The sequence below is a fragment of the Campylobacter concisus genome (assembly GCF_002092855.1).
Taxonomy (GTDB): domain Bacteria; phylum Campylobacterota; class Campylobacteria; order Campylobacterales; family Campylobacteraceae; genus Campylobacter_A; species Campylobacter_A concisus_AI.
In genome coordinates, this window is record NZ_LVLC01000012.1 from 114779 (window position 1) to 172449 (window position 57671).

Annotated in this window: 49 protein-coding genes, 4 tRNA genes, 1 other RNA gene and 2 pseudogenes (2 of these 56 running past the window's edge); 29 read left to right on the forward strand and 27 right to left on the reverse strand. The window is 37.6% G+C overall.

Annotated features, from left to right (window positions below):
* The 4 genes in view from ruvX to ilvC are tightly spaced (at most 3 nt apart) and all read right to left on the reverse strand, a layout consistent with a single transcriptional unit that may run on beyond the window.
* A protein-coding gene (gene ruvX, locus A3223_RS04900; protein ID WP_084109382.1) for a Holliday junction resolvase RuvX crosses the window boundary here: on the reverse strand, positions 1-174 show its 5' portion. It extends 210 nt beyond the left edge of the window; only the first 174 of its 384 coding nucleotides appear in the window; its start codon is at positions 172-174; its stop codon lies beyond the left edge, outside the window.
* Positions 171-941, reverse strand: coding sequence for a DNA-processing protein DprA (locus A3223_RS04905; RefSeq protein WP_084109383.1), 771 nt, complete (start codon positions 939-941; stop codon positions 171-173). Before A3223_RS04905 ends, ruvX begins: the two co-directional genes overlap by 4 nt.
* Positions 938-2329 (reverse strand): divergent polysaccharide deacetylase family protein, encoded by a 1392-nt coding sequence (locus A3223_RS04910; RefSeq protein ID WP_084109384.1) that lies wholly within the window; start codon positions 2327-2329, stop codon positions 938-940. The genes A3223_RS04905 and A3223_RS04910 overlap by 4 nt, the downstream gene beginning before the upstream one ends.
* Before the next feature lie 3 nt (positions 2330-2332).
* Positions 2333-3355, reverse strand: a complete 1023-nt coding sequence (ilvC, locus tag A3223_RS04915) for a ketol-acid reductoisomerase (protein WP_084109385.1) — start codon at positions 3353-3355, stop codon at positions 2333-2335.
* A 142-nt stretch (positions 3356-3497) separates the two neighbouring features.
* On the opposite strand from ilvC, the gene A3223_RS04920 reads away from it, so the two are divergent.
* From A3223_RS04920 to A3223_RS04970, 11 genes are all read left to right on the forward strand, one after another.
* Complete coding sequence (locus A3223_RS04920) at positions 3498-4316, forward strand: HDOD domain-containing protein (RefSeq protein WP_084109386.1); 819 nt, start codon at positions 3498-3500, stop codon at positions 4314-4316.
* Complete coding sequence (locus A3223_RS04925; protein WP_084109387.1) at positions 4313-6232, forward strand: RNB domain-containing ribonuclease; 1920 nt, start codon at positions 4313-4315, stop codon at positions 6230-6232. Before A3223_RS04920 ends, A3223_RS04925 begins: the two co-directional genes overlap by 4 nt.
* Entirely contained in the window at positions 6225-7223 is a 999-nt protein-coding gene (holA, locus tag A3223_RS04930; RefSeq protein WP_084109388.1) for a DNA polymerase III subunit delta, read from the forward strand. The genes A3223_RS04925 and holA overlap by 8 nt, the downstream gene beginning before the upstream one ends.
* Before the next feature lie 77 nt (positions 7224-7300).
* Complete coding sequence (rpsF, locus tag A3223_RS04935) at positions 7301-7720, forward strand: 30S ribosomal protein S6 (protein WP_084109389.1); 420 nt, start codon at positions 7301-7303, stop codon at positions 7718-7720.
* A 13-nt stretch (positions 7721-7733) separates the two neighbouring features.
* Positions 7734-8291 (forward strand): single-stranded DNA-binding protein, encoded by a 558-nt coding sequence (locus tag A3223_RS04940; protein WP_021091531.1) that lies wholly within the window; start codon positions 7734-7736, stop codon positions 8289-8291.
* A 15-nt stretch (positions 8292-8306) separates the two neighbouring features.
* Positions 8307-8567, forward strand: coding sequence for a 30S ribosomal protein S18 (gene rpsR / locus A3223_RS04945; RefSeq protein WP_021091467.1), 261 nt, complete (start codon positions 8307-8309; stop codon positions 8565-8567).
* Between the two features lie 571 nt (positions 8568-9138).
* Positions 9139-9214: transfer RNA gene (locus A3223_RS04950), tRNA-Lys, on the forward strand.
* Between the two features lie 13 nt (positions 9215-9227).
* Positions 9228-9303: transfer RNA gene (locus A3223_RS04955), tRNA-Glu, on the forward strand.
* A 17-nt stretch (positions 9304-9320) separates the two neighbouring features.
* Positions 9321-9396 (forward strand) — tRNA-Val (locus A3223_RS04960).
* Positions 9397-9405: 9 nt separating this feature from the next.
* Positions 9406-9482 (forward strand) — tRNA-Asp (locus A3223_RS04965).
* A 263-nt stretch (positions 9483-9745) separates the two neighbouring features.
* Positions 9746-10765, forward strand: coding sequence for a bifunctional 3,4-dihydroxy-2-butanone 4-phosphate synthase/GTP cyclohydrolase II (locus A3223_RS04970; RefSeq protein ID WP_084109390.1), 1020 nt, complete (start codon positions 9746-9748; stop codon positions 10763-10765).
* Positions 10766-10812: 47 nt separating this feature from the next.
* Here the strand turns inward: A3223_RS04970 and panB are convergent, their stop codons facing one another.
* Positions 10813-11622 carry a 3-methyl-2-oxobutanoate hydroxymethyltransferase gene (gene panB / locus A3223_RS04975; protein ID WP_084109391.1) on the reverse strand — a complete coding sequence of 270 codons (810 nt, stop codon included), beginning with the start codon at positions 11620-11622 and terminating at the stop codon, positions 10813-10815.
* A gap of 86 nt (positions 11623-11708) precedes the next feature.
* Here panB and A3223_RS04980 point away from each other — a divergent pair, with 86 nt between their 5' ends.
* Together A3223_RS04980 and ssrA are read left to right on the forward strand one after the other, a co-directional pair.
* Positions 11709-12113 carry a histidine phosphotransferase gene (locus A3223_RS04980; protein ID WP_035167557.1) on the forward strand — a complete coding sequence of 135 codons (405 nt, stop codon included), beginning with the start codon at positions 11709-11711 and terminating at the stop codon, positions 12111-12113.
* A 26-nt stretch (positions 12114-12139) separates the two neighbouring features.
* Positions 12140-12498, forward strand: a transfer-messenger RNA (tmRNA) gene (ssrA, locus tag A3223_RS04985).
* 48 nt (positions 12499-12546) lie between these two features.
* On the opposite strand, the gene A3223_RS04990 is transcribed toward ssrA, so the two are convergent.
* From A3223_RS04990 to galU, 16 genes are all read right to left on the reverse strand, one after another.
* The gene (locus A3223_RS04990; protein ID WP_084109392.1) at positions 12547-13434 is read right to left on the reverse strand and encodes a cache domain-containing protein; all 888 of its coding nucleotides are present in this window, start codon (positions 13432-13434) and stop codon (positions 12547-12549) included.
* The gene (locus tag A3223_RS04995; RefSeq protein WP_084109393.1) at positions 13427-13798 is read right to left on the reverse strand and encodes an HIT family protein; all 372 of its coding nucleotides are present in this window, start codon (positions 13796-13798) and stop codon (positions 13427-13429) included. The genes A3223_RS04990 and A3223_RS04995 overlap by 8 nt, the downstream gene beginning before the upstream one ends.
* A gap of 14 nt (positions 13799-13812) precedes the next feature.
* Positions 13813-14853, reverse strand: a complete 1041-nt coding sequence (locus tag A3223_RS05000) for an AI-2E family transporter (RefSeq protein WP_084109394.1) — start codon at positions 14851-14853, stop codon at positions 13813-13815.
* A 216-nt stretch (positions 14854-15069) separates the two neighbouring features.
* Positions 15070-16149: a cytochrome C gene (locus A3223_RS05005; protein WP_084109395.1), complete on the reverse strand. Its 1080-nt coding sequence runs from the start codon at positions 16147-16149 to the stop codon at positions 15070-15072.
* A gap of 23 nt (positions 16150-16172) precedes the next feature.
* Positions 16173-17183, reverse strand: coding sequence for a Holliday junction branch migration DNA helicase RuvB (gene ruvB / locus A3223_RS05010; RefSeq protein WP_009294236.1), 1011 nt, complete (start codon positions 17181-17183; stop codon positions 16173-16175).
* A gap of 49 nt (positions 17184-17232) precedes the next feature.
* The gene (locus tag A3223_RS05015; protein WP_084109396.1) at positions 17233-18339 is read right to left on the reverse strand and encodes a sensor histidine kinase; all 1107 of its coding nucleotides are present in this window, start codon (positions 18337-18339) and stop codon (positions 17233-17235) included.
* Positions 18323-18991 carry a response regulator transcription factor gene (locus A3223_RS05020; RefSeq protein ID WP_084109397.1) on the reverse strand — a complete coding sequence of 223 codons (669 nt, stop codon included), beginning with the start codon at positions 18989-18991 and terminating at the stop codon, positions 18323-18325. The genes A3223_RS05015 and A3223_RS05020 overlap by 17 nt, the downstream gene beginning before the upstream one ends.
* Positions 18992-19081: 90 nt before the next feature.
* On the reverse strand, positions 19082-20017 hold the full coding sequence (nrfD, locus tag A3223_RS05025) for an NrfD/PsrC family molybdoenzyme membrane anchor subunit (RefSeq protein ID WP_084109398.1): 936 nt from the start codon (positions 20015-20017) through the stop codon (positions 19082-19084).
* Positions 20010-20573: a 4Fe-4S dicluster domain-containing protein gene (locus A3223_RS05030; protein WP_072595164.1), complete on the reverse strand. Its 564-nt coding sequence runs from the start codon at positions 20571-20573 to the stop codon at positions 20010-20012. The genes nrfD and A3223_RS05030 overlap by 8 nt, the downstream gene beginning before the upstream one ends.
* A gap of 9 nt (positions 20574-20582) precedes the next feature.
* On the reverse strand, positions 20583-22856 hold the full coding sequence (gene phsA / locus A3223_RS05035) for a thiosulfate reductase PhsA (protein WP_084109399.1): 2274 nt from the start codon (positions 22854-22856) through the stop codon (positions 20583-20585).
* Between the two features lie 294 nt (positions 22857-23150).
* On the reverse strand, positions 23151-24638 hold the full coding sequence (locus A3223_RS05040) for an anaerobic C4-dicarboxylate transporter (protein WP_054196953.1): 1488 nt from the start codon (positions 24636-24638) through the stop codon (positions 23151-23153).
* 91 nt (positions 24639-24729) lie between these two features.
* Positions 24730-26130 carry an aspartate ammonia-lyase gene (locus tag A3223_RS05045; protein WP_084109400.1) on the reverse strand — a complete coding sequence of 467 codons (1401 nt, stop codon included), beginning with the start codon at positions 26128-26130 and terminating at the stop codon, positions 24730-24732.
* 661 nt (positions 26131-26791) lie between these two features.
* Positions 26792-28381 (reverse strand): ABC-F family ATP-binding cassette domain-containing protein, encoded by a 1590-nt coding sequence (locus A3223_RS05050; protein ID WP_084109401.1) that lies wholly within the window; start codon positions 28379-28381, stop codon positions 26792-26794.
* Between the two features lie 61 nt (positions 28382-28442).
* Positions 28443-28988, reverse strand: coding sequence for a DUF1287 domain-containing protein (locus tag A3223_RS05055; protein ID WP_084109402.1), 546 nt, complete (start codon positions 28986-28988; stop codon positions 28443-28445).
* A gap of 3 nt (positions 28989-28991) precedes the next feature.
* Complete coding sequence (locus A3223_RS05060; RefSeq protein WP_084109403.1) at positions 28992-30212, reverse strand: glucose-6-phosphate isomerase; 1221 nt, start codon at positions 30210-30212, stop codon at positions 28992-28994.
* Positions 30209-31030, reverse strand: coding sequence for a UTP--glucose-1-phosphate uridylyltransferase GalU (gene galU, locus A3223_RS05065; protein WP_084109404.1), 822 nt, complete (start codon positions 31028-31030; stop codon positions 30209-30211). The genes A3223_RS05060 and galU overlap by 4 nt, the downstream gene beginning before the upstream one ends.
* Before the next feature lie 126 nt (positions 31031-31156).
* Here galU and A3223_RS05070 point away from each other — a divergent pair, with 126 nt between their 5' ends.
* The 13 genes from A3223_RS05070 to A3223_RS05130 all read left to right on the forward strand — a co-directional run bounded on the left by A3223_RS05070 (position 31157) and on the right by A3223_RS05130 (position 47062).
* The gene (locus tag A3223_RS05070; protein ID WP_084109405.1) at positions 31157-31798 is read left to right on the forward strand and encodes an IMPACT family protein; all 642 of its coding nucleotides are present in this window, start codon (positions 31157-31159) and stop codon (positions 31796-31798) included.
* 40 nt (positions 31799-31838) lie between these two features.
* The gene (gene lgt / locus A3223_RS05075; RefSeq protein WP_084109406.1) at positions 31839-32654 is read left to right on the forward strand and encodes a prolipoprotein diacylglyceryl transferase; all 816 of its coding nucleotides are present in this window, start codon (positions 31839-31841) and stop codon (positions 32652-32654) included.
* A gap of 119 nt (positions 32655-32773) precedes the next feature.
* Entirely contained in the window at positions 32774-33472 is a 699-nt protein-coding gene (locus A3223_RS05080; protein ID WP_021091688.1) for a fumarate reductase cytochrome b subunit, read from the forward strand.
* Between the two features lie 14 nt (positions 33473-33486).
* Positions 33487-35505 (forward strand): fumarate reductase flavoprotein subunit, encoded by a 2019-nt coding sequence (locus A3223_RS05085; protein WP_084109407.1) that lies wholly within the window; start codon positions 33487-33489, stop codon positions 35503-35505.
* Positions 35498-36217: a fumarate reductase iron-sulfur subunit gene (locus A3223_RS05090; protein WP_021091811.1), complete on the forward strand. Its 720-nt coding sequence runs from the start codon at positions 35498-35500 to the stop codon at positions 36215-36217. The genes A3223_RS05085 and A3223_RS05090 overlap by 8 nt, the downstream gene beginning before the upstream one ends.
* Positions 36218-36580: 363 nt before the next feature.
* Positions 36581-37480 (forward strand): restriction endonuclease, encoded by a 900-nt coding sequence (locus tag A3223_RS05095; RefSeq protein ID WP_084109408.1) that lies wholly within the window; start codon positions 36581-36583, stop codon positions 37478-37480.
* Positions 37481-37712: 232 nt separating this feature from the next.
* The gene (locus A3223_RS05100) at positions 37713-38444 is read left to right on the forward strand and encodes a phosphatidate cytidylyltransferase (protein WP_084109409.1); all 732 of its coding nucleotides are present in this window, start codon (positions 37713-37715) and stop codon (positions 38442-38444) included.
* The gene (gene dxr / locus A3223_RS05105) at positions 38426-39535 is read left to right on the forward strand and encodes a 1-deoxy-D-xylulose-5-phosphate reductoisomerase (RefSeq protein WP_084109410.1); all 1110 of its coding nucleotides are present in this window, start codon (positions 38426-38428) and stop codon (positions 39533-39535) included. The genes A3223_RS05100 and dxr overlap by 19 nt, the downstream gene beginning before the upstream one ends.
* Entirely contained in the window at positions 39522-40757 is a 1236-nt protein-coding gene (locus A3223_RS05110; RefSeq protein WP_084041193.1) for a uracil-xanthine permease family protein, read from the forward strand. The genes dxr and A3223_RS05110 overlap by 14 nt, the downstream gene beginning before the upstream one ends.
* Positions 40757-42049, forward strand: coding sequence for a M99 family carboxypeptidase catalytic domain-containing protein (locus tag A3223_RS05115; RefSeq protein ID WP_084109411.1), 1293 nt, complete (start codon positions 40757-40759; stop codon positions 42047-42049). Before A3223_RS05110 ends, A3223_RS05115 begins: the two co-directional genes overlap by 1 nt.
* A complete protein-coding gene (tsaD, locus tag A3223_RS05120) occupies positions 42046-43053 on the forward strand; it encodes a tRNA (adenosine(37)-N6)-threonylcarbamoyltransferase complex transferase subunit TsaD (RefSeq protein ID WP_084109412.1) in 1008 nt (335 codons plus the stop codon). The genes A3223_RS05115 and tsaD overlap by 4 nt, the downstream gene beginning before the upstream one ends.
* A gap of 96 nt (positions 43054-43149) precedes the next feature.
* A complete protein-coding gene (locus A3223_RS05125) occupies positions 43150-45237 on the forward strand; it encodes a dynamin family protein (RefSeq protein ID WP_084109413.1) in 2088 nt (695 codons plus the stop codon).
* Entirely contained in the window at positions 45230-47062 is a 1833-nt protein-coding gene (locus A3223_RS05130) for a dynamin family protein (RefSeq protein ID WP_084109414.1), read from the forward strand. Before A3223_RS05125 ends, A3223_RS05130 begins: the two co-directional genes overlap by 8 nt.
* A 49-nt stretch (positions 47063-47111) precedes the next feature.
* Here the strand turns inward: A3223_RS05130 and A3223_RS05135 are convergent, their stop codons facing one another.
* Entirely contained in the window at positions 47112-49565 is a 2454-nt protein-coding gene (locus tag A3223_RS05135) for a molybdopterin-dependent oxidoreductase (protein ID WP_084109415.1), read from the reverse strand.
* A gap of 161 nt (positions 49566-49726) precedes the next feature.
* Here A3223_RS05135 and A3223_RS05140 point away from each other — a divergent pair, with 161 nt between their 5' ends.
* The 3 genes from A3223_RS05140 to A3223_RS05150 are packed head-to-tail and all read left to right on the forward strand — an operon-like array spanning position 49727 to position 51213.
* A complete protein-coding gene (locus A3223_RS05140) occupies positions 49727-50020 on the forward strand; it encodes a putative quinol monooxygenase (RefSeq protein WP_084109416.1) in 294 nt (97 codons plus the stop codon).
* A gap of 32 nt (positions 50021-50052) precedes the next feature.
* The gene (locus A3223_RS05145; protein ID WP_021091847.1) at positions 50053-50274 is read left to right on the forward strand and encodes a hypothetical protein; all 222 of its coding nucleotides are present in this window, start codon (positions 50053-50055) and stop codon (positions 50272-50274) included.
* A 51-nt stretch (positions 50275-50325) separates the two neighbouring features.
* On the forward strand, positions 50326-51213 hold the full coding sequence (locus A3223_RS05150; RefSeq protein ID WP_084109417.1) for a hypothetical protein: 888 nt from the start codon (positions 50326-50328) through the stop codon (positions 51211-51213).
* Positions 51214-51381: 168 nt separating this feature from the next.
* Here A3223_RS05150 and A3223_RS05155 read toward each other — a convergent pair whose 3' ends face one another.
* From A3223_RS05155 to A3223_RS05175, 5 genes and pseudogenes are all read right to left on the reverse strand, one after another.
* Complete coding sequence (locus A3223_RS05155; protein ID WP_084109418.1) at positions 51382-54120, reverse strand: M16 family metallopeptidase; 2739 nt, start codon at positions 54118-54120, stop codon at positions 51382-51384.
* 74 nt (positions 54121-54194) lie between these two features.
* Positions 54195-54911, reverse strand: a complete 717-nt coding sequence (locus A3223_RS05160) for a transporter substrate-binding domain-containing protein (RefSeq protein WP_084109419.1) — start codon at positions 54909-54911, stop codon at positions 54195-54197.
* A 194-nt stretch (positions 54912-55105) separates the two neighbouring features.
* Positions 55106-55717 (reverse strand): annotated as a pseudogene (locus tag A3223_RS10045) (methyl-accepting chemotaxis protein); the annotation flags it as partial.
* Positions 55718-56272: 555 nt separating this feature from the next.
* Positions 56273-57058, reverse strand: a pseudogene (locus A3223_RS10015) (nitrate- and nitrite sensing domain-containing protein); the annotation flags it as partial.
* A gap of 272 nt (positions 57059-57330) precedes the next feature.
* Positions 57331-57671 carry the 3' portion of a hypothetical protein gene (locus tag A3223_RS05175; protein ID WP_084109422.1) on the reverse strand. 10 nt of this gene lie beyond the right edge of the window, so only the last 341 of its 351 coding nucleotides appear in the window; its start codon lies beyond the right edge, outside the window; the stop codon is at positions 57331-57333.

Below are 57671 nucleotides of genomic sequence, written 5' to 3' on the forward strand. Positions count from 1 at the left end.
ACCTACCACTAGCGTATCTGGGGCATATTCATTTACCTTTTGGCTCACATCTCTTGCGGCTTGGTTTCTGTTTTTTCTAAGCACTGGCTCAAGCGGGGTCACGATCTCGCCAAAACCAAAAGCAAGCCCTATTCGCTTTAACCCAACATCAATAGCCATAAATTTCTCTCTCATAGCACGCTCTTTACTCTTAGATTTGAAATTTCAACTAACCCTTCAAGCTCGTACTCATAGATGATATCACCAAATTTTGCCAAAACTTCATCAAGACTTACGCCATTTTTACAAAATTCTAAAATCTCGTCACTAGTCTTTTCTTGCTCTTTAATCTCGCCAAAAAGTGAAGCAAATTTATGATAGTCATCGATAAGCTCGGCTTTTTTATTTGCAAGCAAAAAATTTGTCCCATCGCTTTCGCCCATACGTTGTGGCAGTACATAAACTGGAATTTTAAGCTCATTTGCAAGCCTCGCACTTTGCATTGAGCCACTTTTAAAATCAGCTTGCGCGACGACTAGAGCTCCACAAAGCCCCACAACTATGCGGTTTCGCTCCAAAAATCTATAAGCAAGTGGTGGCTCACCTTCATCATACTCACTAAGAGCCAAGGCTTTGGTGTAAATTTCATTTATTGCCACTTTATTTTGGCTTGGATAGATGGTGTCAAGTCCGCTCGCAAAAATGCCAATCGTTCGTGGCATAGCGGCTTTATGAGCTGTGATATCAACGCCGATTGCTCCACCACTTACCACGCAAACGTTTGCACTTTTTAGTGCTGCGCAAAGTGCCGTAACGCACTCTTTTGTATAAACACTTGCTTTTCTTGAGCCAACAACTGCGATCTTTGGTAAGGATAAAAGCGAAGTATCTCCGATAAAATTTAGCTGCTTTGGTGGATTTTTAAGTCTTTTTAACGGCTCTGGGATAAAGTCAAGTCTCATAAAATATCTTTTAAATAAACAACATCAACATCTTTTAAAAGATTATTTTTGCTCTCTTTTATCACTGCAATCGTATTTTTCTTTGGATGCCCGATGGCGATCGCATAGCCTCTTTTTTTAGCCAAATTTACAGCAGCCACAAGCTCACGCCTAACAGCACTAGCCGATGGATCGTCGTCTAAAAATATATCCCTTGAAATGTATGGCTGATTATGTTTTTTTGCAGCTCTTGCTACTGCGGTTTGGGCGATAGTTTTGCTATCAACAAAGACAAAGCCCTGCTCTATCAGCGCCCTATAAGCCTTATCCATAGCGTCAAAATCGCTTGTAAAGCGTGATCCTGTGTGGTTGTTTGTATATTTTGCACGCGGGAAGTCTTTGCGTATCTTTTTTATCTTTTCGTGCATACTCTCAAAACTCTCGTTGATCGTAAGAGTGCCTATCTCTGGGCTATCAAAGTGCTTTGCTTGCATCGGAAGATGTATCATATAAAACTCAAATGTTCTTGCGATATTTGGCGTATCTGGATGAGTCTTTGTCGCTGGAAAAATAGACGGCGTGATTTTTAGGCCAAGCGACTTTATCATACTCGCATGTTCAAATGTCGCCACATCGTCTATTATGATGACGAGCTTTGCGCGCCCTTTTATGCTAGCGCTTGGCGTAAAAGGTACCGCTTCAAAGCTATCTTTTTGTATATTTTTTTCTTCGTATTTTGTTTTTTCTATCTTTTTGGTAGTTAAATTTTCAGTTTTTTTAGCTGGCTCGACTTTTATGTTCTCGCTTTTAATTTTCTCTTTTTTTTCTATTTCAGTACTTTTATTTTGATCGACTTTTGCTTCAAAATTTTGAGGTTTTAACTCGGTTTTCTGTTCGACTTTTGAGCTATAAAATGGCTCTATCTTTTGTTCATTTTCTATTACACTAGGCTCTGTATTTTTATAACTTGCGAGTAAATTTTTAGTATCGTTTTGCTCTTTTTTTATCTCTTCTTTTTTGGCTTCACTCTTTACTTCAGCTATCTTTTTTTGCTCTTTTGGCTCAACTTTTGAATTTAAAGCAAGCTCACTTTTATGCTTAGGATCGGTAAAAATTTTACTTAAATTTTCATCTTCATCAAATTTTAGAGGGTATTTTCTCTTTTCGTACTCTTGTTTTTTCTCTTTACTAGCAACCTTTGGCTCAGCTTTTTTTGGAATTTGCTTCTCTATCTTTGGCTCATTTGTTTTGCTTAACTGCTCTGTACCATTATTTTTTATACTAAGGGCTACGCTAAGTGCTATTATCAAAATAGCTGCGATAATGCCGATACCAAGATAGGTTTTATTATGAGAGCGACCTGCACTCTTTTTTGTAGGTCGCTTCTTTGTAGTCTTTTTTTCGCTCAAGGCTTAGTTTTTATTTTGATCTATAAGTTTGCCGTTAGTTATCCAAGGCATCATCGCACGAAGTTTTTTGCCAGTTTGATTTAGCAAACTTCTCTCAGCTATACCGCGTTCAGCGTTCATTCTAACATATCCTGCTTTTCTCTCTAGGATGAAGTCTTTTGCAAATTTACCATTTTGAATCTCTTTTAAAACTTCTTTCATAGCTTTTCTGCTCTCTTCGCCAACTACTCTTACGCCGCTTACGTAATCGCCGTATTCAGCTGTGTTTGAGATAGAGTAGCGCATATCAGCCATGCCACCTTGATACATTAGATCAACGATTAATTTTAGCTCATGCAAGCATTCAAAATACGCCATCTCGGGCTCATAACCAGCCTCTACAAGTGTATCAAAACCAGCATTTACTAGTGCGCAAAGACCGCCGCAAAGTACAGCTTGCTCACCAAACAAATCTGTTTCAGTTTCATCTTTAAATGTTGTCTCGATAATGCCGGTTCTACCGCCACCTATACCGCAAGCATAGCTTAGTGCGATCTCTTTTGCCTTTCCACTTGCATTTTGCTCAACGGCGATAAGATCAGGTATGCCGCCACCTCTTACGAACTCACTTCTAACTGTGTGTCCTGGAGCTTTTGGAGCGATCATAATGACATCTATATTTGCTGGAGCTTTGATTTGACCAAAATGCACATTAAATCCATGTCCAAACGCTATAGCAGCGTGATCTTTTAAATTTGGCTCGATCTCATTTTTATAAATTTCAGCTTGAAGTTCGTCTGGAGTTAATATCATGATTACATCAGCGCCCTTTGTAGCTTCGCTGACAGTTTTTACCTCAAAGCCTTTTGCTTCAGCTTTTGCCCAGCTTTTGCCACCTTTTGAAAGGCCAATTACAACGCTTACACCGTTATCTCTTAAATTTTCAGCATGTGCATGACCTTGTGAACCAAAGCCGATGATTGCTACTTTTTTACTTTGAATAAGGCTTAAATCGCAGTCTTTATCATAATAAACATTTATAGCCATTGTTACTCCTATTATTAAAATTTGGCAAAATTATAACTTTAGCCAGCAAAAATTCGGCTGAAATATACAGAAACTCTTTTTAAGTTTTATGATAATTTATTTTGATAAAATACGCTGAAATTTCAAAAAAAGAGATAACTCAATGAATGAATCAGTTTTTAAAAAAATCAAAGCACTTCCACCATTAGATGACACAGTTATACAAATCCAACGCTTACATGCGGACGAAAATAGCTCAATAAGTGATCTTACAAAAGTGGTCGAAAAGGATCCGATGCTAACAGCAAATATTTTGCGTTCAGCAAACTCTCCACTTTATGGGTTTTCTCAAGAGATCACAACCATTGCAAGAGCTATTTCTCTTTTTGGTATGGCTACGATTCGAGGTTTTGCGCTTTCAAGTACGATTAAAAAGAGCTTTTCTATAAATTTAGAGCCTTATGGCATTACTACACAAGATTTTTTAAATATCTCAATCATTCAGAATGCACTAATGTATAATTGGCATTCTAAAGTTAATCCTAAAAGCCTAGAAATTCTCTCTCCAGCTTCATTTATGCTTGAGATTGGCAAGATAGTTCTTGCTCACGAATTAGCCGAAAATAAACAAGACGTCGAATTTAGAGAAAAACTTAAAAATATATCTAGTCCAATTGATCTTGCCCTATTTGAAACAGAAATTTTAGATATGTCAAATGAAGAAGTTACAGCTAAAATTTTTGAACAATGGAACCTTGAGACAGAGCTTAGCAGCTCAATATTATATTCAACTAATCCAGAAGAGGCACCAGATCATATAAAAGATTACGCAAAAGCCCTAAAAGTGATAAAAACGGCTGTAAATATCTTTAATCAACTTGATGATATAAGCATACAAAATACTCTACCTCTTCTTGACGAATACGGCTTTGGACATGATACGTTTTTAATGGCTGTCGCTAAAGTCAAAGATAATTTGTGAAAGAATTTCTAACATCACTACTAGTTGGCATCAAGGAAAAAGAAGTTTCAAACGAAGATAAAGAGATTTTACGAAATCTCTTAAATCTTGGTGCTGTAAGCTCTCATAAAGATAAATTTTACCTAAACAATGGCTACGTCTGCGGCAAGCTAGACATCAGCCAAAACGCAACTGGCTTTATCATGCCATTTGACAAGCGCTTCAAGCAAGACATCATCGTAGAAAATAAACATTTAAACAACTCACACCTTGGCGACATTGTGTTAGCAAAGCTTTTGCCACTTAAGAAAAAACGCCAAAGTGCTAAGATAGTAATGAGCCTAAAGCTTGCAAATGAGACAAGCGTGGTCTATACAAAACGCTTTGGAGCGGCCATTTTGGGTGTAAATTTAAAAACTGGACTAAGCACGACCTTAAAAGCGACTCAAAAAAGCCTAAAGATGCTCCCACTTGGGACGCTGCTTAAGGTAAACAACCTAAATAACGAAATAGTCGAGGTTTTAGGAAATTTAGAAGATCCACTAAGCGATGAGAAAATTTCGCTTGCCATTTATAATAAAAATGATAAATTTAGCGAGGCTTGCGAGCTTGAAGCAAAGGCTTTTGGTGATGAAGTCGATGCTAGCATGTATCCAAACAGAATTGATCTAAGAAATTTAGAGTTTTGCACGATCGATCCGGTTGACGCCAAAGACTTTGACGATGCCATATATTTTGATGAGAAAAAGCGCGAAATTTACGTTGCTATTGCCGATGTGAGCGAGTACGTGACTGCATATAGTGCCATTGATAGCGAGGCTAAAAAAAGAGGCTTTTCTATCTACTTTCCACATATTTCAGTGCCGATGCTGCCGCGCGCGCTAAGTGAAAATATCTGCTCGCTAAAGCCAGATGTGCCTCGCCTTGCATTTTGTTTTAAAATTTCACTTGATGCGAATAATGAGGTAAAAAAAGAGGAGCTTTTTGAGACGATCATCCTTTCAAAAAGGCGCTTTAACTACGACGAGATTGATGAAATTTTAGAAGGCAAAAGAGAGTGTGAAATTTCATGGATCAAGCCACTTTTTAAACTCACCACAAAGCTTCGCAAAAAAAGGCTTTTGCACGCATTTGACTTTAGGACAAAAGAGCTGAGAATGAGCCTTGATGAAGAGGGTCAAATTTTACAAACTAGATTTGAAAGTGATTCCGACTCACATAGACTTGTCGAGGACTGCATGCTTTTAGCAAATAAAGCCGCCGCAAAGCTCATCACAAAGGGCGTTTTTAGAAACCACGCTTCGCCTGATTTTAAAAAGATAGATACCTTACTTGAAGATTTGCAACTTTTGGGGCTTGACTTTACCTACGAGAGTGACCTTGCAAATTTGATAAGAAAGATCCAAATAAAAGCCGATGAACTGGGCAACCGCGAGGAGATAGATAAACTCATCATCAAGTCTCAAAAAAAAGCTGAGTACTCAAGTGAAAATTTAGGTCACTTTGGGCTTGGATTTGATAGATACACGCACTTTACAAGCCCTATTAGACGCTATTCTGATCTCATTTTACACAGACTTTTAAAGGCTAAAATTTCAAAAGATGATAAGCTTTACAACTTCTTACTTTTAAATATCCAAAGCACATGTGCAACCTTAAGCGAGCTTGAAAGAGAAGCTGACAAGGTAGCCTACGACTTTATGGATAGGAAATTTACGCGCTGGGCAGCTGCAAATATCGGCAAAGAGGTGCGCTGCTACGTGAGCGAAAACCAAAATGTTTTGGTCGCTAAGCTTGATGATCATTTTGTCGGAGCTAGGATTTTTATAACAGGATACAGCGCAAATTTACTTCAAAAGCTTGTCGTAAAGATCACAGAGGCCGACATCGCAAGTGCTAAAATTTTTGCAAAAGTGGTAAGAAAGATCGATGTATAGAAAAGATTTGGAGCTAAATTTAGCAAATGCAAATTTAAGCAACTACTTCTTACTTTTTGGGGCGGACGAGTTTCAGATCGAGCTCTTTGGCAAAGAAATTTTGAGCTTTTACTCAAGCGAAGACGTAAATTTATTAAGCCTTTATTTTGACGAGTACAACTACGCGCAAGCAAGCTCTCACCTAAGCGAGCAGTCACTTTTTGGCGGCAAAAATATCCTCTATGTAAAAAGCGACAAAAAGATCCCAGCAAAAGAGCTAAAGGAGCTCATCTTGCTTTGCTCAAAAAGCCAGGATAACTACTTTTTGTTTGAGCTTTATGAGTCCGATATGAAACTACTTTTTGATACGCAAAAGGCTTTTGGGACAAATTTTGCAAGATTTTTCAAGCCCTCAACTCCAGATGAAGCGATAAATTTACTAGCCAAAAACTCAGCCAAAATAGGACTAAACATAACTAAAAACGCACTTTATGAACTTTACTTTACACATAATGAAAATTTATACCTTGCAGCAAGCGAGCTAACAAAGCTAAAGAGCCTAAACACACACATCGAACAAGATGATGTAAAAAGGCTAGTTTTTGGACTTGGCGGGATAAATTTTGATGATTTTTTTAATAAATTTATGGCTCTAAAAGATATAAAAAACGACTTTTTTACCTATCTAGAAGATCCAAATTTTAATGAAATTTTACTTCTAAACTCACTTTACAAAGCATTTTTTAGGCTATTTAAAATTCACTCTTACATCAAGATAAATGGCCGATTAAATTTAGATGAGGCGATTGGTTATCAACCGCCTGTAAATGTCGCAAATTTATTAAAAGCAAATAGCTTAAAACTAAATTTAAATACCTATTTGGAGATATTTAAAACGCTAAATTTAGCCGAGCTAGAGCTAAAAACAAACACAAAAATGGATAAAGAAATTTTTGTATTATCAACTATTTTAAATTTGCAACATCTCATATCAACAGCAAATATTAAGTAACTTTAAGCTAAAATCCACCCTTGCTTAAAGCAAAATCCTTGCTCACAAAGTGAGCTAAATATCCATAAGGAGAAGAAATGAAACATTACGAGCTTTTATTTATTCTTAAGCCGACATTAACGGAAGAAGAAGTTAAAGCTAAAGTTGACTTCGTAAAAGAAGTTATAACAAAAAATGGCGGCGAAATCGCTACTGTCGTTGAGATGGGCACTAGAAAACTAGCTTACACCATCAAAAAATATGAGCGTGGAACATACTTTGTTATCTATTACAAAGCTCCACCAGCACTTCTTGCAGAGCTTACAAGAAATGTAAGGATCACTGAAGATATCATAAGATTTTTAAGCGTTAAATATGAAAATAAACGCGAAATCGCAGCTTGGGAAAGACTTTGCAAAGGTATCAAACAAACCATAAAAAAAGAGTCTCGTGAGCCAAGAGCGCCACGTGAGCCAAGAGTTGAAAAAGTAGACGAGCAAACTTTTACAGAAGAATAATCAAGGATAAAAAATGTTCAATAAAGTAGTACTGGTTGGGAATTTAACAAGAGATATCGAGCTAAGATACACTACTAGTGGATCTGCCATAGGAAATTCCGGTATTGCTGTTACTAGAAAATTTAATACTAACGGCGAAAAACGTGAAGAGACATGCTTTATTGACATATCATTCTTTGGCAAATCAGCTGAAATAGCAAATCAATATTTAAGCAAAGGCTCCAAACTTCTAGTTGAAGGAAGATTAAAATTTGATCAATGGACCGACAATAATGGACAAAACCGCTCAAAGCACTCGATCGTAGTTGAAAATATGGAGATGCTTGGCGGAAATAGCGGAGCCAATGGACAAAGTCAAGGTGGATTTAATCAAAATAGTTCGTACTCACAACAACGAAATAATGGTTCAACTAATAGCTATGGCAATGGTGGATATCAAAATTCAGCACCACAAAGACAGCAAATGCAACCACAAAATAAAAAAGTACAAGAAGAGTACTATGAGGAAAAAATCCCTGATATAAACATTGACGCCGATAATTTTGATGGCGACAACGAAATACCGTTTTAATTTAAAGGATAGAAAATGGCAGAAAAAAGAAAATATTCACGTAAATATTGCAAATTTACAGAAGCAAAAATTGATTTTATAGATTATAAAGATACTTCTCTTTTAAAGTATTGTTTATCAGAGAGATTTAAAATAATGCCAAGACGTTTAACTGGCACATCAAAAAGACACCAAGAGATGGTAGAAAAAGCGATCAAAAGAGCTCGTCATGCAGCTATTATACCTTACATAGTAGATCGCAAAGATGTAGTTTCAAATCCTTTTGATGGACTATAATTATTAAACTATTAAGCCCCTATTAACGGGGTTTAATCCTAATCTTAAATATCTTAGATTTATGTTCTTATAGATTTCTATTTATTGACTGTAGTTTAAAATATTTTTCAAGTACTATCTATAATTTTGGTTTAACTTACACGAGACAATTAGAATTTATTCAGGTGGATATCTCAAATATATGCTGTCTTTAAATAACTCTATAGCATCAATTTATCAGTTCAAAATAATTTATTTAGCCATATATATACAATCAATATCGTTGATCCATATTATTCACAATTTTTACCACGAATCACGCATCATCTATCGTATAACAATAGCTGCTCACATGAGGCTAAAAGACAAGATACTTAAATTTAAATAAATTTTATTAAATAAATCCAATATTCATCCATTTGGTGTCTGCATATCTTGCAAGTGGGCTTTATAATATATTTTATTTTGAAAACTTATTGATGTCAAACCAACCTAACCATGCAACCATGTTAGCTAAAAACAAATTTTAAACATCCTTTTCTTGACATGTAATAATGTTTTTTGTATAATCTCAATTCTTTTTTAAACAAATGTCTTGCTAGCTCAGTCGGTAGAGCATCTCACTTTTAATGAGGGGGCCGTTGGTTCGAATCCAACGCAGGACACCATTTTTGGGTTTATGACCCTTTCGTCTAGTGGCTCAGGACTCTACTTTCTCTGTGTAGAAACAGAGGTTCAAATCCTCTAAGGGTCGCCAGATATTTTTAAATTTTAGGTCGCTTAGCTCAGTTGGTAGAGCGCCACCCTTACAAGGTGGATGTCATAAGTTCGAGTCTTATAGCGACCACCATTTTTAGGTGCAGCGGTAGTTCAGTTGGTTAGAATGCCGCCCTGTCACGGCGGAGGTCGCGGGTTCGAGCCCCGTCCGCTGCGCCATCCATTATTCTTTAACTTCCATTTTTCCCAGTTATTGCTATTCTTAAAAATAGTGTATTTTTTAAAATTTATGCTTTAAAAATTTATACATAAGACAAATTAAAAATAAAATATAAGCTATTACTGTCAAATCGCATATATTTAAAAATAAATCTTTTTCTAAAATTTCTAAATAATTGATACAAGACAAATCAAAATTAATATTTTTATCTCTAAGTTATCAAAAAATCAATATAATCGTAAAAATTTAATAAGGGAAATTTATGGCATTTGAAAATGTATTAAAAGCGATTGAAGATATAAAAAATGGCAAAATGGTAATTATGGTAGATGACGAAGACCGTGAGAATGAAGGAGACTTGGTCTTTTCAGCGGCAAGCAGCGATATGCAAAAGGTAAATTTTGCGATCACTCATGCAAAAGGTGTGCTTTGCCTTGCAATGGATGAAGCAAATGCAAAAAGACTTGATTTGCCGCTAATGGTTTCTAAAAATACATCCAGTCACGAAACCGCATTTACTGTTACAATTGATGCAAAGGAGGCAACGACAGGCGTAAGTGCTTATGAGCGTGATATGACGATTAGACTTGCTGCTAGTACTGATTCGGTACCTGAAAATTTTGTAAGGCCTGGGCATATATTTCCGCTTATTGCAAAAAAAGGTGGTGTCCTCGTTCGCACAGGTCACACTGAAGGATCAGTTGATCTTTGTAAACTTGCTGGCGTTAGTCCAATGGCTGCGATTTGTGAGATCGTAAAAGAAGATGGCACAATGGCAAGACGTGATTATCTGGAGGAATTCTGTAAAAAATTTAACCTAAATATGATAAGCGTTTCTGAATTAGTAGAATACAGACTTAGCCACGAAAGCTTAATAGAGGTTTCGCCCGCAAAGAGTGTAAAAATCTGTGGTTTTGAAGCAAAAAGATATGACATAAAAGATCACGAAAATAAAAATCACGCTGCCTATGTTTTCGGAGAGATAAAAGCGCAAACTAATGTAAAATTTCAAAAAATAAGCAAAGACCATGAGCTTTTAAGCGGAGATAAGTTTGATAATTTATTAAAATCGTTGGATTTTTTAACTAAAAATGGTGGAGTGTTGCTATTTTTAGACAGCAATAAAAGCGATGCAAGCTCACAAAAAGATTATGGCATTGGGGCACAAATTTTAAAGTATTTTGACATAAGCGAAATTGAGCTTTTAAGCTCAAATAAAAATAAAGAATTTGTAAGCTTAGCAGGCTTTGGTCTTGATATAAAAGGCTATAAAGAAATTTAAATAGATAGCCTTTTGACGCTTTTTATTTAACGCGGATATTAATCATCCTAATAGCAAAATTCTTCACTTGGAAAAATTTTGCCTTTTACATCATTTGCGTAGGATTGCACACTCTTTCTTACAATATCCGCTCCATCAAGATAGCGTTTTACAAATTTTGGCTTAAAGTTCTCGAAAAATCCAAGCATATCAGACCATACAAGTACTTGTCCATCGACATTTACTCCGGATCCGATACCAATAACTGGCACATGAACCTGCTTTGTTATCTCGCTAGCCACGCTACTCATCGTACCTTCAAGCAAGATGCCAAATGCTCCAGCTTGCTCAAACGCCAAAGCCTCTTCAATTAGTTTTTTTGCCTCGATCTCGCTTCTGCCTTTTATCTTATAGCCACCTTCAAATTTATAAAACTGAGGCTTTAAGCCAATGTGAGCCATAACATTTATGCCCTCTTCGCAAAGGCGTTTTACTAAATTTACTTGATGTATGCCAACTTCGAGCTTTACCGCATCGGCATTTGTCTGTTTGAAAAATTTCATCGCATTTTTTATCGCTTGCTTTTCATCTGTGTAGCTACCAAATGGCATATCGGCCATGATAAAAGTATTTTTAGCTCCATTACAAACTGCCTTTGTATGATAAAGCATGGTATTCATGTCCGCACTTATCGTGCTTTCTTGCATATTAAAACTCATATTTAAGCTATCGCCAACCAAAATAATATCAGCATAATCATCAAAAAGCTTAGCAAATAACGCATCATAGGCTGTTATCATTACAATAGGCTCAATGCCTTTTTTATTTTTTATATCATTTATGCTTAGTTTTTTCTTCTGAGTTTTTTCATTTTTCATTGCAAGCTCCAAGGATTTTTAGCTAAAAGGCTAACAATTTTATCAAATTTTTGCTACAATTACGCCAATTTCTTAAGGACATAAAAATGGGTATATTAAAAAGGCTTGAAATAGATTACTCTTATGATATAGTTGAAGAATTTTTATCTCACTATGCTTTAATGTGCGATTTACTCGAGCCTTTGATAATAAATTTAGGAAGAGCTGATAAATATAAAGATAGCATCTTAGAGCTTACTAGGATTTTTCATAATATTAAATCAGCAGCAGGATTCATGCATCTTGATCCGATATTAAAGCTTACAACTTTAGCTGAAGAGATAACTCAAGAGGCAAGAAGTCTAAAAGGGCCAGCAAATGATAAATTTATAGATTGGTTACTACTTATTAGCGATCAGTTTAATAAATATAAAGATGACGTCGAGAACGATTTTGAATATTTTAGTGTTCTTGAACCAAAAATCATTGATGTGCCTGCAAAACTTAACTAAATAATTCACTAACCATTTTATTTTTTGGGAGCGACTTGGCTTCGACAGGAGCAGAGTGTATACGGTGGCACGTCGCTTTGAGCAAAGCGTAAAAAGCTCAAATTAAATTTAAACGCAAACAACGTTAATTTCGCTCCTGCTTACGCTAAAGCTGCGTAAGTTCAGTTGAGCCTTGCTTAGTCTAATTCTAGCTAGGACAAAAGCGAGCAATTTAGCTAGAGTAGGCTCGCAAAGTGACTGCTTGCTAGCTGAAATTTTAGTCTTAGTCTAAATTTTGGTTTTGGAAAGTGAGCCTTTTTAGATGAAATTTTCACTTTTGCTAAGCGTGTAGAGGCTGTATGCATTTTGTTTTTGGACAGGGGTTCGATCCCCCTCGCTTCCACCATTCTTTTTATTTACACTACAAATACAAAATTTATCAGATAAATAGAATCTAAAAGAGCTCTTCTGACTCGAAATAATTTTGTGAAATATTTCGCTCTTTTTCATTGGTATTTACATGAAGCACATAATAGCCTATTTGTGTGTTGCTAGCGTCTATTAGTGGCACCACGCAAAAGTAGTGTGTTTTATAAACGTAAAATTCATATTCTTTAAAATTAATATCACGCAAAAAACCTACGATATTTAAATTTGCACTGCTTAAATTTTCGATGTAATAATCATTTAAAATTTGATCACTTGGAATGCTTTTACGTGATGGCATCTTGTCTTTTGCCAAAAGAACAAATAGATCAATTCCTTGCTTTTTAAAATAATTTCCAAGTGAGTCAAAATTTAATAAAACCTCGATGTTGCCAATAATTTTACCATCACGTATTACGTTTGAGACAGCCCTTATATGCGTTCCAGCATACCACGCCTCGATGCCGACCATGGGCTTGTTTTGATGCCTTGACTCTTGTACTAAAAACCTACTACTAGCGATCATATCGCCATATCTGTTTAGATCCCAGCTCCTTACATAGCTTTTTAGATCTTTATCATAAATGTGAAGCTTAATGTTGTTATACATCGATGCTGCGCCAAGGGTTTTGGTTAAATTTTCGATATTTTTTATACATTCATCGCGACTTTGCCCTAGCAAGCACATTTGTATAGACTCATTTTGAGCAAGCAAGATAGAGATCGCCATTGATGAAAATTTCTCATCATCTATGCTTTTATTAAGCTGTTTTACCTGGTAATCAAAAAAGACTCGCATATTATTTTGCATCTTTTCAGCCATATAAGAGCTGTAAAGAAAGTAAAAAAGCCCTCCAAGTACTATGATAAAGATAAAAACGATATAGACATTAAGATATTTTTTATATTTATTCAAAACTAGCCCTTAACTTTTCTTCTAAAAATTTTGCAAATTTATTAAATTCTGGCAACACAAGCTCGCTTTTTCTTTTTGGATTAGCCCAAACGCTATCTGGGAAAAATGCATCGTCACTAAATCTAGCAATAACATGAATATGCACGTGTGGCACGTAGTTTCCAAAGCTTGCAATGTTTATTTTGGTTGGTTTATAAAACTCAAGCATCGCCTTTTCGCTTATAAGCATCGCTTCAAATAGCCTAGCCCTACTCGCTTCATCACAATCGCTTAGCTCGCGAAATGGCTTAATGGTAAAAATTTTTATCCAAGGAAGCTCATTGTCTTCACGCTCGATTTTTATAAATTTATCTTCATAGATCATATTTGCTCCTATTTTTATACGAAATTTCTCTCTCTTAAAAGCGTATAAAGCTTGATAGTCGAGATAAAAAATGTCACGATCGCTGGTCCAAGGATCACGCCCCAAAACCCAAATGTCGTGATGCCTGCAAGCATCGCAAAGAATATAAGAAGCTCATTTATCTTTGTTGGTATTTTAACCAGCTTTGAGTTTATAAATTTAATAACAAGTGGCTTTAAAAGCGTATCAGCTGCAAATGAGATCACTACGATCGTATAAATTGCGATAGTTATCGCTGCTGCTATGTTGCCATTTGCAAACTCATAAATGCTAATAGGTCCCCATGCCAAAATACCACCAACAACTGGAATAAGCGAAGCAAAGCTAAAAAAGATGCCAGTTAGCACGCCGTCATAGCCGTAAAAGCTTGTGACAATAGCAAATAAAAAGCCTTGGATTATCATATTTGCGATGGTTGAATAAAAAACGACACTCATCACATTGCCAACCTCGCTTAAAATAGACTCTGTGTCATCTTGTTTTAGAGGAAGTGTATATTTTAGATAGCTGATGAGGTCATTGCCATAAAGATTGCAAAAGAAGAAAAAGACCAAAATAATGATCATATCAATGCCAAATTTAAGGCTTAACTTACCCAGGCTTGCAAGATTTGTCGCAAGTTGAGAAAAAAGCATTTTAATATCAAGTCCGCCGATAAATTCTTTTATCTTTGGCTCTAAAAAATTTATCGACTCAGGCATCCTAAAATCATAATTTTTGATAAATTCGATAGTCTTTGTAACATTGTTTATATCAAAGCCAGCCGCGTATTTTGCGATCTCAACTACCGCATAAAGAAGTGGGGCGATAAATAAGCAAAGAAGCACAGATGTGGTAAGAGCCGATGAAAGCGTCTTGCGGTTTTTAGTGAGCGATAAAAATGCGATTTGGACATTTGAAACCGCGACAGCAAGCAGTGCTGCGATAAAAATGTCAAGTAGATATGGTTTAAAAAGATAGACCACTAAAGCCAAAGCACAAAATACAAAAATTCCAAAAAATAGTCTATTGTTCATCTTGCTCCCTTAAAATGGGGTAATTATAGCAAATTTATCAAAGCTGTTCATTTGCTTCCCAAATTTGCTAAATCTCTTTGCCATCAAGCTTGCAAAGCTAGCAAGTACGGCTAGGCTTTTGGCATTTTTAGCATGCTACTGGCGCTTAGTAAATTTAGATAAATTTATAGTTTTACGCAAAATTTCTAGCTCAAAAGCTCCTACAAATTTAGACTTTTACGTGCATTGAAAATTTGCCCCGATAATCTCGCATTCATCACAGACTTGAACATATATAGTTCCCTCGCCATCTACTAGACTTCCAAAAGGAATTTGTGCTAGATATTTCATGCTTTTGCTGCATTTTGGACATTTTAAATACTCAGCATCTTGCTCCCACTGCGGATATCCTCCAAGCAAAATTTCGCTATCTATCATATACGAGTAGTGAGCGCAAACCTCGCTGGCTAGCTCGAAATTTTGCCCATCTAGCGTTGCCACAGCATCTCTTAAATAGTCCTCACTCTCGCCCTCGCCCACTACCTCAGTTTGCACGCTATTGCCATCATTTTGGCAAAAATACTGCACCAAGCCCACACATGTTGGGCAAAATTTAAGCACAGCATCGTTTTTTAGCTCTAGTCCGAGTCGCTTTAGACTCTCTTTTTTGATGATAAATTCCAGCATCTCACCGCTACAAAATTTACATTTTTCATCGCTTAGTGCTTTAAATTTAATGCTTGTATCTACGTTTTGGCTTGGCCCACATGTAAAACACCTATCAAAAACTAGGCTTTTTATCTTACCACTCTCGTCAAAGCTCCAGCCAGCAACCTTGGCGTATGCGTCAGTATCGACGTGAAGCTTTGCCTTCCATGGCTTTGGCGCCTTATAGAGCTTAAAAAATAGCTCCCTCACCACCTCATCACCCTGCCATGCAAGTGCGCAAAGGATATGATTTATTTTTACGATATTTTCAGCGCCATTTAGACTATTTATGAGCTCATCTCTTACATCACTTGAGGCGTTTTTGTAAATTTCAAATGGATAGTATTCACACTCTTTGGTTACTTCTCTTATTATCTGCTCGTCGCAAATGCCGTGCAGGTAGAAAATATAGACAAGATCGCTATAAATTTCATCATATTTGCCTATCTCGTCTGTGTGAGCTAGGACATTTTTTAGCTTTTGCTTAATCTCAGCCTCGCTTAAGCCTTGATAAAACTCCAGCTTCTCTTTTTGCCTGCAATCATAGCAGATCCCATCAAAGTAAATCGTCCTTTGCTCGCACCTAGGACAAAGATGTGGCTCACCCATTTTTGCTCCAAATTTAAATTTCGCTACTCAAAAAGCCCTTTTTCGATATCGATCTTGACATTAAAGGTCTCAAAGCACTTCGCACTAGCGATCCTGCCCTTTGCGGTGCGCTCGATAAAGCCATTTGCAAGCAAATATGGCTCGATGACATCCTCAACCGTGCCCTCGTCCTCACTAAGTGCCGCAGCTATCGTGCTAAGACCCATAGGACGGCGCCTTGCTTGCATCAAAATTTCTAAATACCTAATATCCATCTCGTCAAATCCAAGTGAATTTACACCAAGTGCGTTAAGTCCCTCTTTTGCGCGCTCGTGGCTGATGATTAGCTCGTCATTTACCTCGGCAAAGTCGCGAATTCGCTTTAATAGTCTAAGAGCGATCCTTGGCGTGGCACGTGAGCGTTTGGCGATCTCAAGCGAGGCGTTTTTATCGCACTCTTTGCCAAGCTTAGCTGAGGCGATCTGCACGATACGGCTTAGCTCGCTGCTTGTATAAAACTGCAGCCTAAAATCCATACCAAAGCGGTCTCTTAAAGGCGCCGAGATCATGCCAGCACGAGTGGTGGCACCGATCAGCGTAAATTTTGGCAAGTCTATTTTGATGGTCTGAGCAGCTGGTCCTGAGCCAATTATAATATCAAGCCTAAAGTCCTCCATCGCAGGATAGAGCACCTCTTCGATAGCTGGGCTTAGGCGGTGGATCTCGTCGATAAAAAGCACGTCGCCCTCTTGTAAATTTGTAAGGATCGCCGCAAGATCACCACTCTTTTCTATCATAGGCGCTGCGGTCATTTTGATGCTTACGCCCATTTCGTTTGCGATGATGTGAGCAAGGGTAGTTTTACCAAGTCCTGGAGGGCCATAAAATAGCACGTGATCTAGGCACTCATTTCGCTTTTTGGCTGCTTTTATAAAGACATCTAAATTTTGCTTGATCTTTTCTTGTCCGATGTAGTCTTCAAATTTTGTCGGTCTAAGCGAGACTTCAAAGTCATTTTCAAAGCTTACTTTTTCGATTTCAACGATTCTATCCAAAGTTTTTCCTTCTAAATTTAAGGCTTCATTTTACGCTTTTATGCTTAATTTAAGCTCGTTTAAATTTATAATAAAAGGTGCTGCCCTTGCCATAGACGCTATCAACGCCGTATATAATTTCATGTTTTTGGCAAATTTCACTGACTATATTTAGCCCAAGACCAAAACCGCCTTGAATTTCATCCTCTCTGACGTATCTTTTCCAGACCCTTTTTACGTCCTTTATCCCATTGCCAAAGTCCTGCACGATAAAATTGATGCGATCTGCTTCAAGCTCTAAATTTACTATTATCTCGCTCTCTTTTTGGCTGTATTTTATTGCGTTTGTTATGGTGTTGTCGATGATGCGCTGAGCTTCAACTCTGCTTAGCATGGTAAATGCATCGCCTTCTAAATTTATCTTTATCTCGATGTGTTTGACATCAGCTACGCTTGAGAGAAATTTCACTCGCTCTATTATGTATTCACCTAAATTTAGCCGCTCGAGTGGAAATTTTATGTAGCCTCGCTTTATGAAATACTCAACATCTTCATAGGTTATTTGCATCTGTTTTAGGGCGTTTTTGATGCGAGTTATATACTTGTTTTCAAGTCCAAGCATCTCAAGGTTCATGCCAGCCACGCCAAGTGGGGTCTTTAGCTCGTGCATGGCGTCGTTAAAGAAGTTGTTCATATACTTTTGAAACTCTTTATAGGGCTTAACGCTACTTAGATATAAAAAATAGACGATAAAAAGCACCGCTACAAGGATGACAAGGAGCATAAGTGCCGCTAGAAATATACTTTTTTCATTATCAAGCTCTTTTTCAACGACAATATAATAAGGCGTTTTATCCTTTATAAAAAAGCTTTTATAAAACAAGAAGCCATTTTCTTCAAGTGTTACAAATTTAAAGTTGCTTGGCTGCTTGGTAAGATTTGAAATAATTGGATTAAAATTTACATCATAGATCGCAAATTTATACTTTAAAGAAGGAGTTATATTTTCATTTTTTAAAAACGAATTTTTGATAATGGTTTCATGCTTCATCGCACCAAAAAGAGCTTTTGAAGTGCTATTTTTTTGGCTTAAATTTAAGATCACAAAGCTTTGAAAACAAAAAAGCGACATTATGACAAATGTCGCTACAATCTGGATCTTAAAGCTCTTGTGCATCTATCTTGTAGCCTATACGCCTCTTTGAAGTGATAAAGTCACTGGTTGTTTTGTTTCTTATCTTTAAAACATGCATTCTGATATCAGCGCCTTCTATATCTTTATCATTCCAGACAAGATCTCTTAGCTCTTCCATGCTGACGTAAGAATTTAGATGTGAAACTAGGCACTCAACAAGTGCGACTTCTTTTGCACTAAGATCGACCATTTTGCCGTTTTTAAATAGCGCACGCTTGTTTAGATTAAAGCTAAACTCGTCATTGATCTTTACTATGTTTTTATCGTCAGTTCCATAGTATTTTCTCATAAGCTCAGCTACTCTAAATTTAAGCTCAGCAAGCTCAAATGGCTTTTTTAGATATTCATTACAACCAAGCTCATAGCCAATAGCCATATCGCCTATATCAACTAAAGATGTTGTTATCATGATAGGAGCATTTGGATTTAAACTTCTTATGTACTTGATAACTTCATGTCCATTTACACCAGGAACTTTTATATCGAGTATAAAAAGATGATAGAAATTTTTCTCTATCAGATCACACGCTTCTTGGCCATCGCTCACAGCTGTAACTTCATAATCAAGCGTCTGCAAAAACTCACAGACGCTCTCTTGAAACCCTAAATCATCTTCTAAAAGCAAAATTTTCAAATCTCTCTCCTAAAAAATAAGTCTTATTAAGATTTAGCCCTATTGTAATATTTAATAGGTAAATTCAAAATTAAAATTATTTTTTAAGTATTAAATAAAAATTTGCCCCGCATAGACAATGTAACACCTTAGCAAAAAGACGCCACATATTACGAATAATGCGTTAATCACGGCAAATTCGCGTTTAAAATCATGCACCTTTAAAACGCTTAAGTCTAAAATGATAGGCAAAGCCATACCAAAACCAATGACGCCAATATAAAACATCAGCCCAAGAGAATTTGCGCCAAGTGCGTTTGCTACGCTCTGCGCACCACTTGTGCTTGCACTTTTTACAACCATAAAAAGAGCAACTATGAGCAAAAACTCAGCAATAATCGCAAAAAAATCAAATTTTAATAAATAGTGTGCAATATCGTTTTGCCTTTTTGCCTTATCTTTTAGCACGCCTAGAAGCAGTGTAAATGCACCAGCACAGCTCAAGCCTGATACTAAAAATAATACTGGCAAGACTGATGTGTTCCAAAGTGCGATCTTGTGAGCTGCACTTAGCAAAAAGCCTGTATATGCACCAACGCCAATGCCTAGGATAAAAAGTAAAATTTCAAGTAGGCTTGAAAGCTTGCTAGCAAAATTTGCAACCACGTCAAAAAGAGAAATTTTAAGCAATGCAATCTCGTTTTTAAATGCGCCAAGCGCGTATATAACGCTAAGAGGTGTATAAACTAGAAGCAGCGCAACGCCTATTGACATGACTGAGTCGAAGTTGTAAAGCAAGAGTATCCAGTAAAAGCTAAGCGGCTTGCCAAGATCAAGCACCAAAAGAGCAAGTCCAAGAATGATCGCCACTGGAGCGATAAGAGCGGCTGCTTTAAAGTAATAATTCTCTTTTCCATATTTTTTTGAAATGAGCACAGCAACGATGCTAGCACCCGCACTAAGTCCTGCTAAAAATAGATAAACGGCTATCGGCCAGCCCCAGTAAATTTCAGAGTATTGAGCTAGGCTTCCTGACATGTTATTCATGGTGTGCTCCTTTTGTATTTGCGATCATCGCAAGTGAAGGTTTTGTATTTAGCTCCGCTTTTGGCAAGTAGTATTTACTCTCTTTTAATTTCTTTGAAATTTTAGAGTTTTCATCATTTACGTCGCCAAAAGTTAGGGCATTTGTAGGGCAGACGCTAACACATGCTGGCTCTTTGCCCTCTTCTAGCCTGCTCTCATAGCAAAATGTGCATTTGCCTATCTCACCATTTGGCAAGACGTAGCGAGCGTCGTATGGACAGGCTAGGATGCAGTATTTGCAACTAACGCAAATTCTATGATCAAGCAGCGTCACGCCATCAGCTGTTTTAAAACTAGCACCAGTTGGGCAAACCTCAACACAAGGTGCATCTTCGCACATAACACAGCTTTGACGTAAAAAATCAGTCTTTAAATTTGGAAATGTCCCACTCATCTTTGCATGCACCTGCAAGCGGTAAAGTCCCCTTGGTACGTTGTTTGCACTTCTGCAAGCTACCGAGCAGCCTTGACAGCCGATGCATAAATTTTCATCATGTATCATCATATATTTTTTCATTTTCTATCCTTACGCTTTACTTATGCTAACGCCAACATTTGTAACCATGGTTGCAGCCACTGGCCCTTCGGCTGGATTAAGAAGCACGCTTGTATTTAGCCCCACGTGATCTATACTCTTAAGAGCTGGGGTGATGTGTCCAAAGCCGTGATAGATAAAGAGTGTATCTTCTCTAATGCCCTCGGTCACCATGAGCTTGCCCTTTTGCTCGCCAAATTTATTTTTCACCACGACCATATCGCCATCACGTAAATTTTTACGTTTAGCTGTTTTTGGATTTATCCAAATTGGACTATCACTCATAAGATCATGAAGCGACGGTACCGCCTGAGTATGTCCATTGGTATGAATAGGTGTTTTGCCGCAAGTTAAGCAAAGATCATGTCCGTCAAATGTGTCCATATCTTTATCATTTAGCGCGCCATATCCTGCGAACTGCGCTTCGACATCAGGCAAAAATAGCTCTATCTTGCCGCTTTTTGTTTTAAGCTTAGCCATATCATCCATTAGACCATTTTCACCTATAAATTTAGAAGCGACTGGATATTTAGCAACAAATTTATCGATCATGCCTTTTTCTCTAAACAAAATTCCCGGCTCATCCCACGTTATAAAGCCATCTTTTTCCAGCGTAGCAAGTAAATTTACATCTCCGCCAGCTTGCTGCATCCTAAACTCACGTATGTCGTTCCAAGTGTAAAGCTCATCTATCTTCATGCGGCGTGCTAGCTCTCTAAAGATAAACGCCCCGTCTTTTGTGTCGCCAACTGGATCAATAACCTTATTTCTTATCATATAAGCTGGCTTTAGACCTGACTTATCCTCTATGCCCTCGTCGCGCTCAAGGTAGCTACTCTCAGGCAAGATGACATCAGCAAATGTCGCCATATCGTTTAGATAGACATCGCTTACCACGATAAAATCAAGCTTCTTCATCGCCTCTATGCTCTTCATCGTCTCAGCAACGTTTATTAGGTGATTAAAGCGGATGTTAAACCAGCCTTTTATGGCGTATGGTTTCTCGCTTAAGATAGCGTCATTTATATCCATCAAAACGCCATGTTTTCTACTTACAAATTTATGCCTACCAGTCTCGCCAGCAAAGTCTAGTCTAGTAACTTTTGGCACTTTAAATTTATCATCTGGATTTTTAAGAACTGGAAATTTATCCTCGCCGACTAGTTTATTAAAGGTTTTTGCATTTTTGCCACCAAAAAGACCGCCTTTAACCTCCCAGTTGCCCATCATCGCATTTGCCACCATGATGGCTTTTGTTCGCATATATTCAGCTCTTGTAGTGGTTGTCTTATGACCAAAATCAAAAATAACTCTTGGGGCAGCTTTATAAATTTCATCAGCGATTCGTCTAACATCACTTGCTTTTATGCCAGTGATCGCCTCTTGCCACTCAGGCGTTTTGCCCTCTACGCTTTTAACGATCTCATCAAAGCCAATTGTAAATTTTTCTATAAATTCCTTATCGTAAGTGCCATTTTGTATCCATGTATTTATGATAGCTAGCACAAAAGCTAGATCGGTACCAGGTCTAACTGGTAGCCACTCATCAGCTTTTGAAGCTACAACGCTAAATCTTGGCTCAAGCACAAGCAGCTTTGTATCTTTTTTAGCTGCAAATTTAGCAAGCTTTTTAGCATCAGCTATGACGATGCCTTCAAATAGGTTGTGACCAAAATTTACAACGTATTTTGCATTTGCAAAGTCTCTTTTTAGCTTAGCTATGCCATACATCTGCTCACAGACCATTTGATAGGTGATCGGACAGCACGAAAAGTGTGAAAAGCAGTTTGGCGAGCCGTAAGCTGAGGCAAAATTTACCATTAGCTTATGCGTTTGCGAGCTTTTACAGGTAAAAACGAAGCTTTCAGGGCCATACTTTTGCTTGATCTCAAGCATTTTTGAAGCAACTAGATCAAGTGCCTCGTCCCAGCTAGCCTCACGCCACTTATTTTCGCCTCTCTCACCAACCCTGATCAAAGGCTTTTTGACTCTATTTTCGTCATAAAGCTGACTAAAACCAGAGCCACCTCTTGCACAAAGCGAAGTCGCCGTACCGCCAGCTTTTGGATTACCGCTTAAGAAGCAAATTTTGTTATCAACGACCTTTGCTTCGATAGGGCATCTTGAAGAGCACATCTCGCAAAAGCTACGGACGTACTTCTCATCTTGCTTTGCAGCATTTTCCAAAGCACCACCCGGTAAGGACGATGCAACCATACTAACTCCAGCACCGAATTTTAAAAATTCTCGTCTATTTAAGCTCATCTTTCTCCCTTTAAAAGATATTTGCCTTTAGTTATTCTAGTATTTAAAGTTGAAAATAAAATTAAATTTTACTTAATATTTATATTTAGATTTTTAGTTTTAAAAAATAGGTATGCTAATATCAAAATGAATAAAATTATAAAAATTATAAATTTAATTAATATAATTTTTAACGCAATCTTATAAAAATTTTGAATATAAAATTTTGATTAAGGATTTTAAATAGAAATTAAAAATTTTAAAGGGATTTAAAAAAGCCGAGAGAGATCTCGGCTTAAGTTTGATTTAAAATACTTATAAAAGTATCGGAGCTATCAAAAATCCAAGTGCAACAGAAAAAGCAATAGCTAAAACGCCTGGAATAAAAAATGAGTGGTTAAATATATATTTGCCTATCCTAGTTGTTCCAGTATCATCCATTTGAACGGCTCCAAGTAGTGTCGGATATGTTGGCAACACAAATAATGCTGAAACTGCGGCAAATGATGCAACTAAAATATATGCGTCACCGTTATTTGCAGCAGTTAAGCCAAGTGCAGCTATGACCGTAGGAATAAGCGCCTTTGCGGTAGCGGCTTGAGAGTAAAGAAGCATACTAGCAAAAAATAGCGCAACAGCAAGCATAAACGGATAGTCTTTAACAAAATCGCCGGCAAAATTTTTGATCGCATCGGTGTGATTTACCACGAAAGTATCTCCAAGCCACGCTACACCTAGTACGCAGACGCACGCGGTCATACCGCTTTTAAATGTAGCTGTATTGAATAGCTTATCGACTTTAACGCCACAAGTTAGTGTGATTAAAGTAGCGATAACTAGCATAAAGCTCATAATAGCGTTATCTCTAGTTAATACCAACACCTTTGTAGGTTTATCTGGATCTTCTACATATTTTACATTAGTAGTTGAGTCAGTTTTGACTTTTATATCTTTTGCAACTAGTTCATTAAATTTATCTGGGCTTTTGGTCTCATAAATCTTTTCATAGCCTGTTACATAGCTTGGTTTTATCCAGCCTACGTTTTTACTAATAGCAGTAGCATATAAAACGACAGAGATAACGCCAACTAGGAATATTAAAACAGATAGTTTAGCTCCTTTTGGAAGCTCTTTTTTCTCTTCGATTTTAACATCTTTGATTAACCCTTCTTTAAGTCTTCTTTGATACTCTTTATCGCTACTTAGATCAAGATTATAAAATATATTTATAACAAGAGCCGTTAGCATACAACCAATAAAAGTTGTAGGTATCCAGATAGCTAATAGTAATGGATAACTAATGCCAAGTCCGCCCAAAGCATGCTCACCAGCCATAAATACAACCGCTGCTGAAACTGGGCTTGCTGTAATAGCTATCTGACTAGCAACAACAGCTATACTAAGAGGCGCGCTAGGTTTAATATTTTGTGTCTTTGCAACTTCGGTAATAACTGGAATCATAGAAAATGCTGTGTGTCCAGTACCGGCAAATACAGTTAGTAAATAAGTGACAACTGGGGCTAAGAAATTTATGTATTTTGGATGTTTTCTTAGTATCCCTTCGGCTATTTGCACCAAATAATCAAGGCCACCAGCTACTTGCATCGCTGTAATAGCAGCTATAACGGACATAATGATTAAAATAACATCCCAAGGTATACTACCTGCTTTTAATCCAAGTCCTAAAGTTAAAACTACGACGCCGATGCCACCAGCATAACCAATAGCCATACCGCCTAGTCTAACACCCAAGAATATCGCACCAAAAAGCACGATCAACTGTAATATCAATGAAATATCCATTGAAAACTCCTCTATTAAATTTTATAACTAAAATTTTTACTTAAGCGTGTCAGAATTTTGACACGCTTTTAATAATACTTTGCTTAAATTTCTACCTAACCATGCTTGGATTTAGCATATTTTTTGGCTCTAAAATTTTATCGATCTCTTCTTTGCTTAGATAGCCTCTCTCTAGGCAGATATCGCCAACTGCTTTACCAGTTTGAAGGGCTTCTTTAGCGATACTTGCAGATTTTTCGTAACCGATGTATGGGTTAAACGCAGTTACGATGCCAACTGAGCCTAGAACTGATTTTAAGCAAGCTTCAGGATTTGCTGTTAGTTTTCTTACAGCTTTTTCAGCTAGTGTTTTCATCGCGTTTTCAAGGATAAATATAGAGTTAAATAATGCATAAGCGATGCCTGGCTCAAATGCATTTAGCTCAAATTCGCCTCTTTCTGAGCAAAGCATGATAGTTACGTCGTTACCGATTACTTCATAGCACGCTTCGCCTACAACTTCTGCTATAACTGGATTTACTTTACCTGGCATGATTGAGCTACCTGGTTGCATTTGTGGTAAATTTATCTCACCTAGACCGCATCTTGGGCCTGAATTCATCAAACGAAGGTCATTTGCGATTTTTGAAAGTCTAACAGCTGCGGTTTTTAACGCGCCACTTACGTGAACGAAGTCTGCTGTATCTTGTGTAGCTGCGATGAAATCATCAGCTTTTTTGAAATCAACACCAGTTATATCTTTTAACTTTTTAACAACTACATTTTTATAATCAGGGTGGCAGTTGATACCTGTACCAATCGCAGTTGCACCCATATTTAGATATGTCATTGACTCGCGTGCAGCTGTGATCTTTTCGATATCGCTTTTGATGTAGCTTGCAAATGCATTAAATGTATTTCCAAGTGTTGTAGGAACTGCGTCCTCAAGCTCAGTTCTGCCCATTTTGATGATATCTTTAAATTCTTTTGCTTTTTTATCAAGTTCGTCTTTTAGTAGATTCATCGCAGTAAGCAAATCAGTAAGCTTTGCGTAAGTTGCTACTTTTATTGAGCTTGGGTAAGTGTCATTTGTGCTTTGTCCAAGATTTGTATGATCGTTTGGATGGATGTATTGATACTCACCTTTTTTATGACCCATGCTCTCAAGTGCGATGTTTGTAATAACCTCGTTTGCATTCATGTTTGTACTTGTTCCAGCACCACCTTGGACCATATCAACCACAAATTGATCTAAAAACTCACCAGCTATTACTCTATCAGCGGCTTTTGCTAGAGTATCAGCAATCTTAGGGTCTAAAACGCCAACCTCTTTATTTGCAAGTGCGGCTGCTTTTTTGATTTGTGCAAATGCTTTTACAAAGTATGGATACTCTTTTAATGTTCTACCACTCATGTGAAAATTTTCGGTAGCTCTAAATGTTTGGATACCATAATAAAAATCGTCAGAGATTTCCAACTCACCTATAAAATCGTGTTCTTTTCTGGTTGCCATAACCATTCTCCTTATAAAAAATGTATTAATGAAATTATATAGATATTTAATATTTTAAATATTAATTACTACTTATTTTTTTTAAGCTTTGACTTTTAACCTAGATAAAACGACTTTTGGAGAAAAATTTATAGTAGCTTTTAAGCTATATTTAATAATATAGCTTAGATAAATTGTTATTTAAATAATAATATCACTTTTTTATTATATAAAAAGCTCGTAATTAGCTCAAATTTATTTAAATTTTTAAGCTTAAAAGGTAAATATATAGAAAAATAACATAAAAATAAATATTAAATCACACTTTTTATATCCAAAAATATAAAAAATAAAGTTAAATTTTATTTCTAATATTACTTTAGAAAGTAAAAACTAAGTAAATATCACCATATTGCAAAGCAAATTTATTAAATTTTTAAATAGAGCCCTTAAACTAAGCATCATAAAAATATTATTTAATAAATTTTATTTTACAAATCTTACTAATGCTTTAGAAAATTCTTATTAATTTTCTTTCTTATTTATAAAGTCTTTTTATTGGATTTTGATAATTTTTATAAGCTATTTTTAATTTATATAGTTAGATTAATATTTGTAAGAATTTGTAGTAAATATAAATTTTAATCTTGCCCCTACAATCAGGAGCAAGAAATAACAAATTTTAGCTCTCAAGCCCTAAATTTGCTCTATACTCTTCGTATGTGCCTTTAAAATCAACCACTTCGCCACTACCTTTTAGGTGCAAAATTCTATTTGCAAATGCATCTATCAGCTCCCTGTCGTGGCTTACACAGATGACTGAGCCATTAAAGTTATAAAATGCCTCGCCAAGCGCGATGATAGCCTCGAGATCGAGGTGGTTGTTTGGCTCATCCATGACAAGCAAATTTGGTCTATGAAGCATGAGCTGAGCTAGTCTTACTCGGTGTTTTTCTCCACCACTTAGCGCGCCCACTGCCTTTTCTTGCTCAGCACCACTAAAGAGCATCCTGCCAAGGCACTTTCTAATCTCGTCGATATCCTTGTTTTTGGCATCTTGCAAGTATTCATAAAGCTTTAGCTCGCCATCTATCTTATTTACTGTATCTTGCGCAAAATATCCAAGCTCAATGGTCGCACCTATATGCACCTCGCCCGCGTCAGGCTTTATCTCGCCCATTATGATCTTACAAAGTGTGCTTTTGCCAACGCCGTTGTGGCCGATGATAGCTAGCTTGTCGCCCTTTTCGAGTTTAAAGTTAAAGTTCTCAAATATCACTTTATCATCAAATTTCTTACTTACGTTTTTAAGCTCAATTAGCTCATTGCCTATCTCGCGGTTTGCACGAAATAGAATGCTAGGATCACGCCTGCTTGAGACAGCGATCTCTGCTATGTCAAGCTTTTCAAGCTGTTTTGCACGAGAGGTCGCTTGCTTTGCCTTGCTCGCATTTGCTGAAAATCTCGCGATAAATTTCTCCAGCTCCTCTTTCTCTTTTAGCTTCTTATCACGCTCCATCTCATGCTGCTTTGCGATCAAATTTGCAGCCATATACCAGTCGTCGTAGTTGCCTGAAAACTCGCGAATTTTCTTAAAATCCACATCCAAAATATTTGTACAAACTCTATTTAAAAAGTGTCTGTCGTGGCTGATAACCACAAGCGTGCCCTCGTGGCGGTTTAGCTCGTTTTCTAGCCATGCGATCGCGTCTATATCAAGGTTGTTTGTTGGCTCGTCTAAGAACAAGATGTCTGGCTTTGGAAATAGCACTTGAGCTAGCAAAACCTTAACTTTATCTGAGTTTTCGACCTCGCTCATGAGCTTATCAAATTCATTTAACCCAAGCGAGCTTAAAATTTTTTCTATCCTAGTCTCGTACTCGTAGCTTGGGTCTTCTTCAGCACTTATCATCTCAAGCTCGCTTAAGCGCTCATTTATCTCATCTGTAAATTCCTCGCTCATATAGAGCTTTTCTTTCTCTTTAACGGCATCATATAGGCGTTTGTTGCCATAAAGCACCGCATCTTTTAGCGTGAAATTTTCAAACGCAAACTGATCTTGCCCAAGCACACCAACCTTTAGTCCATTTTCTATGATGATCTCGCCGCTAGTTGGCTCGATAGCTCCGCTTAAAATTTTTAAAAATGTCGATTTACCAGCGCCATTTGCACCGATTAGTCCGTATCTGTTGTGGCGATTTAGCTTTAAATTTACATCCTCAAATAGCAAACTGCTTGCAAATCTTTGAGTAAGTCCCCTAACTTCTAACATTATTTTTCCTTGAATTTATTTTTTGCGATTTTGCCTAAAATTTGATTAAAAAGCCATTTTGCTACTTTAGCCTAAAATGACCTGTGATCTTGTAGTTATAAAGTATATTTTCTTCTTGCACGCCAGAGCCGATATTGTGGATGACAAGCGGTATTTGGCCTTCAAATTTATCTGAGATCACACCGATGTGAGGTAAATTTTTTGGTAGCATCCATGTGACGATATCCCCTGGCAGAAATTTATTATCGCTCACCTCAAAATCTTTTCTTTTTAGATATGTAGCGATGTTTAAAACGCGCCTGTGATCGATGTTTTTATCAGCTTTTTTAAGGCCCCATTTTTTAGGATAGCTTGCGAAATTTCTACTCATATCTTCAAAAATGAGTCTTTGCAGATCCATCTCTTGATGCCGCAGCGCCCTTATCACAACATCGGTACAAACGCCCTTTTTGATATCCACGTCGCCCATTGGATAGGCGAGCCTTTCGTAGCTTGGATCGTAACTTAGTGTCACACCGATCTGCGACCTAGCATCATTTACAAATTTACTCGCCGAAAAGGCAAAAATTTGCGAGGCAAAAAGAGCTAAAAGTAGAAATTTCTTCATTTTCTACTTTAAAAGCATGGTTTTTAGGATACGTTTTCCTATCTCAACGCCTGGCTGATCGTAGGTGTTGATGCCTAGCATGATACCAGTGGCCGAGGTTAGTAGCTCGTAGTAAAAAATGAGCCAGCCAGCGTGAAACTCATCAAGCCTTTCAAGCGTGATAGTATCGACACTTATGCCCTCTTGCACCAGCGCCATAGCAGTCGCGTCGCACTGCAAATTTATAAGCTCATTTAGGCTTAGACCTGCCACAAAATCGCACTCTTCAAGCCCTTTTAGGCTCAAATTTGGGATAGTTTTGTCGCTCGCGTGATCTTTTATCTTTATAAATGTCACGCTCTTATCTTTTACGCCGTCCATGATAAGCTGCAAAAAGCTGTGCTGATCGCGGCTACCGACAAGTCCAATTGGCGTAAGTCCAACTCTTTTATAGCCTCTTTTTTTACCAAGACTCTCTGCCCAAAGCTGCACGTACCAGTCGTTAAATTCAAAAAATCTATCGCAGTAGCTAAATATGACATTTACACTGGCATTTCTGCTAGTGGCGTAGTGGTAAGCTTTAGCGACTATGGAGCTATCTTTTTGCTCGATGTATTGCTTCTTGCAAGCAAGTGCGCCATCTAGAAGTACCTTTATATCGTAGCCACAGATACCAAGAGGCACAAGACCTATTGCACTTAGCACGCTAAATCTACCGCCAACATTTTTTGGGATGTTAAAAAATTTGATGCCATTTTCTTTGGCAAAATTTTCTAAATTTGTCTCAGGATCGGTGATTATGAGGAAATTTTTGCCTAAATTTTGAGGTTTAAAGTCATCAAGCAAGCACTTAAAAATAGTGATCGTCTCGATCGTATTGCCTGATTTTGAGCTTATTACAAAAAGCGTCTCGTCAAAATTTACTCCATCAAGCGTGCTTTTGTAGCTGCAAGGATCGACGTTATCTAAAAATAAAAGCTCTCTTTTTATCCCTTTTGTGCCATCAAGCATCGATTTTAGCGCCTTTACACCAAGACTACTGCCGCCAATGCCAACAAGTACTACATTTTTGATATGAGCAAGGCCCTTTTCATACTCCTCGATCTCTCCAAGTAAATTTTGTCCAAGCACTGGCAGGTGGTAGTAGCCTATCTCGCCGCTTTCGTACTCATCGTTTATGCGTTTGGCGTATGAGTCGATGACCTCGCTGCTTGCAAAGTTAAATTTAAATGAAGTCTCTATCATTTACTGCGCTCGTAAAAGAAATTTGTAGCCTCGACAAAGCCATCGATACTGCCGCAGTCAAACCTCTTGCCCTTAAATTTATAAGCTATCACCATACCATCTTTTGCCTGCGTTTTTAGCGCGTCTGTGATCTGAATTTCGCCGTTTTTACCTGGCTTTGTTCGCTCTAAGATGTTAAAAATATCTGGCGTTAGGATGTAGCGTCCGATTATCGCCAAATTTGTCGGAGCCTCGGCAGGATCAGGCTTTTCAACCATATCATCGACCATTATAAGATCATCTTCTATAAACCTACCACTTACGACGCCGTAAGACTTGGTCTGCTCTTTTGGCACTTCCATTACTGCAACTACGCTACAACGATACTTTTCATAAATTTTAACCATTTGTGAAAGCACGCCCTCACCATTTTCATTTATACATAGATCATCTGCCAAAATGACTCCAAATGCTTCATCTCGAACTAGCGTTTTGCCCGTATAAATGGCGTGTCCAAGCCCTTTCATAGCATTTTGCCTAGTAAATGAAAATGTGCATGAGTTCATTAAATTTCTAACTTCGCTAAGCAAAGACTCTTTTGAGCTACCTGCGATCTCTTTTTCTAGCTCGTAGCTGATGTCAAAATAGTCCTCAAGCGCCCTTTTCCCGCGTCCTGTGACAAAGGCCATATTATCCATGCCAGCCTCAAGTGCCTCATCAACGCCGTAGTGAATGAGCGGTTTTGTAAGTATCGGCAACATCTCTTTTGGGAGCGATTTTGTAGCTGGCAAAAACCTCGTTCCGTATCCAGCCGCTGGAAATAGGCAAGTTTGTATCATTTTAGTCCTTCATGAAAAATTGCAAAATTCTACTATCTTTTCCTTAATAATATAAATTTGTCTGAATTTACAAGGCTTTAATTAGCAAATTGATAAGATTTTTAAAATTTAAGTAAAAGAGCAAATTTGCAGACAATTGATAGGATTTTTAAAGCCCAGCTTGATATAAAAAAGTCAAATTTTTTGGCATTTTTGTGCCCGATAAGCGAATTTAAAAGTTTGCATGAACGCCTAAAAGAGGAGCATTTTAAGGCCGTTCATGTAGTTTGGGCAACAAGGGAATTAAACAAATACGGACAAATCGTTGAAAATCAAAGTGATGACGGCGAGCCAAAGGGCACTAGCGGTCAGCCAAGCCTAAACGCGCTAAGGGGTGCTGAGCTAATAAATGTTGGTGTCTTGATAGTCAGGTATTTTGGCGGGATAAAGCTTGGCACTGGAGGACTTGTAAGAGCCTACTCTGGGGCTGTAAATGAGGTGATAAATGAGGCCATAAAAGATAGTGGCGTGATGAAATTTGAGATAAAAGATGAGATCAAATTTTTTACGCCATTCTCACTGATGAGCCGCTTTGAGCACTATTTTGCCACTACAAATTTAAGCGAGTTTGAAAGAGAATTTAATGACACTGGAGCGATCTGGAGCGTAAATTTAAACGAGGCTGAGTTTGCCGAGCTATTTAAATTTTGCAAAGAATTTGAAGCAAGCGAGTTTAAATTTTTAGCCCTTGCGCTTAGTAGCAAGAGCTTATTCGCTCATCAAAGCTAAATCATTGTAAAATCGCAAAAATTTTAAAAAGAAAGTAAAAATGGAAATTTGGAACGACATTTATAACCACTTTAATCCAGTAGCCTTTAGTATCTTTGGCTTTAGCGTGCACTGGTATGGGCTTATGTATATTTTAGCCCTTGTTTTGGCGCTTGCCATGGCAAAGTATCTCGTTAAAAAAGATAAAATCACAATCTCAAATCAGCTCTTGGATAACTACTTTTTTTGGGTTGAAATAGGCGTTATTTTAGGCGCTAGGCTTGGCTGGGTTTTAGTCTATTCAGGCGAAGTAAGCTACTACTTGACACAACCTTGGCAAATTTTTAATCCATTTCATAACGGCGAGTTTATAGGAATTCGTGGCATGAGTTACCACGGAGCAGTAGTTGGCTTTTTGCTTGCGACATATCTATTTTGCAAAAGGTATAAACAAAATTTATGGCAGCTACTTGATCTTTGTGCCGTTTGCATACCTTTTGGCTATACATTTGGCAGGGTCGGAAATTTCTTAAATCAAGAGCTTTTTGGGCGAGTTACGGATGTGCCTTGGGCGATAAATGTTTTTGGCCAGCCAAGGCATCCTAGCCAACTTTATGAGGCATTCTTAGAAGGTTTAGTTATTTTTATTATTTTATTTTTATATAGGAAATTTAAGAAATTTAATGGCGAGCTGATCGCACTTTATGCCATTTTTTACACCTTTGCAAGATTTGTTTGCGAATTCTTTAGAGAGCCTGATTCTGGGCTTGGTTTTATTGTTTTTGATCTTTCAATGGGACAAATTTTATCGCTTATTATGTGTAGCTTTGGAATTTTTGTTTATATTATGCTTTTTAAGAGATTTACGAAAATTTAATGTAAACGTTTAAAAAACATTAAAGTAAATTTCTGATACGATTAGCTTTATCAATTAATGCTGATATTTAAATTAGTATTAAGAAATGATAATTTATTTCAAATTTCTTAGGAGGGCTCATGACCGGGCTTATAGAAGGTTTTTTGGGAAAACGGTCGGACGACAAAAAAAGTCGCACTCCAGCCGCTTGGGATAGATGGCAAAGTATTACAGGGTTTATTTTGGCCTGTTTTATATTGTGCCATATGGTTTTTACTTCTACTATACTACTTGGCAAAGACGCATTTAACGCTGTCGTAGGGTTTGCGGAGGCTAAATTTTTATTCGGCGAGGCTACTTGGTGGATTACTAACGTTATTGCCGCGGTAATATTTGCCATTTTTATCGCTCATGCATTTTTAGCTATGAGAAAATTTCCAGCAAACTACAGACAATATCTAATGTTTAGAGGCCACAAAGACCGCATGAAGCACCTTGATACTACGCTTTGGTGGTTTCAGTTTTTAACCGGTTTTGCTCTATTTTTCGCAGCCAGCGCACATCTAGTGGATATAGTCTTTGGCGGACATATTACTGCCGACAAATCAGCGGCTGCATTTCATCAACTAGAAATTTTCTACTTCGCACTACTTGTTTTTATGGTCGTTCACGCTAGTATCGGTATGTACCGCTTGTATGTCAAATGGATAAGCATTGATGGTGCAAATAAGCACGAAATGTTTGCCAAAAGAAATAAGGCAAAAACAATTGTATTTGCCGTTTATGGCATACTTGCTATAATTGCGCTAATCGCCGATTTCGTGTGGATCAGCCATTAAAAAGGAGCTAGAAGATGAATGTAAAATATTATGATGCATTGGTAATTGGTGGTGGTCTAGCTGGTCTTAGAGCTGCTGTGGCTGCTGGAGAAAAGGGCTTAAGCACCGTCGTTTTAAGCCTAATACCTGTAAAACGCTCGCACTCTGCAGCTGCGCAAGGCGGTATGCAAGCCTCTTTGGGAAATTCAAAAATGAGCGAAGGCGACAACGAGGACGTACACTTTGCCGACACGGTAAAAGGTAGCGACTGGGGCTGCGATCAGCAAGTTGCGCGTATGTTTTGTCAAACCGCGCCTAAGGCGATCCGCGAGCTAGCGGCTTGGGGCGTGCCTTGGACTCGTATAACAAAAGGCGAAAGAAGCGCTATCATCAACGCTCAAAAAACGACTATCGTAGAAAAAGAAGAGGTCCACGGACTCATCCACTCTCGCGACTTTGGCGGAACTAAAAAATGGAGAACATGCTTTACGGCAGACGCCACCGGTCACACTATGCTTTTTGCCGTAGCAAACGAAGCTCTAAAGCACAACGTAGAAATCCACGATAGAAAAGAAGCTATCGCGCTAATCCACGCAAACAACCGCTGTTACGGCGCGATCGTTCGCGATCTAGTTAACGGCGAGATCACTGCATACGTCGCAAAAGGTACGCTAATCGCCACTGGCGGCTACGGCAGGGTTTATAAACACACTACAAACGCCGTAGTTTGCGAGGGTATCGGCGCGGCCATCGCACTTGAGACTGGCGTAGCTCAGCTTGGCAACATGGAAGCTGTTCAGTTTCACCCAACCCCGATCGTTCCATCAGGCATTCTTTTAACAGAAGGTTGCCGCGGCGACGGTGGAATTTTACGCGACGTGGACGGATATCGCTTTATGCCCGATTATGAGCCTGAGAAAAAAGAACTAGCTAGCCGCGACGTCGTAAGTCGTCGTATCATGGAGCATATCCGCGCTGGTAAAGGCGTACCTAGCCCATACGGATATCACGTTTGGCTAGATATCTCGATCCTAGGACGCGAACATATCGAGAAAAATTTGCGCGACGTTCAAGAAATTTGCGAAATCTTTAACGGTATCGATCCTGCCGACACCGAAGTATACACCGACGAAAACGGACGCCAACGCGGTAAAGGCTGGGCGCCGATCCTTCCTATGCAGCACTACTCTATGGGCGGCATCAAGACAAAGCCTACCGGCGAGAGCCCGACGCTAGCGGGTCTATTTAGCGCCGGCGAGGCTGCTTGCTGGGATATGCACGGATTTAACCGCCTAGGCGGCAACTCCGTTTCAGAAACGGTCGTAGCCGGCATGATCGTTGGAGATTATTTTGCTGATTATTGTGCTAGCCACGAGATAGAGATAAACACAGCCGATATTGAGAAATTTGTAAAAAAACAAGAAGATTACCTAAATAGCCTTGTTAGCAAAGAAGGTAAGTTTAATGTCTTTGATATCAAAAACAAAATGAAAGATATCATGTGGGAACACGTTGCGATCTTTAGAACAGGAAAAGGCCTAGAAATTGCGGTTAAAGAGCTTGAAGAGCTTTATAAGCAATCTTTGGATGTCAAAGTCACAAACAAAGCACTATTTGGCAACCCTGAGCTCGAGGAGGCCTACCGCGTACCGAAGATGCTAAAACTAGCCCTTTGTATCGCAAAAGGCGCGCTTGATCGCACAGAAAGCCGCGGAGCGCACTGCCGCGAAGACTATCCGAAACGCGACGACCTAAACTGGCTAAACAGAACTCTAACTAGCTGGAAAGAGGGCGATACGCTACCGACTATCGTGTATGAGCCACTTGATATTATGAAAATGGAAATGCCACCAGCATTTAGAGGCTATGGTGCGAAAGGTAATATTATTGAGCATCCAGATAGTGCCATCCGCCAAAAAGAGGTCGATGAAATTCGTGAGAAAATGCAAGCTGAAGGTAAGAGTAGACAAGAAATTCAAGAGGCTTTAATGCACTACGATCTTCAACCAAAATATAAAGCACCAAACGAAAGAGCAGGAATAGGATATGAGTAGAAAAATAACCATAAAAGCATTTAAATATAATCCGTTAAGCAAAATTTCAAAACCACATTTTGCGACCTACGAGCTAGAAGAGACTGATGGTATGACGTTATTTATCGCGTTAAATATGATTCGCGAGAAATTTGACCCAGATCTTAGCTTTGACTTTGTTTGTCGTGCTGGAATTTGTGGAAGTTGTGGCATGCTTGTAAATGGTAAGCCAAGATTAGCTTGTAGAACTCTTACTAAGGATTTTGAAAGCGGAGTAATTGAGCTTATGCCTTTGCCAGTATTTAAGTTACTAAAAGACTTAAGCGTAGACACTGGCAACTGGATGAATGCGATGAGTAGACGTGTGGAGAGCTGGATACACACCGATCACGAGACCGATATCTCTAAGCTTGAGGAAAAGGTTGAGCCTGAAGTAGCGCAGGAAGTATTTGAGCTTGACCGCTGCATCGAGTGCGGTATCTGCGTGGCTGCGTGCGGTACGGCTATCATGAGGCCTGATTTCATCGGTGCGGTCGGACTTAACCGCGTAGCTAGGTTTAAAATCGACGCGCTTGATAAACGAACCGATGAGGACTTTTACGAGCTTATCGGCGACGATGACGGCGTATTTGGCTGTATGACTTTGCTAGGCTGTGAAGACAACTGCCCTAAACACTTACCACTTCAAAGTCGCATAGCTTATATGCGTAGAAAAATGGCTGCTATAAAGTAGCAAAGGGGCTGCAAAAGCCCCAAATTTACTTCTAAATTTATTAAAAAAGATTGCAAATAGATGCCAAAAGGCATAAAAAGATATCAATAGATACAAATAAGAAAAATAAAAATATCAAAAATGGGATTGATAAGAGTGCGCCCATTATATAACCAAGTGGAAATGCGACAAATATAAAGACGATTCCGACACCAGAAATAAAGCAAAAAAATTAGCGCAAATATCGTAGCAAAGGTGTTTACAAATAAGCTAATATTTTCTAAAAGAAAATTTGTTAGACCAAGACTTCTCATATTTTGATTATAGTTTTTAAGCCAAAAAATTTATATAATTTCAAAAATTTGCTTCATTTAAGGATATAAAATGTTACCAAGTTATAAAGATATGATGCTGCCTATTTTAGAATTTGTTGCGCAAAAGAAAGAAGCAAATAGAGCTGAAATTTCTAAATTTATAATTGAGTATTTTAAGTTAAAAGACGAAGATCTTTTACAAAAAATAAAAAGAGGAACTCCAACTTATATAAATCGTACCGATTGGGCCTTATCCTATCTGGCTACGACAGCACAAGTAAAATCAAGGCCAGAAAAAGTGCCGCTTCAAAAAGTTGGTAGAAGCCTATTTGCCATAACAAATTTTGGCAAAGAGCTAGTAAGTGGCAAGGACAAAAAGAGCAAATTTCTCTCTTGGTACGATGAAATTTACAAACAAGAGATAAGGCAAGAGAAAAAAGAAGTCACGGAAAACACCCCAGATGACAATATAGATGAAGCGCTTTGCAAGATAAAAGAAGAGCTAAAAAGTGAAATTTTATCTAGCATTTTAGAAAAAGAGCCGAGATTTTTTGAATACCTTGTAACAAAGCTACTTGAAAAGATGAATTATGGAGCTGGAAATCTCACAAACAAAGGCCCAGACGGCGGGATAGATGGCATCATAGATGAAGATGAACTTGGGCTTTCTAAAATTTACATCCAAGCAAAAAGATACAAAGACGGCAGTAATATTCGTAGGCCAGAGATTCAGCAGTTTATCGGCGCCATCTCAAATAAAAATACTAAAAAAGGTGTCTTTATCACTACGGCAAAATTTACTAAAGAAGCTGAAAATTTCGCCAAAGATAATCAAAATTTTAGTGTGGTTTTGATAGATGGCGACAAGCTTGCAGAGCTAATGATAAAATACAAAGTCGGAGTTCAGACAAGCCAAATATATGAAATTTGCAAAATCGACACCGACTTTTTTGAGGAAAATAATTTTTAAAATTTTAAGCCATAAAGCACTACTGCGTATATTTATTGCAAGTTGCTACTTGGGATCATTTCGGTCTTGCTTTATTTGTGAGTTTAAAAGACAAATTTAAATCTTTACTAACGCCAAAATAGTCTAAATTTACCAGCTTAAAATGCTTTTTAAACCAAATTTTACTCTTATAAACGCCGTCTAAAATTTAAGTGTTATAATTACAGCGAAATAACGATTTTAAGGAGAGGATATGCAATCTCGCATAATCACTGGCGTTTTGATGTTTGTTGCTATTTTAGTAGTTTTTTTTATTGATAATTATATTTTAAATTTTATCTTGCTCGGCGCTGTGCTTTATTTTGCATTTAATGAGTCGCTCAAGCTTTATAATATCGATCACAAACAGCTAGTTTTTGCCGCACTTGCTTTTTACGTGCTTACATATTTTACAAATCCAATATTCATAGCGATCCTTGCTATCATGCTGATTGCTTCGATCCTAGCTCACATAAAAAGTGAAAATTTAAAACTAGTCGCACCTTTTGTCTATCCGACCACGCCGATCTTTATGATGTGGATGCTTTACTCAGAGTATGGCGTAGGCTATCTTGTATGGCTTATTTTAAGCGTAGTTGCAAGCGATAGTGGTGCATTTTTTGTTGGCAAAATGTTTGGCAAACATCCATTTAGCCCAAGCTCACCAAATAAAACAATCGAAGGTGCAGCAGGCGGTGTGGCGATAGGCACTGTAATTGGCTGCATTGTTGGAAATTTTGTAACTGAAGGATTTTTCCAAATTTTATTCTCAAGCTTTTTAGTCTGCGTGTTTGCGGTTTGGGGAGATTTGTTTGAGAGCTATTTAAAAAGACTTTGCGGTGTCAAAGATAGTGGTTCGCTCTTCCCAGGACACGGCGGCATGCTTGATAGGATAGATGGCTATTTATTTGGCGTAGTCGCTCTACTTTGGTCGCTCTCGTGGTAATACTTGGCTCAACTGGTTCAATCGGCAAAAACGCCCTTAATCTTTGCCAAAAATTTGGCGTAGAGGTTGAGGCGTTAAGCTGCGCTAAAAATGTAGATTTACTAAATGAGCAAATTTTAAAATTTAAACCAAAATTTGTCTGCGTAGGCGATGAAAAGCTAGCTAAAAATATAAAAAACATAGAAGCTAAAAATATCTTTTTTGGTGAGGCTGGACTGCTGCAAATGCTAGAAATTTCAAGCTCAAAAAAGGTAATAAACGCCCTTGTTGGCTTTGCTGGCCTTGCTCCTAGCCTAAAGACGCAAACTCTTGGCAAAAGGCTTGCACTTGCAAACAAAGAGAGCCTTGTTGTTGGAGGCAAATTTCTAAAAACTAGAGAAATTTCACCAATAGACAGTGAGCACTTTGGGCTTAAATTTCTACTAGAAAACAAAACTGCACCAAAAAGACTCATCATCACAGCAAGTGGCGGCGCATTTTATAAAAAGCCGATCAAATTTCTAAAAGACGCCACACCAAGTGATGCTTTGAAGCATCCAAACTGGGATATGGGCGCAAAGATCACTATTGATAGTGCGACGATGGCAAATAAGCTTTTTGAGGTGATGGAAGCTTACTGGCTTTATGGCGTCAAGGAGATCGAGGCTGTGATAGAACCAACTTCTGCGATACACGCCGTAGTTGAATTTATAGACGGCTCAAGTACGATGCACCTCTCGCGACCTGATATGAAGCTAGCTATCGCTCATGCTATGTTTGAAAATATCAGTGAAAATATCGTTTCACATGCAAATTTACTTGATCTAAAAAATATAAAATTTCATAAAATAAGCCTTAAAAAATATCCCATTTTTTCGCTAAAAGATGAAGTACTAGCAAACCCTGATCTAGGTGTAGTGATAAATGCTGCAAATGAGATTGGAGTATTTAGCTTTTTAGAGAAAAAATGCTCGTTTTTGGATATCTCAAAGCTCGTTTTAAGCTCTGTTAAAAATTTTAGAAATATTAAAATTTCAAATATTGATGAAATTTTTGAAGCTGATAAAGAAGTTAGAAATTACGCAAAAAGGATGTTAAATGCAAAGGTATGAGGGTTATAAATTTGATCCCAAACAAAGCTTAATTGGCGTTCAGTTTTTATTTGTCGCCTTTGGTGCACTGGTATTAGTGCCGATACTTACGGGGCTAGATGCAAATGTAGCTCTCTTTACAGCCGGTCTTGGCACGCTACTTTTTCAGCTAATCACTAGGAAAAATGTTCCGCCTATTTTTTTAGCAAGCTCCTTTGCTTTTATCGCGCCACTTCAGTACGGTATCGAAAAATGGGGCATAGCCGTGACGATGGGGGGCGTTATATTTGCTGGATTTTTCTACGTTGTTTTAAGCCTCGTGGTCCGATTTGGCGGAGAGAAAATTTTGCATAAAATTTTGCCTCCAGTTGTCGTTGGACCTGTCATCATGACAATAGGCCTTATCCTTGCTCCAAATGCCGTCAAAATGGCAACATCAGCTACTGAAATTTATACCCAAAATGAGGCGATGATCGTCGCTGGCATTTCGTTAGTGGCTACTATTTTAGTGATGATGCTTGGACGTGGCATGTTTAGGCTTATACCTATTTTGCTTGGTATTATCACCGGATACATCGTAGCTTACTGCTTTGGCATGGTTGATTTTACTCCTATCTTTAATGCACCTTGGTTTAGAATGCCAAATTTCACTACACCAAAATTTGAGTTTGAAGCGATCATTTATATGATACCTATCGCCATCGCTCCAGCGATCGAGCACATAGGCGATATGCTTGCTATATCAAATGTTACAAAAGAAGATTTTCTAAAAAATCCAGGCCTTAAAAACACGCTCCTTGGAGATGGTCTTGCCACTTCGCTTGCTGCTTTTTTTGGTGGCCCGCCAAACACTACATACTCAGAGGTCACAGGCGCAGTTAGCCTTACAAAAGCTTATAATCCAGCGATCATGACCTTTGCAGCGATCACTGCCATCGTACTAGCCTTCGTTGGTAAGCTAGGAGCGGTGCTCTCAACTATCCCAGCCCCAGTCATCGGCGGTATCATGCTGCTACTTTTTGGCATCATCGCAAGCGTTGGTATGGAAACACTTATAAAAAATAAAGTCGATCTTGCAGACCCTAGAAATATGATAATCGTAGCCCTCATCTTCATCTTTGCCATCGGTGGCATGGTGCTTGACCTTGGAGCGGTTAAATTTTCAGGTATCGGACTTGGTGCAGTTACTGGCATAGTTTTAAATTTGCTTTTACCAAAAACAAAGCATTACGAAGGATATTAATGCGTAAATTTTTACTTTTTTTACTAACCTTTGCCACTGCTAGTTTAGCCAATACTTTAGACTATGCGCTTATCAAAAAAGGTGAGCCAAGCGAAAACACGATGTTGTTAATCGGTGGCATTCAAGGCGATGAGCCAGGTGGATTTTTGGCAGCCTCTATCGTAGCCACCGACTACAACATCACAAAAGGCTCGCTTTGGGTCGTGCCAAATTTAAATTTCCCAAGCATAATCGAGCGAAGTCGTGGCACAAAAGGCGATATGAATAGAAAATTTGCCCATGTCGATAAAAACGATCCAGACTATAACTCAGTAATGAAGATAAAAGATGTCATCACCGATAAAAACGTCACGCTCATCTTAAATTTACACGATGGAAGTGGCTATTACAGAGATAAATTTATAAATAAAGACGAAAATCCAGATAAATGGGGCAATACTTGCATAATAGATCAAAGCACGCTTCCTGGCTCAAAATATCCAGAGCTTGAAAGTATCGCCTCAAGCGTAAAAGATGTGCTAAATAAGCATCTAATAGATCAAAAACACCAGTATCACATCAAAAATACGCATACTGCAATGGGTGATAAAGAGATGCTAAAAAGCCTAACTTACTATGCTATCACTCAAAATAAATCAGCCTTTGCAAACGAAGCTAGTAAAAATTTAAACGCCGAGCAAAGGACTTATTACCATCTAATCGCCATTGAAGAATATATGAAAAAGGCTGGCATTAGCTTTACTAGGCCGTTTAATCTTGATGTTAAAAGCGTAAAAAAGGCAATCGAAAAAGAGATTAGACTCGAGCTTGAAAATTCATACGCGATAAGTCTTAAAAATCTAAAGCCTTTAATAAATTTTGTCCCGCTTAAAAAAGGCGAGTTAAATTACAGCTCACCAAATCCGCTAATAGCCGTCATAAAAGAAAATGGTAGCTTCAAAGTGCAATACGGCAACCGCTTTGTTACTAGATTAAAACCACAATATTTTGAGTTTGCAAAGCCACTTGAGGAAATTTTACTAATAAGCGACGGTAGCGAGTTTAAATTAAAAAGTGGCGATAAATTTAGCGTGAAAAAGAGCTTTAAAATAAAATCACTTAAAAACGTGCGCGTAAACGTCATAGGATATGGCACAAAAAGTATAGATGAGAGCGAGCAAGAAGTGGCTAAAAATAGCCTAAATAAAAGCTATAGCATCGATAAAGATGGCAAAATTTATAGAGTCGAGTTTTATAAAAACGAAGATGGCAAAGAGAAATTTGCTGGCATGATCTTAGCGGAGTTTAGATGATACTTGGCATCGAAAGTAGCTGCGATGATAGCTCGGTCGCACTAATAGATGAACGCACTTTAGAGAAGACTTATTATAAAAAAATTTCTCAAGAGGAGGAGCACGCTATCTTTGGTGGCGTGGTTCCTGAGCTTGCAGCAAGACTTCATACAAAGGCACTACCGGCACTTTTAGAGGATATCTTGCCAAATTTTAAAGAAATAAAAGCGATCGCTGTAACAAATGAGCCGGGTCTTAGTGTGAGCCTAATAGGTGGCGTCAGCATGGCAAAAGCATTAAGCGTTGCTCTTAATATCCCGCTAATTGCCGTAAATCATTTAGTTGGTCACATCTACTCACTATTTTTAGATTGCGAAGCCACCTTTCCACTTGGCGTCCTGCTAGTAAGTGGTGGGCATACGATGATCCTAGAGATTGACGAAAATGGTGAAATCACTGAGCTAGCAAGCACTAGCGATGATAGCTTTGGTGAGAGCTTTGACAAGGTTGCTAAAATGCTTGATCTTGGCTATCCAGGCGGTGCCGTAGTTCAGCAAAATGCCCTACTTTGCAAAGACAAAGAGAGGTTTCATTTTACCATTCCACTTCTTCACGATAAACGCCTTGAATATAGTTTTTCAGGGCTTAAAAACCAAGTCAGAGTCGAAATTTCAAAGCTAGAAAATATCACACAAAAGGATATCGCTGAAATCTGCTACGCATTTGAAAATACTGCCTGTGAGCACATTTTAAACAAGCTTGAAAAGGTCTTTTGTTTAAGAAATTTTAAGCGTTTTGGCGTAGTTGGCGGTGCAAGTGCAAATCTAAATTTACGAAAAAGGCTTGAGATGCTTTGTCAAAAAAACGAGTGCGAGCTTTTGCTAGCTCCACTTGAGTTTTGCTCTGATAACGCCTTAATGATAGCAAGAGCGGGACGTGAGAAGTACCTAAAAGGCGAGTTTGTAAACCATAGCGAGCTAAATATAAACCCAAGAGTTAGCTTTAAAAAGCTTGAGTTAAATTAAACTTTTTAAAAACATAAAATTTTGCGCCTAAATCTTGATAGCTTCGTAAGTAAAAACGTAATAAAATCTAAAAAATTTTAAAAAAAAGAATCTTTAATGGACGAGTTTTTAAATCACGCTTGGCATTTAAATAAAATTTACGCCAACACTAATGCGAGCGTGCCTTTCTACCCAGATCTACTGGCGCTTCTTTTATCTTGTGATGAGAAAAATTTGGATGAGTTTATGGCTCTTGCCGAGTTTAGAACTATCTTAAAAAAGCTAGGCGTTGGACTTGATATCTTTAGCATACAAAGTGCTCAGCTAGCCACGCTAAAAGCACTAAATGAGGCAAAAATTTTAAGCGATGAACTCATAATCTACTTACAAAAGCTACGTGACGAAAAGATAATTAGCCATGAAAAATTTGATTTTTTAATAAAATTTATAAGCAAAAACTCAAATCAAAATAAAGCTGAAATTTCTAATGTAAAGCCAAAAGATCACTTTCACAAGAGCCTAGATTTTCTAAACGAGATAAATGAAAAAGCAAGCATGCTTGATGAAGATAAAGAATTTTTACTAGCTTTAAAAAACGCCAAAAAAAGATCAAATGAAACACTTTTTAACATCGCAGTAAGCGGCATCATAAACTCTGGCAAATCAACGCTTTTAAATGCGCTTTTAAATAAATCCATCCTTGGCACTTCAAATGTGCCTGAGACCATAAATTTAACCATCTTAAAGCACGCATCAAATAGCCATGCAAAGGTAAATTTTTATAGCCCAGACGAGCTAGAAAAGCTTGGACTTTCAAGCAAAAATTTACCAGCTAGTAGCGTAGAGATTAGCCTAGATGAGATAAAAAACTATACATCTTCAAGCTCAAAAACGGCAAATCTCGTAAAAAGCGTTGAGCTTTATGATGACTTGGAGCTTTTAAGAGATAATGTCTGCATTATAGACACTCCGGGCATAGATGATGCGATCGTTTTAAGAGAGCAAATAACTACAAATTTTATGAAAGAGTGCGACCTTTTGGCTCATCTCATGAATGCTTCGCAAAGTGCAACGCAAAAGGACGCACTATTTTTGAAAAAATGCCTTGAAAACTCACACATCGTAAGAGTTGCTATCGTGCTAACTCATGCTGACGAGTTAGACGCAAAGGGTATTAATGAAACGCTTAACTACGTAAAAAAGGCGATCGGTGAGCAGATAAATGACATTAAGATAGATTATTTTGCCCTTAGCGCGAAAGCTTATCTTGATGGTGCTTTAAATAGTGGCGTGCCGGAGTTTAAAGAGTATCTTTACGATGTGCTTTTTGGTAAAGACTCTAAAAAATCAGCTCTCATTTTAAGCTCATATCAAAAAGAATTGCAAAATATTTTAAAAACAAAACTCGAAGCCACAAAGGCTGAAATTTTAGAGCTTAAAGCATTTGGTTTAGAGCTAGAAGCTTTGCAAAACGAGCAAGCAAATATCAAAAATTCTCTTAATGAAAATTTCACAAAACTTGAAAGGCTTTTAGAAAGCGAGCTAAAAAAACTAGATGATAAAAATGCAAAAGATATCTATAAAATGGGGCTTGAAGCGTTACTGCAAAATCTAAATGAAAAGCTTAAGAGTGAGATTGCTTACTGTAAAAGTAAAAGAGAAAATTTAAATCTAAAGCGTCTTACACAAATAGCAAAAACTACACTTTGTGACGGAGTTGCGGCACTCATGAGAGAGGCCAGAAATGAAACTTTGGTGCAGACAAAGTCATGCGAGCAAAATATCGCTTTAAGCTTTGATGGCTTTAAGGTGAGTGAAAATAAAATTTTTAGTATAAATGACTTTTTAAAGCAAATGGGTGTGGAGCTTGATTTTAGCGAGCTTTTAGATGAACTTGAAGCTAAAATTTTAAGTAAAAATGAGCCAGATGAGGCACTTTTAAGTTTAAGAGAGAATTTACTTAACAATAAAAGCATATCGCAGTTTTGTGAGATGCTAGCAGAACACGAAAAAAAGCTGCTAAAAGAGCGAGTAAAAGCTTATGAGATGAGCCAAAAAGAGACTCTAAACCAAAGGCTTTTAGTACTCAATGAAAAACTTAATGAGCTCAATTTACAAAATCAAAGCTCGATTTTAAAGCTTAAACAAAAGACCTCCTTGCAAGATGAAATTTACTCACTTTTAGAGGATATTAAAAATGTTTAATGAGTTTATAAATGCCTACAAAGCGAGATATTTTAAGGTCTTTACAAATGATTTTAAGGGCGAGCTAGCTAGGCTCGTAAATAATCTAAACGATCCTAGCTTGCATATAAGCGAGCAGATAAAAGAGAGCTTAAATTTACTAATAGACACTCTAAATGAACCGCCGCTAATAGCTGTTATCGGTCAATTTTCAAGTGGGAAATCAACGTTTTTAAACGCACTTCTTGGCCAAGATATCTTGCCGTCAGGACTAACTCCAGTCACCGCAAAGGCTGTGAGGCTAAAATTTGCAAAGATGCCACTTCTAAGCGTGAAATTTATAAACGATAGCGAAAGCCTGCTAGCAAGTAGCGATCTAGCCGAGCTAAATAAGTTAGGCGAACAAGTTTCTGGCATGACGCTTTATGCGCCAAGTGAGATTTTAAAAGAGATAAATTTCATCGACACTCCTGGCCTAAACTCGCTAAGAGATGCTGACACAAAAGAGACAAAAAATACGCTAAAAAAGGTTAGTGGTGCGATATGGCTAAGCCTTGCAAACAATGCTGCAAAGGCTAGCGAGCTTGAAAGTATCAAAGAAATTTTAAAAGCCAATGATCTAAAAGCGATCTGCCTAATCAACCAAAAAGACAAACTAAGCGAGGAGGAGCTTGAAAGTTTGCTAAAACACGCTAGGCAAACTTATGGCGAGCTTTTTGAGGATATCATCGCTATCTCGTCAAAGCAAGCACTCCTTGGAATCACAAATAATGACAAAAGCCTACTTGAAGCTTCAAATTTTAACGAAGCTCTAAAGGCTATTAAAGAGTGCTTTTTAGACAAGAGCTTTAAAGAAAATTTCATAAAAGCAAGGGTAAAAAAGATCGTAAAACTCCTAACTAACGAGCAAGAAAAACATCTAGAAATTTATGATAATGCGCGGTTTATTTTAGATGAATTTAGTGGCTCATTAGATGAGAGGCTGGAGGCGATAAAAGAGGAGTTTAAGCCAAAGATCGCTTTAAGTTATAGTCAAATGAGTGAAGTTATAAAACTTGCTGCTGATGAGGTATTTAAGCTACTTAAGCCATTTTCAAAGACAAAATTTAACGCTTCAAAGACGCTTTTAAACAAAGAAATTTATAAGCGTGAAAATTTTGAGGTAATAAGTCTTGATAGCGACGAAGTCTTTTCAAAACTTATCTACGAAGATGTGGTTTTTAATAAATTTTTTAAACGCTACAAAAAAGATCTAAAAGAGCTAGAAAATGCAACAACCTCAGCGTTTAATGAGCTTTATAAAAATTTAGAGGATAAATTTTTAATATATAAATCTCGCTATGAAAATTACGCTAGCTTTGATGATCAAGTCTTGGCTTACGAAACAAAATCCATAAATACCTATGCCGGACGGACATATGAAAATTTTTTAAGAGAGTATGAAACGGCTAAATTTAAGGCCATACAAAAGGTCTCTTTGTTTTTTGAAAAGCTTGATATAAAGCTAGCCTCAAACTATGAAAACGCACTCAAACTCGCGGTTTATTTTATAAAACAAAAGATAGAAAAGACGCTAGAGTCGCATCTACAGATGAATACACCACTTTATATTCCAAGTGCAAAAGATGTCTATGAGCGTATGCTTGATGCGTTTAGTCTTTATGAGTTTGAAGCTTTAATGTGCTCAAACAGCTCGTTTTTAAATAAAATTTTGCTTGATATAAAAAGCGATTTTAATAAAATTTATACTTTAAAAATAGCAATGCTTGATGGCTTAAAAACAAGAGTTAAAGAGCAGATTTCAAAGATTGAAGAGCTTTGTGAAAATTCATTGCTATTAAGATAAATAAAATTTTTAAAGCTTAGAAGCTATCCATTTAAGGATAGCTTCTGTTTTATGCGTGCATTATGCTAATCTTTGGTGCGTCAAATGCTGTCACGCGCTTTGGCACGCCTTTAAATTTCTCGACATTCACAAGGCTTGTGTGAGCGGTGTTGCTCTGGCTCATCTTGCTTGATGGCACATCTTTTGTGAGCACGTTTAAGTTTCCGTGCAAGCAAAGGCTCTTCTCGCCCGGTTTTTCAGGGTCATACCAAGCACCTTCGCTTACTATTACGACATTTTGTGGCACGTCCTCGGTGACAAATGCACCGCACAAAATTTCACCCCTATCATTAAACACGCGCACCACGTCGCCCATCTTTATCCCTCTAGCTTCGGCTGTCTTTGGATTTATTAGCACTGGCTCGCGCTCTGCGATCTCGTTAAAGTTGCGAAGCACGGAGTTATTTAGCTGTGAGTGAAGCCTAAATTTAGAGTGTGCGCCGCTAATTGCGATAGGATATTTTTTATTTTTTGCGCCAAGCCACTCAAATGGCTCAAGCCAAGCTGCATGCGGTGGGCAGTCATCATAGCCAAAGCCAGCGACCGTTTCAGAGTAAATTTCTATCTTGCCAGATGGCGTTTTTAGCGGATTTGCCACTGGATCGTCGCGGAATTTCTTATAGTTTGTAAAGTAACGTTTTTTCTCATCGATCTTGTCAAATCTAAAATATCTCTTCTCCCAAAATTCCTCAAAGCTAGGCATACTCTCATACCCAAGCTCGGTAGCCTTTTTAACGGCATCTTCATATATTGTCTTGACCCACTCTAGCTCACTTTTACCCTCGCTAAATGCCTCTTCCCTGCCCCACTCTTTGGCGATCAGCCTTGCGATCTCAAAGTCACTCTTGCTCTCGCCAAATGGCTTAACAAGCGGTTTTAGTGCAAATAGATACTCGCTCGTTGAATTTGCCATCTCAATGTCAGTTCGCTCGTACTCAAGTGAAGCTGGCAGGACGATGTCGCTAAATTTAGCTGTACTTGTCCAAAACGGCTCGCAAGTGATGATAGCATTAACGTTTCGCATAGCTTTTATCGCCCTGTTTGCGTCAGGATGCCTTGTGAAAGTCGAGCCATTGGCATTAAACATCACTCTGATCTTTGGTAGTTTATAGCTCTTGCCATTTCTTGTTATCTCCTTGCCTGGGCTTAGAAGTGCGTCTATGAGCCTTGAGTTTGGCATTTCGTAGCCCTTTGTCTTTGGTACCAGCCCGCTATCAATAAATTTTTGAGGCACCTTTGTCTCAAACGCCGCTAGTTTAGGTGCTATGAAGCTCTCATCAGCATTTTTGTGCATACCGTCATTTGTGACAAAGCCACAACCCTCTTTGCCGATGTGTCCAAGCATCGCATTTAGCGTCACAAGCGCCCAGTATGCCATCTCGCCGTGATCTTGTCTTTGTATGGCATAGCCACTAACTATAACTGAATCATTTTTAGCTAGATCTTCGCTAAATTTCGCAAGATCTTGCTCGCTAACGCCACAAATCTTACTTGCCCAAGCTAGGTTTTTATTGACCCCGTCAGTTTTGCCAAGCATGTACTCTTTAAATTTATCAAAGCCAACTGTGTATTTTTCTATAAATTCTTTGTTGTAAAGCCCTTTTTCATAAAGGTAGTTACACATACCTATCATCATCGCCGTATCGGTGCAAGGCACGACTTCAAGGTATTTTGAGTCAAAGTATTTTGCGCTATCGTTGTGATAAACATCGATGCTATAAATTTTCATCTCACCACTCGCGCCTTTTTTTCTGATCTCATCATAGTATTTATATGAGTTGTGAAGCGGCACGCCAATGGCGATCTTGTTTGAAACGACTGGGTTTGTGCCCCAAAATACGATCGTTTTGGCATTTTTTAAGATCGCCTCCCACTTTGTTGGCGCTAGCGCAGGATCGACAAAGCCAGTGACGTGAGGCATGATGACAGTCGCTGCGCCGTATGAGTAGCCACCTAGCTCATTTACGTAGCCGCCAAGCACGTTAAGTAGCCTTTTTGCGGTCTTTTGGCTGTGACCAACCTTACCAAGGCTACCCCACTGATAAACCTGCCCATAGATCGCTTCAGCACCGTATTTATCAAAATTTTCTTTTAAAATTTTTGCACTTAGCTTTATAGCCTCGTCCCAGCTCACACGCACAAATTCTTCTTTACCGCGAAGCTCTGGTTTTGGGTTGTTTGGATTGGCTAAAAAGCTCTTTCTAACAAATGGATATTTTACTCTGCTCTCGTTTTGGATGTAGTCAATGACTGCGTTATTTAGCTCGTTTGGATAAGCATCGCCCTCAAATGGTACGGTCTCAACCACGCGACCTGCGATCGTTTTTACATAAAATGGGCCAAATTTATTTGCGCTTAGTCCGCTTTGTTTGTCAAATAACGCTTGCTCTGCGCTGCCAAGCTCTTTTGCTTGAAGGCTAGCTGCGCCTAATGCGCTTAATCTTAAAAAGTCTCGTCTTTTCATTCTTTCTCCGATTTTGGTTAAATTTATTATTTTTGGTTGGTTTTAGAAATTATAAATTTAGGGTTTTGTATCATTTCATCGTTTAAAGACCTTGTAATGTAATACGCAAACTTGCGTCTAAATTGCGCTATTTTAGCCAAATTTTTTTAAAGGATGGGCAGATGATTGGATTTTATGTAAATGTAAAGTTAAAGGCTGGGTGTGAGGCGAAATTTGAAGAAATTTTAAAAGAGATAGTGCCAGCTTCAAGAAAAGATAAAGGCTGCATAAGCTACGAGTGCGGCATGGTTGCGGGCGGTAAAAACGAGTACTGCTTTATGGAGATTTGGGAAGATCTTGCAAGCCAAAAAGAGCATATGAAAAGCGCTCATATGGTGAAAAATGCAGCCGCGCTGGAGGCTTGCAAAGAGAGCCAAGAGGTAAAAATAGTAAATTTTGTAAGCGTAAAGGAATAATATTTGCTTTAAAAAGGGCAAAATCCACAAAAATGAGCGAAGAAAAAATGCTTGAGATGATAAATGCGACTGCTGATATTATATTTATGGCCGTACTTAGAGGGCGAGTAAGCTTTGAAGCTTGTAAAAAAGATAGGGAATTTATCGACTCTTTAAGAGAAGAGCTACTTGGCAAAAATCCAAATAAATTTAAAATCGCCCAAAACTCATACCAAATGATCGCCATTTTTGAAAAATACCGCAATAAAAAATAATCCACTTAAAATTTAAATCTGCTTGCCGATATTGTGTTAAAGGATTTTGACATGATAAACACACTAAATGGATTTAATCAAAGCTTTAACTACCAAGACGCTTTTAGTAAGCGCCAAGCCACAAACACGAATTTAAACAAAGTAGAAATTCCCGCTGAAACTGCGGACATCAAGCATCTACCACTCTCTGGCTACTCATCAAATGATAAAATTTCTATCTGGGGCAAGATAAATGGCCTTGATAGCGGGGCGAACAAAGATGAAGTCACTAGCCTTAAAAATTTCGTTGATAGCACGAAGCTTTGGCGAGCAAGCTCTATCCTAACTAGCGAGAAAAACGGATTTAGCGTAGATGAGTTCATCAAAAATCACAAAATGAGCATAAACAATAAAATAATCAATAATGCTTTTGGTGCTCTTTATCTAAACCGTGAGGCTACAAATTTGCTAGACTCTGATCTAAGTATCGATGAGTTTAAAGATAAATGGCTGGAATTTACCGCCGAAAGGATACTTGGCGAGCATGCAAATGTAAAAATTTCTTTTAAAGACGGGGCTTTGCATTACGAGCAAAGCTCGGATAAAAAACGTATAGAATTCTTGGGTCAGCCTATGTTGCACCGTGTGAGCTACGCTGATAAAAACAGCAAAGATGAGTTTTTAAAATTTCTAAAAACAAGTTATGAAAAGGGCGAGAGCATCGCTGATGTGCTTCAAAATATCGCTCTTACGCCAGTTAGAGAAAATGGCGGTGAAGAGATGGAAGAAGAGAAATTTAAGCCTATGCAAGTTACCAAAAAGAGCGTAACTTACACGGATAAAGATATAAAACGTGAGTTTTTTGAGGAATTTATTAGGCGCGAGGTCGAAAATGGAGCGAGCTTTGATGATCTAGTACAAAAGCTAAACAAGCTAAAGCCAAAGGATATCCTCGCTTAGCTTTGGCTTTAGGCTGAAATTTTAGGGGCTGGCTTGGCTCTTTAAATTTCTACTTAGATTTGAATTTAAAAAGCCAATTAGCCAACTAATTTAAAAAGCTAGCTTATCTTAATAAATTTTTACTCGCATTTAAATTTTAAGAGCTAGCCAGCTTGACTCTTAAAATTTCTACTTTGGATTATTTATACTTATCACCATATTTTTCTCATCAAGATATAGCCTAGCAGCCTCTTTGATATCGTCATTTGTGATGACTTTTACCGCACTTATGTACTCATCAGCCGTATAAAGTGGCGTGTTAAAAATTTTATTTGAGATGATGAGCTTTTGCCAAAACTCAGGCTTTTCATAATCTTTTTTTATAGAAATTTCACTCTGTGCCTTAAAATCCTCCAAATGCTTTGGCAAGATCGCGCCACTACTCTTGATGTTAGTTATTATCTGCTTTATCTCAGCGATGATCTTATCCGTGTTTGCGGGATCGCAAGTAAAGCTAATTAGCATATCTGAATGCTCATAAGGATAGCGTGAGAGCTTGGCATTTAGGCTAAAACCATATGTTTGACCCTTATCTTCTCTGATCTTTTCTCGAAGCGCCGTTTTTAAAATTTCACTTAATGCCCTTAGCCTAATCGCTCCTTCAAAGCTATATTTTGCATCAGAATTTATGATGTTTATACCAACATCGCTTCTTTTTGTGCTTTGATACTCCTTTTTAAAGGTATGTTGTCCCTTGATACTTCGCACGCCATCGTCTTTAAAATTTTCAGCTTCGCCAAGCTTTGGCAAAGTGGCGATATACTTTTTAATAAGTGGCAAAAGCCTCTCTTCGTCGGTGTCGCCGATGATTACAAAAGTATATGAGGCTGCATTTGTAAATTTGTCTTTGATGATCTCTTTTAGCTCATTTAGCTTTAGCGCGTCGATCTGAGCCATCTCAAGCGGCGCTACACGTTTATTGTTTTCGTAAAAAAACTTGCTAAATTCGGTGCTAAATTTATATTCAGGCAAATTTTGCTCTTTACTTAGCTCATCCTTTGTTCTTTGCTTGATACGCTCTAGCACATGAGCATCGGCTCTTGGAGCGCTAAATTCTAAATTTATAACAGCTAGCAGCGAGCTAAGATCGCTGGTGCTTGATGAGCCATAAATGCCTTGCGTGAGTGCTTCTATACCCTTTTCGTAACTTACGATCTTTCCATTTAGCGCCTTTGAGAGCTCATAGTTATTAAATTTACCAACGCCGCTTTCATTTGTGAGCGCAACTGCAAAGCTACCAAGCTTTGGATCAGTCAAATTTGATGTGCCTCCTTTGCTGATGGCTGCAAACAAAACGCTATCTTTTTTAGTAGCTAGTGGCTTAAAGATAACTTGCGAGCCATTTGAGATTTTGTAGGTATAAATTCCATTTTTTTCATCAAAGCTTCTTGAGCTTATCTCTTTTGGCTCTAAATTTTCATTGCCTAGGTTCTTATCGTTGTTGCTAGCAGATAGGTTTGTGTTATAAGCAGGCGCTTTGGCAAAAAGCTTTAAAAACTCATCTTTGCTAAGCTTAAAACCATCTTTGCTAAAAATTCTTACACGCTCATCAGAAATGGCCAAAAATTGCCTAAATCTATCATTCACGTCAGCTAGCGTAATCTCGTTTAATAGTTTTAAAATAAGCTCTTTATCGTCTTCATCGCTTAACACAAAGCCACCATTTTCTATCATATTTAAAATTTGTCCAGCGTAAGCGCTTGATTTTTTAGTCTTTGAGCGTTTAAATTTTGCATCTACATTTGCCACAAACGCCTTTTTTACATCTTTAAAATCATCTTTATTAAAGCCAAACTCTTTAATGCCTTTTATAACGCCAAGCATATCTTTAAGGCTTGCGTTAAAATCGCCTCCAAGTACATTTGTTTCAAAACTATAAATTTTCTGCTTTGCTTGAAGTGTTTGAGCTATAAAATCAGTGCTTAAATTTGATGAATTATTTGCATTTTTTTGCTCATAAAGCATATTTATTAGGCTTGCGATAAGTGCATCTTCTAGATTTCTCTTTGCGTCAGCTTCATTTACAACTGGGCTAAATTTATCAAAATAGCTAAGTCTAACTAGCTCCATTCCAATTTCATTCGAGTCATAGTTAAAAATATTTAAACCACTTTTAAAGCTGATATTTTTTTCTGGATGAATGTAAGAATTTGTATTTTTTGCTTGGCTAAAGTTTTTTTCTATTAAGCTTTTTATCTCATTTTTATCAAAGTCGCCAACAGCAACAAAGCTCATAAATCTTGGCTGATAAAGCCTCTCGTAAAATTCTTGCATGTGCTTAGCATCTACGCTTTTGATGACGTTCATATCGCCTATTGGCACTCTTTTTAGATAGATACTGCCCTCAAAAATATCTTTTGTTTGAGCCAAATAAAGCCTATATCCTGGCGTATTTCTCTGACGCTCCTCTTCCATTATGACGCCGCGCTCCTTATCAAGCTCCTTAGGATCGATTTTAACGCCATCTATCCAATTCGAAAAGACCTTAAATGTATCTTGTAAATTTTTCTCATTTACATTAATCGTTAAAACATAGCTCGTCTGATCGTAGCTCGTCTGCGCGTTTAGATCGGCTCCAAATTTCACACCAAGGCTCTCAAGCTGCTTAATGAGCTCATTTTTACTAAAATCACGGCTGCCATTAAATGCCATGTGCTCCAAAAAGTGAGCAAGACCTTGCTCGCCATCTTTTTCATCAGTTGAACCGGAATTTATAACAAGATAAAAAATAGCTGTTTTTTGTGGAAATTTATTCTCTTTGATATAGTATTTTAGCCCGTTTTTTAGCTCTCCATTTAACATATCTTTATCGTTTTGAAGCGCAAAAAGACCCATTGCTAGACAAAAAAGCAACAAAATTTTTCTCATTATTTTCCTTTTAAATTTTAATCGATAGACAAAGCAGAATTTAGCATAAGCCTGCAAATTTGCAGGCTAGAAGATTATTTTAGATCGTATTTTTTAAGTAAAGCTTCGTAGCTTCCGTCTTTTTTCATATCATCTAAAATTTGATTTATTTTCTCTATTAACGCGCTCTCTTTTCCTTTATCAAAAGCTATTGAAAAGCCCTCGCTGCCATCAACTTCGTTGAAAAATGCTTCAAGTTCTGGATTTTTCTTGATAAAGCCATATCCGATAGAGCTATCAAGGATGACTGCGTCAAATTTGCCAACTTTTAATCCCATGATGAGTGGCACAGTATCTTCTGAAGGCACTACTTTTACGCCATTTATAGCATTTGCTGCTAGCTCTTGGACGGTGCCTTGTTGCACGCCAACTCTTTTGCCAGCTAGCTCTTCTTTAGCTTTTAATGCGTCATTGCCTCTTTTCTTTAGATAAAGATTTTCAGTTAGATAGTATGGCTTTGTAAAATCAATCGATTTTAATCTATCTGAAGTCGCACTCATCGCACTTATAATTCCATTTATTTTGCCGGCTTTAAGCGCTGGGATAAGGCCGTCAAAACTCATATTTATGATCTTATATGAAAAGCCTGCACGCTTTGAAATTTCATCGATTAGCTCGATGTCAAAGCCTGTTATTTTGTTATTTTCATCGATATATTCAAATGGTGGATAGTTCGCCGCTGTGCCAAATTTTAGCTCATTTGCACAAAGAGCAACAAAAGCTGTGAGTAAAAGAGCAAAGATCTTTTTCATAATAGTGTCCTTTAAGGTGATTTAGTGGCTTAATTATCAGTATTTCTCTATTAAAAATTGTTTAAATTTACAATAAAAGAAAAATGCTATAAATAATCGTATAGCAAAGTAGCATATAAATTTTTATAGATAAGTTCTATCCCTTAATTATTTTAAGGGATAGAATAATAAGAGTTCTAAGAGTAAGTCAAAGATTAAAATTTATTTTTTCTAACTTCGTTTACTATCGCCTTAGCCATGTCGTCAACATCAGATGTTACTTCATTTGCTTTATTGACAATTGTTACATTATCTTTTGTGAGAGTATCTATTTGAGCAACTGATTGATTTATCATGTTGATTCCTTCACTTTGCTCTTTTATAGATTCGCTCATTTCATTGATTGATTGAGCTAGTACATTTGTATTTGCCTCTATCTCTGTTAGAGATTTTTGAGTTCTCTCTGCTAGTTTTCTAACCTCATCTGCAACAACCGCAAAGCCTCTACCATGCTCTCCTGCACGTGCTGCCTCGATCGCGGCATTAAGAGCTAGTAAATTTGTTTGATCAGCTATATCTCTAATAATAGTTATGATGTTTTTGATCTCGTCACTTTGTCTAATAACATCAGATGTTTTTTGAGATATTGCATTCATAGAGCTTGACATTTGCTCTACTGCGGCAGCAGACTCTTGAAGTGAGTTTGCTTGTACATTTGCGCCTTGAGTTAGTTCTTTCATTGACTGACTTAAAGCCTCAGCCTTTTCTTCTAGCACATGAGCTTGATCTAAATTTGCCCTTAACATCTTGGCTATCTCTTCACCAAGAGCATTTATACCAACCGCCATTTTGCCATCATCTTCAAGCCTTTTAGTAAAGTCTTGTTTTTTAAAGCTTTCTAGTAGATTTAACACGTCATCGCCATTTTCCGCAATAGCATGTTTTAGTGCAATTTGTAAGTCTTTGAAAGTTTGTTTTAGCTGGCTAAGTGCAGGATTTGAAGTATCTGCATTAAGCTGAGCTACGTAGTTACCTTTGCCGATTTGATTTACAAAAGTATTTGCTTCTTTAATGAAATTATTTTGCTCAGATAAATTTGCCTCGATTTGTTTGATATTCTCATTAATCAGTGCGCTCATCTGTCCGATCTCGTCGCTACCGCTACGATCTAAAAATTCAGCTTTATTAGTTTTATTATTTAAAAAGTCAAAAAACTTAACTAAGCCATTTTTAGTCTGATCTATGCCAGAGATCAAATTTTTACCTATCAATGTAGATACTAGCAACATAAGCAAAATACAAATCGCAATCACTATTGAGCTAAAAATAAGTTGGGTATTTGCTTCACTTTTTATGTGTTGTGCATCTTTTTGCATACTATCAAGTAGTTTAAGCTCAAGCTCTCTCATCGCATCTATTGAAATACTTATCTTTGAAAACCAACTCGCTGCGTCATAAGATGCATCTTCAGCAGTAACTACATTTTTAATAATATTCATCGCATCTATAAAATCAGCTTTTTTTCTAGCGATAGCATCAAATTCTTCGCTAAATTCTTTTGGGTTGTATTCGTCAAAGTCCTGCATAAATTTATTTATAACGCTATTTAGTGCAACTACTTTGTTATAGTCCTCTTTGCTTATGCTCTTTTTAGTAAAAATTCCATTTAAAGTAGCACGCAAAATACCAAAAGACTCTTTTATCTCACCAACAATAATGATACGCTTTAGATCATCTACCAAGCTAGGCTCGAGCTTATCGCTATATCCATTTATAGCAATAACCTCTTTTCTTAAAATTTTTGTTATACGACTAATTAGATCATTACCACTTTTTTGATCCACATTTGAGCGGATACTATTTATCTCTGAAACTATTTCATTTTTCTCTTCAAGTTTATCAAGCGCAGCATCTACTTTTTTACGCTGCTCTAATAAATTTTTATTATCCCCTCCTGCTAACACACCTGAGCTAAATCCGCGTTCTTTTTGCATTTCATGGATAAAATTATTTTGATTTATTATTGTATCCACGATTTTCTCGCTAAACTCTGCTTTTGAGCGAGTTTTTAAGATACCATTTAGCATGTATGCGCTCATGATACCAAGGCCAATAAGACTGACGATAACTATCGCCATAATCTTAGATTTAATACCTAGATTATTCATTTTCTCTCCTTTTAGTTTTTCTTAAATATCTGCTTCAAAAAATAAAGCCATACGACTTTAATACTTAAAATTTATCAACCAAAAAATGCTTTTGGTTATTTTTATAAAAAATATTGATTAACGCATTTATGTAAAATTTTAATTTATATTTAGCTCTATTAAATAGTAGGAATTTTTTAACAAAATTGTGATACATGCAAATAGAAAATAGCACATTTAAAATAAATGCTGTTCTCATCCTGGGTGATTTCATTATATTCTCCTTAAAAAATTCACTGATTTATGAAATGTGTTGGTTGTTTATGTGCAAATACCATTCCAAAAGCACCATAAGTATCAACTGCTAGTTTAGAAGTCTCTACTGTGCATCTTGTGCCTAATTTTAGACCCATAAGATCAAAATCCTTGCAAAACATTCCATCTATTCCGTAAGCAACAGAAATCTCTTTTAAAAATTCGTTCGCCAATAAACCTTCTAAAGTCTGTGTTTTAGGCTGTCTGACAGATTCAAGTGCTTCAATCATTACTCTTCTATGTGCTGCTTGATCAGGAACTGTCACAGAAGCTATATAAACCAACAATCCTAGCCAAAAAATGGTTTGCAAAATTTCTG

Coding starts and splice junctions, on each gene's coding strand:
- galU (WP_084109404.1), bottom strand. CDS start 31,030: ATGATACAAACTTGCCTATTTCCAGCGGCTGGATACGGAACGAGGTTT.
- A3223_RS05000 (WP_084109394.1), bottom strand. CDS start 14,853: ATGAACAATAGACTATTTTTTGGAATTTTTGTATTTTGTGCTTTGGCT.
- A3223_RS05080 (WP_021091688.1), top strand. CDS start 32,774: ATGACCGGGCTTATAGAAGGTTTTTTGGGAAAACGGTCGGACGACAAA.
- A3223_RS05015 (WP_084109396.1), bottom strand. CDS start 18,339: ATGCACAAGAGCTTTAAGATCCAGATTGTAGCGACATTTGTCATAATG.
- A3223_RS05085 (WP_084109407.1), top strand. CDS start 33,487: ATGAATGTAAAATATTATGATGCATTGGTAATTGGTGGTGGTCTAGCT.
- A3223_RS05110 (WP_084041193.1), top strand. CDS start 39,522: ATGCAAAGGTATGAGGGTTATAAATTTGATCCCAAACAAAGCTTAATT.
- A3223_RS04940 (WP_021091531.1), top strand. CDS start 7,734: ATGTTCAATAAAGTAGTACTGGTTGGGAATTTAACAAGAGATATCGAG.
- A3223_RS05060 (WP_084109403.1), bottom strand. CDS start 30,212: ATGATAGAGACTTCATTTAAATTTAACTTTGCAAGCAGCGAGGTCATC.
- A3223_RS05160 (WP_084109419.1), bottom strand. CDS start 54,911: ATGAAAAAGATCTTTGCTCTTTTACTCACAGCTTTTGTTGCTCTTTGT.
- lgt (WP_084109406.1), top strand. CDS start 31,839: ATGGAAATTTGGAACGACATTTATAACCACTTTAATCCAGTAGCCTTT.
- nrfD (WP_084109398.1), bottom strand. CDS start 20,017: ATGAATAACATGTCAGGAAGCCTAGCTCAATACTCTGAAATTTACTGG.
- A3223_RS05050 (WP_084109401.1), bottom strand. CDS start 28,381: ATGTTAGAAGTTAGGGGACTTACTCAAAGATTTGCAAGCAGTTTGCTA.
- A3223_RS05030 (WP_072595164.1), bottom strand. CDS start 20,573: ATGAAAAAATATATGATGATACATGATGAAAATTTATGCATCGGCTGT.
- A3223_RS05140 (WP_084109416.1), top strand. CDS start 49,727: ATGATTGGATTTTATGTAAATGTAAAGTTAAAGGCTGGGTGTGAGGCG.
- A3223_RS04980 (WP_035167557.1), top strand. CDS start 11,709: ATGGGTATATTAAAAAGGCTTGAAATAGATTACTCTTATGATATAGTT.
- A3223_RS05040 (WP_054196953.1), bottom strand. CDS start 24,638: ATGGATATTTCATTGATATTACAGTTGATCGTGCTTTTTGGTGCGATA.
- A3223_RS05055 (WP_084109402.1), bottom strand. CDS start 28,988: ATGAAGAAATTTCTACTTTTAGCTCTTTTTGCCTCGCAAATTTTTGCC.
- A3223_RS05095 (WP_084109408.1), top strand. CDS start 36,581: ATGTTACCAAGTTATAAAGATATGATGCTGCCTATTTTAGAATTTGTT.
- A3223_RS04905 (WP_084109383.1), bottom strand. CDS start 941: ATGAGACTTGACTTTATCCCAGAGCCGTTAAAAAGACTTAAAAATCCA.
- A3223_RS05100 (WP_084109409.1), top strand. CDS start 37,713: ATGCAATCTCGCATAATCACTGGCGTTTTGATGTTTGTTGCTATTTTA.
- A3223_RS05125 (WP_084109413.1), top strand. CDS start 43,150: ATGGACGAGTTTTTAAATCACGCTTGGCATTTAAATAAAATTTACGCC.
- A3223_RS05155 (WP_084109418.1), bottom strand. CDS start 54,120: ATGAGAAAAATTTTGTTGCTTTTTTGTCTAGCAATGGGTCTTTTTGCG.
- A3223_RS05005 (WP_084109395.1), bottom strand. CDS start 16,149: ATGGGTGAGCCACATCTTTGTCCTAGGTGCGAGCAAAGGACGATTTAC.
- A3223_RS05130 (WP_084109414.1), top strand. CDS start 45,230: ATGTTTAATGAGTTTATAAATGCCTACAAAGCGAGATATTTTAAGGTC.
- A3223_RS05135 (WP_084109415.1), bottom strand. CDS start 49,565: ATGAAAAGACGAGACTTTTTAAGATTAAGCGCATTAGGCGCAGCTAGC.
- phsA (WP_084109399.1), bottom strand. CDS start 22,856: ATGAGCTTAAATAGACGAGAATTTTTAAAATTCGGTGCTGGAGTTAGT.
- holA (WP_084109388.1), top strand. CDS start 6,225: ATGTATAGAAAAGATTTGGAGCTAAATTTAGCAAATGCAAATTTAAGC.
- tsaD (WP_084109412.1), top strand. CDS start 42,046: ATGATACTTGGCATCGAAAGTAGCTGCGATGATAGCTCGGTCGCACTA.
- A3223_RS05115 (WP_084109411.1), top strand. CDS start 40,757: ATGCGTAAATTTTTACTTTTTTTACTAACCTTTGCCACTGCTAGTTTA.
- A3223_RS04995 (WP_084109393.1), bottom strand. CDS start 13,798: ATGATCTATGAAGATAAATTTATAAAAATCGAGCGTGAAGACAATGAG.
- A3223_RS05145 (WP_021091847.1), top strand. CDS start 50,053: ATGAGCGAAGAAAAAATGCTTGAGATGATAAATGCGACTGCTGATATT.
- panB (WP_084109391.1), bottom strand. CDS start 11,622: ATGAAAAATGAAAAAACTCAGAAGAAAAAACTAAGCATAAATGATATA.
- A3223_RS05150 (WP_084109417.1), top strand. CDS start 50,326: ATGATAAACACACTAAATGGATTTAATCAAAGCTTTAACTACCAAGAC.
- rpsF (WP_084109389.1), top strand. CDS start 7,301: ATGAAACATTACGAGCTTTTATTTATTCTTAAGCCGACATTAACGGAA.
- A3223_RS04920 (WP_084109386.1), top strand. CDS start 3,498: ATGAATGAATCAGTTTTTAAAAAAATCAAAGCACTTCCACCATTAGAT.
- A3223_RS05045 (WP_084109400.1), bottom strand. CDS start 26,130: ATGGCAACCAGAAAAGAACACGATTTTATAGGTGAGTTGGAAATCTCT.
- A3223_RS04970 (WP_084109390.1), top strand. CDS start 9,746: ATGGCATTTGAAAATGTATTAAAAGCGATTGAAGATATAAAAAATGGC.
- ilvC (WP_084109385.1), bottom strand. CDS start 3,355: ATGGCTATAAATGTTTATTATGATAAAGACTGCGATTTAAGCCTTATT.
- A3223_RS05090 (WP_021091811.1), top strand. CDS start 35,498: ATGAGTAGAAAAATAACCATAAAAGCATTTAAATATAATCCGTTAAGC.
- rpsR (WP_021091467.1), top strand. CDS start 8,307: ATGGCAGAAAAAAGAAAATATTCACGTAAATATTGCAAATTTACAGAA.